This is a genomic window from Marinococcus sp. LNHM4E3-1 (genome assembly GCF_056034405.1).
The window spans coordinates 343912-397077 of record NZ_JBQLID010000001.1 but is presented as its reverse complement, the minus strand read 5'-3'; the positions used below and the strand labels follow the sequence as shown (position 1 = coordinate 397077).

Here is a 53166-nt window from a genome sequence, read left to right as displayed (position 1 = left end):
TTGGGACAGCCCCGTTTCTATTATGCCCGGCACGCAAGCGTCCGGTACGACGTAACAATTTTATTTCCTTCAACATCTCTATCCGTAATCACTATCACTGTGGCTGACGTAATATTTTCCTGTTCGATAAATTCAAGCCCCCGGTGCCAGAGCCATTCATACACCGTTGTCATGTCTACGTTCAGTTCATTTGTCCCCAGCGCTTCTGCCGTAATCTGCATCGACAGCAGCAGCTGGTCGCGCTCAAAGATGTGAAGCACCGGTCCATTAAAATGTTCAGACTCTCCCGGGCTGCCTTCATACGGTCCGTGGTAAAAGTCAAGCAGGCGTGCCATCACGATTCCCCCTTTAACGACTTCGGCGCCGATACGTGCCTGAAGTTCGTTTTTCTATTGGTGAATTGTGATTCCTTTTCCCTGCACCTTTGCTGCTAAACCCGAATTTCTTCCCCGTCTCCTGAAAGGTTACTGGTCGAGCCACTCTTTAATCTGCTGCTTATCGTTATCATCAAGGTTGCCTTCTTCAATCCAGTAATTCATCAGCTTCATCATGCCCTGCTTGGAGAGCCCCACCCGGCTGCTGTCGGATGGATGGCTGCTGATGTCCGTTTTTCCGTATTGGTAAATGGATACGTACGGCGCCTCCGCGTGGTTTAAATTGTGAAGATCTTTCTTTTCAAAATGCAGCATTTGTATGCCCCTTTCTATTTTCCGGAATGTTTTTTGTCCCTGCGTCTGCCACAAAAAAGAGCCTCCCGGGAAGGAAAGCTCCGCTTAGCGTTTGTTTACATGGATTTAGAATACGGTTTGTGACAGATCGAATGATCGATGGTTTCATCGGGTTCACCGCTGTACACACAATCGCAGGTATCTAATACGTAAGTATGCTCTTTGGCGTGAATGACCTGACTTCCCTGATGAAATAACAGTTTTTCATCGGCCGGCTGAAAATCACTCATCGAATGAAGCACCACTTCATAGCCATCGGCGTATTCAATCACCTTGTAATGAATTTCATGACCGTCACTGCTATAGGTCACCTGCGGCTGCGTTCTGCATTTGAATTCCACTAAAGCCACTGTCATCCACCCCCTCCACTTATTTATACCACAGTTTTTTCGGTTCGAGAAGACACCCGGCCGTTTTTTTCCGAAAGAATTTCCTTCCCAAATGAGTGAAAACCGTTTCTCTCTCTGCCTGCCGGAAAAGAAGCCTTTAGCCATTTTCTTCTATATAAATAAAAACAAAAAGCACCCTCTCAGCTCGAGGGCGCTTCGAAATCTCTCAATAAATTGTCGTACGTTTTGTTTATTTCTCCGTCCGTCACGTCCTGCACGGTAATAACAAGACGCTTCCTTTCCGCCGGCGCTTCCTGTTTCAGATAATCCAGGCCGATGCTCCACAGCCAGTCTGGTACGTTTTCTTCCTTTAAACTCGCTTCGGCTGCCATCGCTGAGGTGGTCACCTGGACGAGCAGCACGAGTTCTTCGTCCTTATACACTTCGACTGATTCCCCGGCAAAATGAAGCGGGCGTATGCGGTAGCCTTTCAGCCCTTCCTGGGAAAAATCCGCTTCCTGTGTCATCATCATCCTCCTTTTATTCGATTACGACTGTTCCTGAAGGGCACTGCTTCCTTCAAGCTCTATGCTTTTCTGATCCGACCGGGTGATGTAGGCCTGTCCGCCAAACTGAAACCCTTCCCGGGTGTAAAAATATAAATCCAGCGCAGGAGAAGCACTGTCGAATGCCTGGTGGAAAAATTCCTCGTTGTCGCAGTCTGTAATGGAAACGGTCCAACGTTCAAGCGGTCCACCGCCTGCCTGAAGGTGACCTTCATTTACCTGAATAACTTCATTTGTGGAGACTGTTTTAACAGCTTCTAGTGCTAGTGTCGGCATCGCGTCCTCCTGAATTTCATTCTTTTAAAAGGGCGGCTTGTATAAAACCGCCCGCGGGATGCGTTAATTTCTATTCGTCTACCTGCCGTTTGTATTCTTCATAAAGCTCGCGGCCTTCTTTTGTGATTTTAATACCGCTGTAAACCGCCTGGTCTTTTTCTCCGGAGGCATCGTCATACGTAACATATCCATGCTCCGCAAGCTCCTGAAAACGATCCTGCTCGATTTCATCCACCGGCGACCATTCGGCGCCGATTTCCCCCCGCTCGACTCTTCCGGCCAGCTGGGCCATTGCTTCTTTTCTCGGACTCATGACTTTCTCTCCTTTCCAATCTTTGAGCATCTTTTCACAGCTATAATCCCCGAATTCGCACGTATTAAACGTTCCCCCGATTTCCGGTTTTCGTGCATATAAAAAAACAGGCGCCAGCTTCCGCTGTCACCCGTTGTCATACCTGCTTTATATCTGCACCAGTTCATCAAGACCATCGAGGTGGCAATGCTTCTTCCCGCCGCCTTCAATGTTTTTAAATTGAACGATCCCCTGATACTCTGCTTCTTCAGTTTTGAACCGTATACTGATGCTGTTTCGATTGATAAACTCTTCGGAAAACTCCTGTTCTGCATTATAAATGGCCATCGTCCAGGCGCTTTCCCCGATCCGGTCCGGATCGGACGTTTCGAGATACAAGTATGCAGACTCAAATCGCAGCTCCGATTCGTCGAGTACAATTTCGTTAATTTCCTGGGTTTCCTGTTTCATTTTTGTCGCCCCTTCACTCTAATAGGTGCTGCATGTGCCGGCAGAAGTCCCGGCTTCTTTTTATGCTATTACACCTCGACGCCGGTTTGAAACCTCGGAAGAGCAGCAGCCGGGCTTACTTCTTCCATTTATGAATGACGTAAAAAGCCACTGCCGGGGTCGGAAACTGTGTTAATCCCCACAGACCCCACTTCCATTTGGCTTTGCCCTGCTTTTCGGCTTCCCGGTAAAGCCACCAGGCCTGAAGCAAAAGCAGCGGAGCCAGCAGCCAGGCGGTATTTCTTTTTTTGTTCATCATCATCTTCCTCTCTGACAAAGACTGGGAGGTGCTTTATTCATTATACTACGCCAATGCCTTTAATACTCCCCCACCCAATAAAAAACCGGACTTCCTGGAAAAAGTCCGGTCCCCTTGTAAGTAATAAAAAATATCCCCCGGTCCGGTCCCGGCCTGAACGAATCATGTTACATATTGTCCTTCTCTTTCCACTGTTCGTTTAACACCGGCAGGTCGCTTACGACAGATATGATTCGTTCATTTTCCCGAAAATCCCGTATGCCTTTCAGCAATTCCTCTTCAGTGTTAAAAATATGCTTTTCTTTAGCCGGAAATTTTTCCCTAATGTCTTCTTTAGTCCCTACGAACACTTCATTTCCTTCTTCATCGATCACATAAGAAAATTGAGAGATAGCGCATGCTCCTTTCAACTTCTGTTCCGCCCAAAGCATAACACTCCTCCGCCCTATTGCATAGGAAACAAACATTACCACCGCGGTATACAAGCGACACCCTTTTGAAATTACATTAACTCTGCCCCGGTACACATGTATATAAAAAGAAACAAAACGGATATCGGAACAATTACATCACTACAAATAATTATTCCACACAACATATTGTAGTGTATATTTTAAAATACATAAAACGTTCGAAAACACTGAGCACCCTTCATTTATTATCAGCAGACGGATGGTTAATATAAAATATATGTGTTTCCGTGAAGCGTCATTGTTTCCTGGTCAAATGGCATATAAATCCTGTCGTACTTCGGGGAAAACGAGCTGTCATCAAGCGCGTGGATGTCAAAGACAAATCCGTCATCGGTTTCCCAGGTCAAACAGTGCAAAAGACTCCCCTCATCGCTTAACAGTACCTGCACATAACGGACATGACGGTTGACATACACGGTAGCCATCGTTTATCCCCCTCTCCTTTATAATACTTCAATTTCAAGTAATAAAGTACTATTATTTTTCTAAAATTACAGAATTTATTTTCTGGTTCTTTTAACCTGATCCAGCATTTTTTTACCGCTGTATATATTCCGTTGTCTTATGTGTTGATACAAAGCGATATATTTTACTACACTCGATTGTTTTAAACTACGCCTATTGAAATAAAGTCACAAAAAAAGCCCGGAACATATCCGGGCTACAACTGTTGTTTTTATTCTTCGATATAAGGAAGCAGAGCCTGCTTAAATAACATTGATGCCTGTTCGTCATTAAAAACAGTGCCTGTTTCCGTTTCCCATCTGCAGGTGTTCAAGTCCTTCAGATAAGCACTGCGGGGACGGACGTCGCTGACGTTGTAGGCAGAGTCGTTGATACGGATTTTAAAGCTCATTTCCAGAAAGCCTTTGCGGGTGAACACCTCGCCGGTCTCAATAATAAGCTCAGAAACGCCGTAAAAATATTTTACATGCTTGTTGCTTTTTACTTTTTCCACTTTTAAATCCGACCGGCCGTTAATGGTTCCCATTAATTCATCAAACATGCCTGTAAGCTCCTCGGAGCAGGCGCGTATGCTTTCCATCTGTTTTTCTTCCTCCACGGTGGACGCCTGTTTTTTATTCTGGCGGGCCGTGCTTGATAATTGATGAATCCAATCGTCCATGTAAGACTCCTCCCTTTAGCGCAGAAATTTCATTTTGCTGTTCACGTCATCGTCAAGCGGCGCGTAGGCCCCTTCGATGTAGTGCCACTTAATCAAGAATTTTGAGCGGACAAACTTTTTCTCGCGCTGCGTCTGCAGCAGCTTTTCCCCGTCTTCATCTTCATCGAGCTCGGCTTCAATTTCGTGTTCGATCCATATGCCCATTTCATCGATGGAATCGATTTCGACGATAATAAACTTTTCCATCGTTTTAGGCGCAAGAATCAATTGCAGAACCTTATCTTCTTTAGCTATATCTGCGAGGGCGATTCTAACATTTTTTCCTATTGAATTTCGAAATGACATATTTACCTCCTGGGGGGAAATTTTTTTAAGCTGCTGGTCAGTAGCCGGAAGCATCGAATTCTTTTAGAAGATTTTCATAGGGAGTAATCAACTTGCCGTTATCCAGATCTTTTTCTGTAATTACCATCCGCTGGCGGTCGCCGGGATCATTTTTCTCCAAATAATCGACCCCGGTGTCCCACAGCCAGTGCAGCAGGTTCGCTTTATCCGGCCGGTGCGGCGACTCCACTGCCCTATCAGTCATCTGAATAAGCAGGGCAAGCCCGTCAAAATCCATTATTTCTATGGAATGCGAAGCGTTCAGTGCGTTCGGGAAAAACGGACGGTATTCAGGATGGTTATAATACGTGTCCATAAAAATTCCTCCTTTAAAGCCGGCATGTTCATGGAAAAAGCACCCCGGGCGGGATGCTTTATTAGTACTTGCTAATTTTCCCCTGGCCTTTAATAACAATATTTCCTTCTGCTTCTTCATCGCCTGTTTTTGAGGCTTTGCCTTTTCCTTCATACTCCACCAGGCTGTTATCCTTAATCCGGAACTCGTTGCCCTGATCCGAAAACAAATCCATGCCTCCGGTAAAATTAATCAATTCCGCCTGCCATGTATTGTCGTCTTCGATCGTCAATATGCCGCTTTCTATCGGGATTTCTCCCCGTTTATCGCATGTTATAAATTGGAATTCCAGTTTTTCCATTCCTATTGTCCTCCTCCATATGCTGTGCGACAGCAAAGCTTTCATCTGCCATTCTTTCTATTCCTGTCTTTCCCTGTTGTCGCCGGATTAAAAACCGCGATCGCCTATTTTTGTGATGAAACTACAGTTTTTTTGCCCAGACGATTGTGTCATGGACAGCCTTGGCCTCATGACGCAGTTCGTTGCTTTTTTTCATTCTGTCGATTCTCACAAGTACTGTCGCAGCATGGAGCTTTCCTTCGAACCGCTCCGACAGCTCGTCTGCCACCTTTAGTTCGTGGGATTTTCCCCTGTCCTTCAAATATTCGATAATTAAATTATCCAGCTGTTTTTTCTGCTTTTTATTCACGTTGGTGCCTCCTTTGACGTGCGTATTATAGCCGTTAGTCACTTTTACCCGCTTTTACTGCCGGGGTAATCCTTTTTCTGCGACGGCTGAAATTCGATCAATAATTTTAGTTAACATAATTATATTATATGAATAAAAGCGGTACTGGTCAGCGTGCCAGCCATTTCCGTGCCTGTTTCTTTTCTGTGTGCCCGAAATGCTTTGTTTCCACTCCAGGCAGAAGCTTACCAAAGGATTCCACTGCTTTGATGCCTTTTTCATCACTGACAAACGCCATTTTTTGAAATTCCTTTATGCGCTTCAGCCACTTCAGGTCCTCCATAACCGCCTGCGGCGTCATTCCTTTCCAGTCCGTCACCACTACAAGCAGATTGATCGGAGTGTCGTCCTGCTTCACGGCGTCAAACGATTTCCCGAACGTTTCATAATCGTCCTCTGTTATCTTTCCGCTGATTTCCATCTCGATCATATGGCCTGTTTCTGCCGAAATAACGGTCAGCACGTTAACGCACCTCCAGCGAGCTTTTATTTGTTTTAATTCCCGGCAGCACCGTCTCTTAATCGGTCCCAGGACAATTTTTGCGTTCGTTAAAAGGAAAATATGCTTACCAGCTAGAAGTACGCAGTGAAAACACAATAATTTCTTTAGGAGGCATATCATGCATACAATGGACGTTATTTTAGTTGCTGTGGACGGCTCTGAAGAGGCAGATTACGCATTTGAAACAGCTCTTCCGCTTGCCAAATCACAGGGGTCGCAGCTTGTAATCACCCACGTCATCAACCGTAACTCCTACCGCCCGATGAGTAACTATGACTCCTCACTCATCGGTGAAGTGGAGGACGAAGCGCGCCAGCTCCTCGACAAGTACAAAAAGCAGGCGGAGGAGTTTGGTATCACGAATGTGGTGGCTGATATCGAATACGGATCGCCAAAAACAGCTATTCCGCGCGATCTTGTGCCAAAATACAACGTTGATTTGATTATCACGGGCGCTACCGGGTTAAATGCCGTCGAGAAAATTTTCCTTGGCAGCGTTTCCGAGCATATTACAAAAAATGCCGACTGCAGTGTAATGGTCGTACGGTTATAATCCCGGAAAACGCCAAAAACCCGGCGCCTGAAAAAGGCACCGGGGGACCATGGTTTTATGACGTTAGGCGTGGCTAAAGACGGCATATTTCGCTGGAGCAAAGGTTGTCAAGCGGGCAGTTGCACAGCCTGCGCAGATAGAGCATGTTATGAATAACAATGAGGCCGTTCTCATAGGAAATGACGCCGGCCTTTTTCCACTCGTTCAGGCAGCGGTTCACGCCCTCCCGGGATAAGCCGATGTATTCTCCGAGCTCAGTGTTGGTCAGCTTCAGCTGCAGGATGGTGCCGCTCTCCACCTCCCTGCCGTGCGTTGTGCTGAGGCGGATCAGGGTTGAGGCCAGGGCGCCGTTTTTTCCGTACAGCAGCAGATCCCGGAATTTTGACTGCTCCTTTAACGTGTTGCTGCCCATCCACTGCATCATCTTGAGGGAGAAGGCGCCGGATTCTTTAATCAATGCCTCCATTTCTGTTTTTTTAATCACACCTATCGTACTGGCGGCTGACACCTTCGCCGAAAAATCATGGCGCACCGCATTCAGATTGCCATATTCACCGGCCAGGTCCCCGCTTCCAAGCAGCGTAATTGTTAATTCTTTTCCGTCACTTGTGCTTTTTTGAATTTTCACGGTTCCTTCGTAGAGAAAATAGAAATAATCAGAAGGGTCTCCTTCTAAATACAGGTACGTTCCGGCCCGTTTGTGCGCCAGCTGCGTGCGCTCCTGAAAACGGTCAAACTCTTCAGGAGAAAGCATACTTGCAAAAGATCCGCTCGGCTTCTCGTTCACGGGGAGACTTTGAAGGGGCCTGCTCATTATTTCCATCTCCTTCGATAGTATTACCATGATACTATCAAAGGAGTTTTCTAAAAAATATAAGGGAAAACCCTTAATTATTTTCTCCTGTTTTTTTTACACTTGATGGTTAATGCTATAGGCATGTATTCCCGAAAGGCTCTGTGCATGAACGTCTAACCCCAGCGTAAGAAGGTGAGCGCATGATTTCGATCGTTTTAGTAAGCAGACGTCCGATCTACCAGAAAGCGTTAAAAATACTGCTCGAAGAAGCTCCTGACTGTACCGTCATTAAGGAAACAGCCGGATGGCCGTCTGCAGAGGCTTTACCAACCGGAGGCCGCAAGCCCGTCTATGTCATTGATGCGGGCACGCTTTCACCGGAAGCAGCTATCTTCGAACGCCCTCTGCTTCCGTCCGTTTTTCTAGTCTCCGGGGAGGAAACGCCTGCTTTCCTGCAGCAGGTGTACGAACGCGCCTCCACCGGGTGCCTGCTGCATACCGATCCCCTGGACGATTTATACGGGGCCATCCGGGCGGCCGCCCGGCATAACCGCTACGCCTCTGCTTCCTTCCAGGCCCTGGTGCAGGCCCATAACACGCCTCCTGCCTTCGGCAATCCGAGGAGGCTCTCCCCGAGGGAATGGGAGGTGCTCTATTATATAACGCTTGGCTACGCCAATAAAGAAATTGCCGAGACGCTCGTGATCAGCGTGAAAACCGTCGAGGCCCACCGCACTAATTTAATGGAAAAGCTCGCGATGAAAACCCGGAGGGAGCTGGTGGAGTACGCCTATCAAACCGGGCTGATTCACTCCAGAAAATAATTCTACTGCTCTCTATGCTCGAGCGGCTGCCGCACAATCAGCACATCACAGATCGCCCGGTGGGCAATGCCCTCCGCCACACTTCCAAGCAGCAGCCGCTCCGTCCTGTTTCTGCCGGACGCCCCGCTCACAATCAGATCAATTTCATGCTGCACGGCGTATTCCTGAGGAATAATCAGCTTTGCCGAGCCGTACAGCAGAGACGTCGTTACGTTTGCGACGCCGAGACGCTCCGCCTGGGTTTTGTAATCCTCCAGCATTTTCCGGTCATCGTCCTCCATGAACTTCTGCACATCAGTATTTAGTACGGTAGAATACAGAAGGTTGGAGTTGTACACGTGCACGATAAACAATTCCGCCTCCGTCTGCAGCGCGAGCTGGACGCCCTTTTCAAATGCCAGGGCCGCTTCCTCGGAGCCGTCCACGGCTATCAGAATTTTTTTATGTCCGCCCTCGCTTTCCTTCCGGACGATAAGCACATCCTCCCTGGCCCGGCGGAGAACACCGCTCGATACGCTCCCCATCACTAATTTTTCCACCGTGCCCATGCCGGAAGCTCCGGTAACGATCAGGTCGGCCCCGAAATCAGGGGCGAGCTCCGCTGGAACTGTCGACTTGGGGGCCCCGGAGCGCAGCACCGTCTCCACCTTCGCCACTCCCGCATGTTCGGCTTCGGATGCGTACTGCTGCAGCATTGCTTCGTTCTTTTTTTTCGTCTCGTCCCATGCTGACGGCACGTAATACTGAAACGCACTGAAATCCCGTTCATTAACCACATGTGCGAAAACGAGCGTGGCCTCAAACCTGCCGGCAAGCAGCATAGCCGTCCGGGCAGCCCGTTTCGCTTCCTCGGATGGATCCACAGCAGCAAGAATTGTTTTATACATATCGCATCTCCTTTGTATGTTTATTTTCTGCCCGTTTTTTCACCCTTCAGGACAACGGCAGATCCGCTTCCGAAAAATAATACGTCACCATGCCGCCCTGGAACGTGCGCTCCACCGTTTCACACGGAGGCACCCGTTCAATTCCGATAATTTTAAACGTCCGGCTTCCCACCGTGACAGCGTCCGCAAGCTCCAGTTCGATATTTAAAAGGTCTATCCCCCGGGCACATTTTCGAACATTTTCCCTCGTGCCGATGTAGAGCACTTCCTCCCGCCGGTCCGGTTCGTCAAAAATATACACAAACCGTATATACTCCTCCTCCCTCACTTCTGCCGTGCTTTCTCCCGCATATCCGTAGTAGTGCTTCTGCATATTCAAGCAGTCCTCCTTTATTACTTGTACGCTTCGCAAACGCTCTCATTTTTGCCGTCAGTACCTACATAACCCGGAAGGTCCACGTGCCGGTCCGCCTCTGTTTTACGGCCGCATCCCCGGCCGGAAGGGCTGCTTTTGTTGTTAAGTAATAGTATTTCCGGAATACATGCAGCGTCCATTCCTCCAGGGTAAACGCCGTCTCCCCGTCCGCCGGGAGCCTGCTGATAAACGACAGCCCGTAAAAGTACCGCTTCATTTGTGCCGAAGCCTGCAGCGACGGCGTGTCGATCGCTATAAAGGCAGCGTGGTTCAGCGTCCCCGGAAGCGCATGCTCTGTCATTAACGAGTATTCCTGCCATTCATACGTATGAAAATAGTACACATAAAACGGAAGCAGGCAGGCGATTTCCTGGTTTCGCTCCGCTCTTCCGTTTAATTCCGGCAGGGTTTGCGGAATGGCCCCGCCGCATTCATTCAGCATTTCCTTCCAGACAATCTGCTTTAATCCATCCATCATACCGAAACTCCTTTGTGCTTTATTTTCAACGCCCCTTCAGGCTGGAATAGTTTTCACTTATAGCTGCTTACGAGGCCAGTATAAATTGAAAAGTCTCCGTTGGATGTGAGGTTCCTCACACGCAGGAAGAAAAAAATGAGCTAAACTATAGACACACCACCAAAAGCCAGAAGGGACTGATTGCAATGGCACTGCACTACGAACGCATCCTCGTCGCTCTCGACGGTTCGGACGAAGCAGAATACGCACTTCAAAAAGGGATTGAAACCGCCCTCACCTATGGAAGCGCGCTCGCGTTCTGCTATATTATCGATTACCACAATATCCTCGAGCTCCGCCGGGAGTCCCCGGATCTGTTAAGCGCGTCAGAACGTATTGGCACCGACATTCTGGACCGTGCTAAAAAAAGCGCGGAGGATCAGGGCGTGAAAAACGTTCTGACATTTATGAAGGAAGGGCCTCCCAAAGCGTTAATTCCCGGCGAAATAGCTCATGAGTTCGGAGCCGACCTGATTCTTTCCGGGGGTTCGGGAGCCGGTACGTTTGAAAAAAGGGTTTTTGGAAGCGTTGCCGCAAGCATCGTGCGCCACGCCTCGTGCGACGTCTGGATTGTCAAAAACGAAGAGCCGCCAAAGCCGTACAGCTCTATTCTGATCGCTGTCGACGGCTCCGAGGTCTCAACCAGCGCTTTGTATGCCGGGCTCGACATTGCTAAACGGGAAAAAAGCCGCGTGCAGGTTGTGTACGTGCTGAATACGCCGTTTATTTCGTCAGCCGAATACCATACCGAGGATATTGTTCAGATGTACAGGGAACGCGGAAAAGAACTGCTTGAGGAATACCGGAATTTAAGTGCCGCAGAAGACATTTCGGCGATTGATTTTTCCGTCGAATACGGAGCGCCGAAGGTAGTGATTCCAACCGAGGCAGCCAAAAAATTCGAAGCGGACCTGATCGTTGCCGGCTCCTCCGGGATGGGGCGCGCTGAGCGCCTGTTTCTCGGAAGCGTCTCGGAGAGCCTTGTGCGGCGGGCCACCTGCGACGTGCTGATTGTGCGAAACGACTACCTGCCGAAATAATATCGGTGACGAACCCTGCGCTGCACAGGCGCAGGGTTCTTTTTGTTCTCTTCCAGCCTCAAAGGAAAAAGCCCCTTCCCTATATAAAACGTGTATTTTTTATTGTAGTTATATTCTGTTGCCTACAGGCAACGAAAAGCACTGCTGGATTAGTTATTTTCTTTTCACATGCTTTCTTGTACACTGTTAATAACTCTAATAACCGCTACTTTTTACGCAGATTACGTCCATCTATTTCCTATCTATATGCTAACCAATTATGCAGCGGGGTGATTCTATTGAAAAAACCAGTCAGGCTTTTGTCCTTTACCCTGGCGCTGACGCTCTTTCTTACTGCATGCAGCGAAGAGCCCGGCCAGGAGAGCGGCGGTAACGAATCGGAAGAACAGACGAGCGAACAAGCAGCAGAAGAGGAAGGTGCTGCAGACGCCGGAGAGCAGGCAGAAGAAAATGACGAGAGTGCGGAGGACGGGGCCGCTTCCGGCAGTGAAAACGACGAAACAGCGGAAGAAGAACAGCCGGAGGACGCTTCGAATGAAGAGGACGCCAGCGACACCGAAGAAGCATCTAACGGTAATTCCTCTGATAACAGTGAAAGCAACGATGAGGAAGCAGCATCAGACACCGAGTCCGACTCTGCTGAAGAAGATACCAACGCGACAGTAACCAACGTTGTCGACGGCGACACCATCGATGTGGATTACGAAGGAGGCGAGGAGCGCATTCGTCTCATTCTCGTCGACACACCGGAGACGAAGCATCCACAGATGGGCGTGCAGCCATTCGGCCCGGAAGCTACAGAATTTACGACAAGCGAGCTGGACGGTGAAGACGTGCGGCTTGAGCTCGGCGTCGAAGAACGGGACTACTACGGCCGGCTGCTTGCCTACGTATTCGTCGATGGTGAAAACTTCAACCAGCAGCTGATTGAGGAAGGCCTTGCCCGGGTAGCCGTCTATCCGCCAAACACCGAATATCTTGACGAATTTGAAGCCGCGGAGGAGGAAGCCCGGTCGGCCGGCATCGGCATCTGGTCGCTCGAGGATTATGTGACCGACGACGGGTACGAGGAACAGGACGAGGAATCACAGGAGTCCTCCGGGGATTCCGGCTCTGCGGAAGAGTCCGGGTCCTCCGACAGCGAAAGCTCCTCTGAAGACGTGTATTATGAAAACTGCGACGCTGCCCGTGAAGCCGGAGCTGCCCCTGTGCGCGAAGGCGACCCGGGCTACGGCGGCCACCTGGACCGTGACGGGGACGGCGTCGGCTGTGAAACGTAAATAAAGTAAAAATAGAAAGCAGGTCCCGGCAGCATATGCCGGGCCTGCTTTCTATTTGTGGAAACGGCCTCCCTTAACTCTGAGGCAGTACCTCCACATAGTTTTCATGCGTCGTAATATACGTGCCGGACAGGAGCTCAAACAGATCCGAGCGTTCCTCCATCGGCACGCGGCGCTCAATCGTAAACGCCTCTCCTTCGGTAACTTTACCCGCAACGGCTTCGCTGTCCCAGGACGGTTCGCTGCGGTAATTCACCTGGCTGGCAATCACCCGGAGCAGGTCTCCCTTTCCGCCGACGTTGGTGAGCGGCCCCGCTGTACTGTCGACGACACGGCGGGCCCCGACGTAGCGCGACTGCCAGTAGTCCCGCGTGGAATCGGCGAATGCCACTCCGGTGGAGCCCTGCGCGCCCAGAAACGTCTGTCCATCCACATAGAAGCCGACATGGGTCACGTCGTTATGGTTCAGATCCTCCGAGCGGGTATCCTTCCAGAACAGCAGATCTCCCGTTCGCAGATCTTCGTCTGAAATCGGCGTGCCTGTTTCCGACTGGCTGGCTGCGGTCCTCGGAATAATCTCGCCAGTGACGTACTCAATCACGTAGCGGACAAAGCCGCTGCAGTCAAAGGTGTCCGTGCCGTTGCCGCCGAATTCATATGGCGTGCCGAGATGATCCTCCCCGTACGTAATCAGCTGATGCCCCAATGTTTGTGCCAATGCTCATCATCCTTTCCTGAAGCGAGTAGGTGCCGGCTTTTTGCCGTCCTATACAGTAAAGGAACCCGAATGGTCTTTTTTACAACCATCCGCCGAAGTTTTTTTAATCGATTGAAAAAAGCATCCGCCCGCAGGCAGATGCTCGCACTTAAATGAAATTGACGCTGACGCTTGTTACTTTTTTGCATTCCACTTCGGTGTTGAACCATTCGCTGAATGCTTCGGACATTTTCAGGTCCTGCTTTTTTCCTTTTTTCAGCTTTTCAATAATTTCATCCACGCTCGGGGTCTCGTTGGACTTCGGCACAATCAGCCGGTCCCCGTCTTCGATGAAAAAGATAATAGATGTGTACATAACGATCCCTCCCAAATTTTTAACGCCGCCATCCATTTTACATTTAATCAGGGAAAACGACCACCAATTAAGAAAAAATGGCGCCGCCGCAATCAGATTTGTCCGGCCCGGTGACGCTCCCAGCTGCAGGCGAACACCTCCCCTGCCTCCCACAGATCGCTTTCATGATGCCACCCCGAGCGGAGCGGCGTAAATTTAACATAATACCATTCCGGTCCCTGATGGTGATTTTGAAGCATCATTACACCCCACTGCTTCCTCGTCTCGCTGAACACGCGCATACCTGGTTCGTAATTCACAGTAACCGCCCCTTTGCCTTCTTCATTTTAGCTGTACGTTCAAAAGGCACTCCGCAGGCGTATTTGACAACCCCCTCCTCTATTTTCCTGTGATACAATAGGCTTAACAAATGACGGGAGGCGGAATACAATGGCTTCCATAATTGCCGCTTTAATTGTTATATACCTCGGTTGGACAGCTTACGCGAAAAAGAAACAGGCAAAGCAGGACTGACCCCGTTGGAGGGGAAACGGGGTTTTCTGCGGGCCGGCACTAAAACGGCATAGATGTGCCTGCTCATTCTTTCGAGGGGGGATGCTTAGTGGGCGTTTTTCTGATTAGTGTCGATTTAATCAACAACACCAAAACCAGCAACTACGACAATCTGCTTGATTTAATTACGCACTTGGCCGCAAACGACAACGCAAGACAGGTTACCCGGAACGTCATCGTGTTTGAGAGCTCCCGGGAGACAGCAGAAATCAGACAGGCGGCGGATGCTTTTTTAAGGGGCTTAAAAATCAGCGGCGAAATCTCTAAATACCATTTTATTTTAAGCAAAGTCAGTGAGCTTGAATTCAAATCGAAAGAAGAACATTTCTTAAAAATGATTAAACAGGCGAACCGCCTGTAGTGACATTGGGATAAGCAGTATATCCAGGGGGAGTTTCATGCAGAAAAAAAGAAAATGGCGGCGGCTGCCCGGGCTCCGGACAGGCACAAGGTGGAAGCTTGTGACAGCCTCACTGGTTTACGCGCTTCTTCTTGCCGGTGTCATCGCCGCTGTCTTAGGGGGAGAACCGGCAAGCAACTCGGAAGAAAACCTGCGTGAAGAAGAGCCAGAAGCGACTGATGAGGAGACAGCGTTAAAAAGCTGCAGCGATTTCGAAGACGACCAGCACCTGTATGACTACTGGACGGAGCACGAGTTCAGCTCTGAAAATGATCCCGGCGGTCTTGATGCCAATAACGATGGCGTACCCTGCGCAGTGCTGTCCGAAGACATGAACGATGAATTTACGGCTTATGAAAAAGAACAGACCGGCGGGGCTCCTGAAGCAGAGGTACCTTCGTATACAGTGCACGAAGGGGAAAACGCGGCGTACGATCATGGGGTTTATCTGAATTATTATGTAATCCCGGACGCAGATCCTGTGTCGATTGATGAAACAGATATTGATACCATCAGTGACGAAGTGATCATGGAGGTGAAAGACCAGGAAGAATTTCACCTGCTGACGATCAACTTTGTGGATGCCAAAAAAGCGATGGATTACGGCAGCTACATTTACGGAAAAACGGATTATTTCCCTAACGGGGAAATCGCGGCGGCAGAAAATTATGAACCTGGCGACTACAGCGACCACGAGATCAACACGTTTTATGGCTCCATGAACAATGAAGGGCTGCCGAAGCAGCGGGAGGAATACCCGACCAAAAAACAGCTGGACATGTACTTTTATTGGGCGGGGCCTGCGTACGATGAAAGCACGGGTACCAGCCCGGTAGAAGCTACCGCCGACAAATTTGACGTTTCCGAAAAAGAGGTGGAGCGGGCCGTTCAAAAAGCGAGCAACCGTTAACAGCAGGAAGTCCGCTCTTTTAATATTTTTGACATTATTTCTATCCAAGGACTCATTAATGAATACAGTTCATCCGATAAAGTACTTGTGGGATGAATGTTTCATCCCGCTCCTGAGACCAGCCCCGTGTTCCCCGCGGGGCTTTTTTATTAACAGAAAAGCCTCAATCTGCAAAAAAAGGACTATTGCCTCGTGATTTTAAAATGTAAGCGCTTTAAAATTGAAACTGTACCACTTCTCTAAACCATCTCCCTGGATGAAAGATACGACTGGAATTTGCAAAGGTATATTCCCTCAGTTTGCCCTGTGTACGCACAGGGTCTTTTTCGTTTTCATGCAGGAAAGCATACTAAGCAGAAAACCGGCTTCAGTGACTTACTCCAGTAAATAGCTTTGAAAGGTATAGGCGATGATTTTTTCCAGATCATTCTGCTCCAGCTCTTTTCCGTCAGCTGCATCAATTCTCCACGTGCCTTCGTTTCCATTCGATAAATACAGCGTGTCAAACGGCTTTTCCCCGCCTGCAATTTCCTTGTTATGCCTGTTTGTCTGAAAAACAGCTTTTGCATTAAATTCCTCGCTCTGTGCCCTGTCAAATTCCACGCGAAGATTGGTCAACTCCTGGGCAGCATTGGTTTTGTCCCCGCTGCCGTATTCATAAACTACAGACGCTCCGCTCTCCGCCTTTGTTTTATTCACAGGCACGTCGTGATCGTGTTCCAGCGTATCACTTGAACGATCCAGTCCCATTTCGAGTTCCTCTATCTTTGCAGTTATTTCTTCCTCTTTCATATAAATCCCTCCCACTACTAGTAGTGGTCACTATTGCCTTTAACCGGCCGGAAGAAACCTTTTGTTTTTTAAATTTGCTAATACGTACTCATTGTCACCGGCCGGGGTCAGATTAAGGAATATGCATCTTTTCTTTAGACACATAAAAAAGCGCTCCTGGCAGAGCGCCAAAGCATTGAAAATATTAGCAGCTTATACCTTGATAAATCCTGGTAAAAGAACCTCTTCGTCGATAACTGGTATCACAGCCAATGACGTTTCTTCTTTGGTGAGCAGGACTGAATTGCCGTTATAACTCGTGACCTTATACTCCTTTCCACTATTCCTATCGCGGTACGTGTCCCCTACCTGTATCGTCTTTGTCATTTCAATCCCCCTAAAATAGTAGTGTCACTCCATATCTTTCGCCAATTCCGGAGGATTTCCTTCTATTTCCTTACATTAATTCATAAAAAAGGACAATCGCAGGAGTACCGGAGTATTTTGTAGTGGCAGCGCACGTTCTATTCCCGAACATATGAATGCAAAAGTCCTAACAAATTTCTTAAGGTTTTTTGCCCTACAAACAAAAGAAGCTGCGCAAAAGCATGAAAATCCAAATAGCTTTGTACGGCGGCTTCGATGGATTTGCCCCAAATACGGAAGTTCCATTGGTTTTAGGGGACATCGCGGAGGATAGCGATATTGAGATTGAAAACGAACCGCATCAGGATGTTGAACTCGAATCGTCGGATTAAATGAATGTGGATGGCCAGAGGTGCTCGGGGGTTAATGCAGTATGCGCCAGTTAATTTGAGCGAATACATGCTGCAGTTTTTTCTACCCTGAAATTTTCTTCACCCGCCACCGATAAATAAGTTTGATTATTAACGTTAGGATTAAAGGAATCGCAAAGAACGACAGCGCTCTCCCATCGATAGAATCCGAAATATAATACAGGCTGAACATAATTAAAAATATTACGAGAAAAATATATATCGTGTTTGTGATAATCCTGTTAATGCGTATCATCCTGTGGGCCTTTTCCTCAGGATCCTGCCGAAAGTGTGGGGCTATAAATAACCCGATGGTAATGCCCCCGATTGTCTGGCCGGTAACAAACGTTTTATCCAGCTCTCCATTGAATATGTAGCTCATAATAATACTAATTTGGGTGCTTCATTACTTCGCTGCAAGTTTTGCTTTTCAAAGTTCCGTTCCGCTTCTTTAAAGCGCTCCATGTTCCTCCGCACCCTTTCCCGCCTCAGCTGCTCCTCCGCTTCATTTAGCTTTCTTCCCTGCATTACTATCCCACACGCTGGCACCATTTAATACACCCCTCTCAGTCGGTAGTTTAAGTCATTCTTCGGTCCGGTGATCGTCACCAGGAAGGATTTGCACATCTGCACGATCCGGGATGCAAGCGCGTCGTCCACATCCACGAGCTCTTCCATGATCAGCTCCGTGGAAACGAGAATCGGCAGGTGATTCAGATACCGGTGATTAATCACGGCGTACATCTGCTCGATCTGCCAGGCAGTGGCCCGGGGAATTCGCTGATACCCGTCCTTCGTCCACTGCTTCACCGGCTTGAACAAATCATCGATAAACAGCACATCCGCTTTTTTCATACGCTCCATTTTCCGCTCCAAAAGATTAAAGTCGTCCCTCAGATCGTTGAACCCTTCAACGTACGGAAAATACTGGACGGATACACCCTGCTGCTGTTCGTCCCCGTCCTCGATCTTTTTACGCTGCATGAGATTATTGCTGAGCGCCGTCAGAATATGCGTTTTTCCGCAGCCCGGAGCCCCCATAATCAGCATGCTGTTCTCCCGCTGCTTCCGGAGATCCTGATAATTGCTGTAATAGGCGAGCGCAGCTTCCTTCATACTCGCTACCTGCGGATCCACGTTGTCGGTCTGAAACTGCCCGAAGGTAACGTTCCGAAAGCTTTCAGTAATTTCACTGAACTGGAGCAGCCGCTGTGTCCGGCGCTCGCGAATACATGGGCATATGACCCATTTTTCCACTCCATCCACCTTTTCCAGCCACTCGGTCTGGTCCTTGCATACCGGGCACTGGTAATCATCCTCCCGGTCGGTGCCATCCGCGGCCGAGAGCGGATTGCTTTTCACTTCCGCTGCTTTCTTTTCGAGACTGTCGAGTACCTCCTGCATGCCTCTGGCTGTTCCGTCCATGTCGGCGTGCCTCCTTCTGCTGTTTTTTCGTTTCTTCGTATTCCTCTACATCATCAAGCGTGCGGCAGCTGAACCGCTGCCAATCATTCAGGATCCGCTCGGCGTATTTCAGGCTGCGGCCGCCCTGAAGAATGGTAGTCTCCGATGCCCGAAGAACGATCTCCGGGGACATAGCCTCGCACCAGTCACCCAGCCGCTCCCGGTGATAGGCCGTCATCGTCCCGCCAAAACTCTCTTCGTAAAACCGGACAACAGTGCCGACGGCGCGGGGACTACTGTTTAATTCATCTGTCGAATTCAACTGCAAATCATCTGTTATGGAATCCGACACTTTGTCCAAATCCGGTTTAGTGACAGATTGTTCGGATGCAATAGAGCACTTTGTCATAATAGAATTCAACATTTTGTCGTAATCCAGTGCGTAGTGAAGCGTCGGCGCCCCGTTCGCTTTTTTCAGCCTGGTGGTGACCAGCTCTTTGTTGATCAGCTTATCGATCGACCCTTTGATTTTGCGCCGGGTTAATCCAGTCTCCGCCTCCCATTCTCCGTAGCTTTTATAAAAGAAGCCGTCGGTGCGCTTTGTTTTGTCGGCGTAGAACACGAGCTGATTTAAAACCAGCGCCGTATTCAAATCCCCGTCCAAATATTCGATAAAGATACGCGGCACCGTGATAATATGATCCTGTCCGCTCATTTTTTTATGATGGCCCGCAGTTCCTGATGCTTGCTCACGCTTTTCACCTCTTTGTGAATGTTAGAGAAAACAACGAGTTTATTTTTCATCTTCCCCATGTTGTATATTGTATGGATTGTTCGTTTCGGGGGATAAAAAAATATTATGTAAGAGGAATTTTTTCTATACCTGCCTCACGTGGAAGCCCTGGTTCAACCCGGCCTTCATTTAAGCATGAAAAAACCCGCTACTCGGTATCGTAGCGGGCAGCCCCTTCCTTCTTCCACATCGCGTCGATGATGGGTAATTCACTCAGGCGGGTGATAATATATTCTTTTTGGCGGTACGTTTGAATGCTGTAAAATAATTCCTCTTCGGTTTTAAATGAATAAATTTCTTCCCCGTAATACGCATTGACGATTTCCTTGTACGCTCCAATGAGAATTTCATTGGTTTTTCCACGCTTAGTGTAAGCAAAGTTACTCATTTTATCACCTTCTGCCTACACATTATCATAGTATTCTACCTTTTTATCATTACATTTATTTTACAAAGTTTGGCTGCTCCAGCTGCTGCAGCTCCTCCACACGCTCGGTGTATTCATCGTGCGGAACCTCGCCTTTATCGTACTCCTCCTCCAGCGCCAGTTTCTCCGTAATTAAATGGGCTTTATTCATTTTTATCATTCCTTATTTTTTAATTATGGTTCTTTACCTTTTTATAAAGGGGAAGCAAACGTCTTAATTCAACTTCAGTATGAAAGTCATGCAGAGAAGTGTTAGAAAATATCTTTTTATAGCTTTGCCCACCATTAAGATCAAATAATTTTAATTTAAAATCAAGGACTTATGATGCAGGAAATACTTTGAGGGTACGTACGTTTGCTGTTAAAATGAAATAGATTCAATAAATTACATATACAGGGGGGAAATTCCATGAAGAAGTATTTATTAATGGCGGGGATTGCTACTACGACGATTGCGCTAAGCGCCTGTGGCGGTGGTGAGGATTCTGGCTCAGAAAATGGAAACGAGGATTCTTCTAATGAAGAGAGCGGAAGCGACGAAGAGAACAACCAGGAAGAATCATCGGGGGATGAATCTTCTGATAGCGATGACAGCGAAGGCGAAACCATGAGCGAAGAAGAGAACGAGAATCAAGAAGCACAGCCAGGCGATACCGTAGAAAGTGAAGCTGGGTCGTTCAATATGGTTAAACGCACTGACGATATTGGCACGGTTGAGACAGGTCCCCTTGAAGCTACTTTTGAATCTGCAAAAGTGATTGATGGTGAGTTAACAGAAGAATACCAGGATATCTTAGAGACTGACAGCGAAGATCTTACTTACATCCAGTTAGATATGTCTGTCGAAAACACTCAGGAAGAACCTGTTAATTTTTATCCGTCCCAGGCTACTATTACGACAAATAGCGGTGAACAGCTGGATCCAGATGCCTTTTTTGGCGAACACATTAATGGAGAATTCCTGGATGCAGTGACGCAAGAAGGATATAACGTGTATGTGCTTGAAAACTCAGAGGCAGAAGAGATTGAAGAAATCACTGTCCGCATAGGTGCACCCACCGATGAAGATTTTAATGAAGTTGGGGAATCGATCGAACAGACCATTACATTTGAATAAAATATCCACTCCCCTGCTTTACGGCAGGGGTTTTATTCTAATCCTATAAATATTTTGAATCTGAGTATGTTTCAAAGTATTAATATTCCAGAAAGAGCCGGGGTGAATAGCTGTGAATAACTACGAGGCAGTAGATACAGAGCTAAAGAAACATGGGAAATTCGCTTTTAAGACATTAGAAAAAGAAGCAAAACTTCTATCGGAAGAGTTAGAGAATGATGAAAAATTAATTGCTCTATGTGTATCTTCAAAAATGATGGACGATTTTAAATTGCTCGCTTTAACAAATTCTCGATTTGTTTATATTTTTACTACAGGGATCAAAAAACCAAAAGTAATTAATTATTCTACTTCCGAAGGGATATTCGCTAATATTCATTTTGATTCAAAAAAGATTAAGTTTGTTTTTAATGGTGCAAATGAAGAAATGGTTTTGCACTTTCCCAAGAATGAATCGAACTACCAGGCTGCTCAAATTATAGCGAATGAAACAGATAAAAACATAGAAGAAAATTTGGCAGCTCCTGCTTCTGAACTTCCTGAGAGTAAAATATCTAAAAAAGTATCGTTAGAATGCGTAAATGGACATAAAGAGGTTGGTCTCTATGGTAAAGCAGCTAAATTGATTCAACTGGAAACTGGGGATGTTTATTTTAAAGAGTTAGGGAGAAACGCCACTAGCTTTTTTGAATTTTATGACTATGATCGCACTAAGAATATTAAAAGATCACAGTACAAAGCGCTTCAGAGCGCTGATTTAGGGCTTTTTCTTCGCGGAGAGCGAGGGGCTAATGCCATGGCTATTGGTTCCACAGCAGGTGAAGATTTATCCACTGCTGCCCTCTTTCTCGTTAATAAAGAAACGAAAGAGAAGCATGTGGTTATTGCCAAGTGCGACAGTAAAAAGTTCAGCAAATTATCTGAGTTTAAAACATCCGCCCAACTAGATTTTGGCGACTCCGAGGAAAAAGACACAAGTTACGATAAATACGACGAAATTGAGCGCATCTACAACCTCAAAGAGAAAGGAATTCTATCGGAAAAGGAATTTGAAACAGAAAAAGCAAAGTTGCTGAAATAAATCTTATAATTAAGTACGATAAAACAAAAAATAGGACACCAAACCACAGCGTTGTTCCGTCATTCAGTATCCTCCAGTGGGCTGGTAAAACTTATTAATGAATTACTTTGTTTATGAAAATAGCTTGTTCTTTTTCTAATTCACTAATTTTTTTAACTTCGTTTACGATCATATTTTGTCTATAATTAAATTTATTTATTATATTAAAATATAATAACCGATTAATATAATTCACAATGAAAGGGACAAAGGCCACATAGATTGTTTTACTAATATCAGCATCCTTTTGACTGGTCAAAGATGGCAAATAATTCATTTGATTTTTTTTCGTTCTATAGGCTTCTCGCGTAGTAATTAAATGCAAAGATTGATTCAAATAAGTAGAAAGTGTATCAGGCTCATTATCAAGAGCGTACCTCTGTTTATGCAGAATTTTAACTTCCTCTCCAGTTATCCCGTTAAATGTATCTTGATTGGCTTCCACTAGTTGTATCATGTTATCTCTTATTTTTTCTTTCACTTTTTTCTTTGAAGGGTCTATAACATTAAGGTCATTAGAGATCATTGCTTCTACTACTTCTACAGCATTAAAACTTAGATATTCTATACATGCGAGTAAATCTCGAAATGGCTTTCTTATTAGAGAAAATGAGATGCTTAAATCCTTATTTTGAAAAGCTGCATTTGCGTAACTCAAGGAGGTTATTATTTCTTCCAGGCAATCAAAGAATATGATTTCAGCTAAAACACTTTTGTCATTTTCATCTGCTTCAGCAAAAGTTATCCTTGAGTGATGGTTATTTTGATACCTAGAAAAATTTATTAAGTTTTTATAATTCTCCATGTTTCTTTCGATCAATTTTATATACTCTTTTTCTAAATCTTTAGTAATTACGGCGAACTCACTCAAAACTCTTCCCCCTCATCCCATTCCACCCGTTTGACTTTCCCTTGGTGTGTGACAATTCTGGTCTTGCCATGAGCCGGCAGCGTACACGTCCCTGCCCGACCACTAACACCATCGGTTCTTCTGCTTTCAGTATATCAAAATTTAACTACTCTATATGTTTATCCTATGTGATTTTGTGATTTCTCTCATTCGTTTGTTAATCAAAATGTCTCCTTGTGCTAAAATAAATCCAGAAAAAATGTGAAAGGATTTTCATTTTGACTGAGCTTATAAATAATAATTTCGATTCTTTTCTCGCCCTGACCGCTCTATTCATTTCAATACTTTCTCTAGCACGAACAAGAAAAACATTAAATGTTGCTTTTAGCGATTATGTGCAAGACGTACAAAAAGGAGAGATATTCTATGATTTTATAGAATCTGACGGCAGAAATATTATTTTTGAAGCTAGTTGGAAAACTCAAGTACAAATTACTAATCCTAGCAGTATCGATATTGGGGTATTCGATTTAAAAGTTTTTAAAAATAATATACCAGTGAAAATTTATACTCAAGAAACGATCGAACCTTCTGAAGTTGAAAATAATCGTTTAATATTTAAAAAACCAATGTCAGGGCAACAAGAGCTCATTCGTCTCCCTCCAAGTGATGCTTTTACAATAAAAGCTCATTCTAGTTTGGTTCTAGACATAATATTTGTGGATAAAAGAAATTTCGATACGGCTATAGTGACCTTCAATTCAGCAATGCGAAAACACTTTTATGATTATTTTTTATTTCGTAAGAACCCACCATTAAAAGAGTATAAAAAACAATACAATTTAAAAAAATAAAAACCTAAATTTGCCTTATCTTATACTGATCCCAATAATCCGCAAACAATTCGCCTGGTCCACAGATCTCACTCAAGTACAGCCGGCCGGAGCGAATTGCCGTGAATTTCGCATAATACCATTCCAGTCCTTATGCATTCCCCCATTCTCCCTTTAATCAGGTAAGTGTATATTCGTTAACACTGCTTTTTTTCATACATAATACCGCCATATATCCCGCATAAGACTTGATTCGACGTCATATTCTTTTGACACTGTGTCAATGCTTTTACCACTATGTTCTTCCTTCTTAATACATTGTGGAAACGGAGCAGTTCCCCTGTTTTTATTTCGAATCGGTTCTGTCACTGCTCGTTCGAGGTTCCAGTTGCATCGATACGTTACTTTGAATCGTCCTAAAAATTTTTAGGGCAGTTTTGCGGCAGTCGGAGCAAATTCGTTGGATCAGCCCGAAAAATACTATTCTTTATCAAACACAAAAAAAGCCCCACAACCCTATGGTTGCAGGACTTCTGATGATTAATAAGTGGAGAGGTATTGCTCTCTTTCCCAAGGGTGAACCTGGCTGCGGAACATGTCCCACTCGATTTCTTTTGCTTCGGCGAAGTGCTCGATGGCGTGAGGGCCGATCGCATTGACGAGAACTTCGTCGTTCAGCAGGTGCTGAAGCGCTTCGTTCAAGTCTGCTGGAAGGTCCTCGATGCCGAGTTCTTCACGTTCTGCTTTTTCCATCACGTAGATGTTGCGGTCTGTCGGCTCTGGAGCGTCGAGCTTCCGCTTGATGCCGTCCAGGCCAGCTGCAAGCATTGCTGCGATAGCAAGATACGGGTTCGCAGATGGATCCGGGCTGCGCGTTTCAATACGCGTGCTCATGCCACGGGAGGACGGAATACGTACGAGCGGGCTGCGGTTACGCAGGGACCATGCAACGTATACTGGTGCTTCGTAGCCTGGCACAAGACGCTTGTAGGAGTTGATGATTGGGTTTGTGAGCGCTGTGAACGCCTTCGCGTGCTCGAGTGTACCTGCCAAGAACTGCATGGCCGTTGTGCTCAGCTGAGAATCGGTCTTCTTGTCGTAGAACGCGTTCTCTTTGCCTTTGAACAGGGACATGTTGCAGTGCATACCGGAGCCGTTCACACCGAACAATGGCTTCGGCATAAAGGTGGCGTGCAGGCCGTGCTTACGAGCGATCGTTTTAACAACGAGCTTAAACGTCTGAATGTTGTCGCACGCCGTTACAGCATCTGCGTATTTGAAGTCGATTTCGTGCTGTCCCGGTGCCACTTCGTGGTGGGAAGCTTCGATTTCAAATCCCATGTCTTCAAGCTCAAGTACGATGTCGCGGCGGCAGTTTTCACCGAGGTCTGTCGGCGCAAGGTCAAAGTAACCGCCTTTGTCGTTCAGGGTTGTGGTCGGCTCGCCTTTTTCATCGTTTTTGAAAAGGAAGAATTCAGGCTCAGGCCCGATATTGAAGGCGTTGAAGCCTAATTTCTCTGCGTCTTTAAGTACACGCTTCAAAATACCGCGCGGGTCACCCGCAAATGGTGTTGGATCTTCGCCAGGCTTGCCCGGCTCATATATGTCACAAATTAAACGTGCGACTTTGCCTTTTTCCGGGGTCCATGGGAAGACGATCCAGGTATCAAGATCCGGAAAGAGGTACATGTCGGATTCTTCAATACGAACAAAACCTTCGATGGAAGAACCGTCGAACATCATCAGGTTGTCCAGGGCTTTATCAAGCTGGTCCACCGGAATCTCTACGTTTTTAATAATTCCTTGCAAGTCAGTAAACTGAAGACGGATAAACTTAACGTTTTCCTCTTCTGCAAACTTTAAAATGTCTTTTCTCGTGTTTGCCATGTTAATTGTGACTCCTCTCTAAAAAACTAGAATAGTGAATTATTATATCTTTCCCCCGGCCGCAGCCGGAAAAAAGTTAATCCTGCTGTTAGTCGAAAAACCGCGACAGCTGTCCCTGAATCATCGACGGCCGTGAGTATTTGCCTGCCATCATCACTTCCTTGCGGAGGTGCTTGCGCAGTTCACGGTCGGTCATATCGTGATTTCTGGGTGCTGAGGGCTGCTTCGGTTCCTCTGAATACGTTTTTAACTCATAGATTTCCTTGATGCCTGAAAGGTTTACGCCCCGCTCCATCATCGCTTTGATTTCAAGCAGACGGTCCACGTCGCGGAAGGAAAACAACCGCTGGTTGCCTTCGGTCCGTGTCGGAAACACCAGGCCGTGTTCTTCATAATAACGAATCTGCCTTGGGGTGAGTTCCGTCAGTTTCTGGACGATACCAATCGGAAATAAAGGGGTATTTCGGCGTACATGATCATTCATGCGTTACGCCCCCTTTCGTTGAAACTAAGTATATCCTACATGATGTAAGCTTTTCCGTCAAGTTCATGTAAGCTATTTTTACATCAAAATTTTCAGAACTTATTGTATCTTTTACATTTTCACCTATTTTCCGGCAAATGTACAGAAAAAACAGGCCCTCTCACGGAGAACCTGTCCTTCTATCGTTATTGTATCGCTTTTAACGCTTCACTTACGGCAATTTTCACGTGCGTATACGTTAATCCGCCCTGAACGAAGGCCGTATACGGCGGCCGGATCGGGCCATCGGCAGAAAGCTCGATGCTCGAGCCCTGAATGAACGCGCCGGCAGCCATGATCACTTCATCGCTGTAGCCGGGCATGGCGCTCGGCTGCGGGGTCACGCCGGAGTCGACCGGGGAATACTTCTGCACCGCCTGGCAGAACCGGATCATTTTCTCCCGGTCGCCAAACTGCACGGACTGTATCAGGTCGGTCCGCTCCTCCCCGGAGGACGGTGATGCCTGCAGGCCGGCGTCCTCCATCAGCGCTGCGGTCAGCACCGCTCCCTTATGGGCCTCCGCTACGACGTGCGGCGCGAGAAACAGCCCCTGAAACATTTCCTGGAGCATGCCGAGCGTCGCGCCGCCTTCAAGGCCGATGCCGGGAGCGGCAAAGCTTGCGCCCGCCCTTTCAATCAAATCGCTTCGGCCGGCAATGTAGCCGCCGGTACGGGTAATACCGCCGCCCGGGTTTTTAATGAGCGAGCCCGCCATCAGGTCCGCGCCAATATGGCCCGGCTCGGTCGTTTCCACGAACTCTCCGTAGCAGTTGTCCACAAACAGCACAATGTTAGGATACGCCGCTTTGAGCTCCGCCATGTACTCCTTCATTTCCCCGAGGCCGATCGACGGACGATCTTCGTAGCCGCGCGAGCGCTGAAACGCAATCACCTGCGTGTCTGGCGTCACCGCCTTGTGCACGGCGCCCATGTCCACCCGGCCGCCGCCGAGCGGCACCACGTCGCAGCCGATGCCCCATTCGTTCATCGTCCCTGCTTCGCTGCCGTCGAGGCCGATCACCGTGTTCAGCGTGTCATACGGCGTGCCGGTTGCGTACAAAAGCCGTCCACCCGGACGGAGCGCCGCAAACAGCGCCGTACTGATCGCATGCGTACCGGAAATAAACTGCTGGCGCACCATAGCTGCTTCGGTGCCGAACACATCGGCGTAGACCCGGTCGAGCACCTCGCGCCCCGTATCGTCATAGCCGTACCCGGTCGAGTGCTGAAAATGAAACGCCGACACGTTGTGCGCACGGAAAATATCGAGCACCCGCTGCTGGTTCACAAGCTCGCGTTCCGCAATGGCTTCAAGCTGCGGCGCAATCCGGTGCTCGGCCCGCTGCAGCTGTTTTTTTTCCATCGTATCGCGTGTCATTTTGCCCCTGCATCTCCTTTAGCATACTGCTTGATCTCCCGGTGGATCGCCTGGTCACTCTGCACGTACCCGGAAAGAATCCAGCTTTCGTTTTCTTCATCGAGCGTTTCCTCGCGCACGACGGTTTCATGCTTAAACCGCTGCATCACGTGGCCGTCGGCGAGCGGAATTTTCACGTGGTACGGCTGAAGCTGCTCGAGCAGCACGTTCTCCATCGACTCCCGCAGCAGCTCCACGTCTTCGTCCTTACGGGCCGAAATGGAGATCGACGGCTTGTCCACCGCGACGACCGGGCCGTCCTCGGCGGCGTCGCGCTTGTTAACGACCGTAAGCGCCGGAATGTGGCTTGCCTCGAGCTCCTTTAAGAGCCGGCGCACCGTGGCCGCCTGTTCGGCAGCCCTCGGGTGCGAGCCGTCAATCACATGAAGCAGCACGTCTGCTTCCTTTACTTCCTCAAGGGTCGCCTGAAACGCCGCAATCAGCGCCGTCGGCAGGTCCTGAATGAACCCGACCGTATCGGTGACGAGCACCTCCAGACCGGACGGCAGCTCCACCCGGCGCGTTAACGGGTCAAGCGTCGCGAACAGCGCGTTTTCTTCGAGCGTATCCGCTTCGGTGAGCGCGTTTAAAATCGTGGATTTGCCGGCGTTCGTGTAGCCGACGAGTGCAAACTGCAGCACGTTCTTTTCCTTGCGTCGTTCGCGGTACTGCTCGCGGCGGTTTTTCACCTGCTTGAGCTTGCTTCGCACGTCGTCCATCCGCTTCTGGATGTGACGCCGGTCGGTCTCAAGCTTCGTCTCCCCCGGTCCGCGTGTACCGATTCCGCCGCCGAGCCGGGAGAGCGATTCGCCCTGCCCGCGGATGCGCGGCAGCATGTAGTTCAGCTGCGCAAGCTCCACCTGCATTTTCCCTTCGTTCGACGCCGCACGTCCGGCGAAAATATCGAGTATCAGCTGGGTGCGGTCAATAATGTATAGTCCGGTCTGGTTTGTAATCGTGGAAATCTGGCCGGGCGAGAGCTCATCGTTGAAGATCAAAAGATCCGCCTCCTGCTCTTCAGCGGTCGCCACCGCTTCCTCGAGCTTGCCTTTGCCGACGTACGTTTTCGAATCGAGCGAACGCCGGTTCTGCGTCAGCACAGCCGTGACCGTTCCCCCTGCCGTTTCCACGAGCTGTTCAAGCTCGGTAAGGGACGCTTCAAATGTTTCCTGATCAGTATCATCCTTATGGACGGCAATTAGTACAACACGTTCTTTATCTACCTGTTGGTTCTCAAATTCCTGCAATAGTTTAGATCCTCCTGTTTTTCCTGTCCTCTACATACTATAATATGGGTTAAGTGCCAAACAAACAAGCCGCGATGCTTGATCGACAGACAAAGCAGGAGGAATGATGATGAATTTGCAACCCGAGCTTCTTCCGGACGGCATGCAGGCCTTTCTTTCCTTCCTGCAGTCCCGGGGGCGCAAACCGAGCACGCTGAAGCGCTACGAATACGACCTGGCCGACTTTCACCGGTTCATCGATGTAGTGCTCGACGGCGAGGAAGCGGCCGTCAAACCCGACGACATTACCACCTATTTTCATATACTGGCCGAGGAGCGCCACTACCAGCTCCGGACGCTGAAGCGCATCCAGACTGTGCTCGTCCGCTACTTCCGCTTTCTCCGCGATACAAAACGGATCGCCTCCAACCCGATGGCGGAGCTTCCGGTCGATGACAGCGTCTGGAACGTGTTAAAGGAGGAAGAGCTGATTGCCCCGAAGGAAATGAAGCGGCTCATGGACACGCTCGAGTCTGATTCCGGGCTGTCGGATAAGCAGCAGGCCGTGCGCCCGATGCTTGCCCCGCGAAACATCGTGATTTTAAGGCTGTTTTACGACTACGGCCTCCGCATGCACGAGCTTGCCTCAATCCGGATCGAGCACCTGCACCTGACCCGCGGGGAGCTCGACATTACCGAGGGCAACCCGCGGACGCTCCAGCTGACGAAGGAGCTGCAGAAGCAGCTGTACTATTACCTCGACGTGATTCCGCAGGCGGTGCGGCCGTCCTTTGACGGGGAGCCGCTGTTTGTGGCGTTCGACTTTCAGCGCCAGACGTACCGCTGGAGCTATGAGAACGATCAGCCGAAAAATTTAACCGAGGTCGCGATTCAGAAAATGATCCGCGAGGAACGAAAGCGCGCAGGCATCGAGCGGGCGATTTCCGCCACTCATTTCCGCAACAGCTATATCGTGCGTGAACTGGAGAACGGCGTCACGCCGGAAGCGCTGATGGACCGGCTCGGGCTGCAGTCCATGCTGACGCTGACCAAATACATCCGCTATGTTAATGAAGAAGCTGCCGGCTGAGCTGGCAGCTTCTTTTTCACCATTTAACGTTCCCGGTTCTGTTTTTGCTTTTCTTCCTCTTCCCGCTGCACTTCTTTTTTCCGCTGCAGCTGCCGGTGGCCGTACGTCCCCGTAAGCACCGTTTCCTCGTTTTCAAGTCCTGCTCCGAGCGCCCCGATGCATGTCGCAAGCGATGCTGCCAGCCAGGCAAGCGACAGATAGTACGGGAATTCGACGTTTTGGCCTACACCTAAATTGGACTGCAGCATCGACGTCGGAATAAACAAAAATGCAACCAGGAAAAACAGCACAAACAGGATACAGTAGTAGCATATTACCCCGAACCCGATCGTAAGCACCGTCGCCGAGTTGTACAGTCTTCTGATATCCTTCGATCGATTTCGGGACGGGGCTGTCCCAAAAATTGAACGATAGCTCGTTTAAGCGGAAGCTGGAGAATACTCTTCGGCTTCTTTTTTCATGGTTTCCGCTTTCTTTTGCAGATTATGGGCGACGGCTAACAGCCCAAATTCTGTGGTCACCTTGGCGGTGCCCCTTAGCGCAAACCGGCGAAAGCGGCGGTTCGCTTTCAGGTGCCCAAACACACTTTCCGCTTCGATCTTGCGCCGGGCATAGGTCGATGCTCCCTCCTCGCTTGTTAACGCCCGTCGGGCGATCGCCCGGGCCAAATACCACTCCAGGGCGTAAGCATAGATGACGATTTTCGTCATGGTTGGAGGCTGGCAGGCCGGCCGCCCCTGGGAGGTTTCCGGAGGGCTCTCCAACCACTCGGCCAGGCGGTCAATCGTATCATTAACGATCCGTACCAGATCACCGTCGGGGATTCTGGCTTCCAGGGAGGTTGGAATGGTGGCCATCGGTGTGTCTATCATCTGGAAACATAAGAGATCATTCTTTTCGTATGGAGGCTGTCGTGACTTAACCATATCATTAAGGGATCATCTCTTTCTTTATTTGCGCATAGAAAAAGGGGCTGTCCCAAAAATAGGGCAGCCCCTTTTCGTTCTATAGAGTGTTGATTTACTATTATTACCAGAAGCATCTCCAAAATATCAACAGCCTGATTTGTAATTACACAGCGTGATATGAGTGTTTCACTTAATTTTCACGTTGTCACGCCAAAAATGAACCGGCTTCCAGCCCAGCAGTTCTTTTGCTTTATCGCTGTTCAGTAAACTTTCAAATTCGCCGAGATTTTCTTTGATCGGCACGTTTGGAAATTCTGCTTTCATTAAATCACGGCTAGGAATATCCATACTTGTGTCGTCACCGGCAAGATTCAGCTCAACTGCACCAAGTCCCTGCTTCTCTACCGCCAGGCGGCATGCTACAGCAGCATCTCGTGTATCAATGTAACTCCAAAGAATACGGTCCCGCTGGGAAGCATCATGGATAAAGGAAGGGAAATTCTGATACATAGGAGGAGCAATCACGTTTCCGAGACGGAAACTTACTACCTGCATGCCAGTGCGGCGGTGCATCATTTTGGCTGTTTCTTCATTCACTATCTTAGAAAGACCATAAGAATCCTCCGGAAGCTGCGGATGCGCCTCGTCAATAGGCACATATTGCGGATCGAATCGTTCTTTCGCAAAGCATATGCCGTAAGAAGATTCACTGGAAGCCAGAACCGCATTTTTTACCCCGAGCCCTGCTGCTGCTTCCAGCACGTTATAAGTAGCCAAGGTATTGTTGCGGAACGTTACTTCATTTGGATGCGAATAGGCGACTGGAATTGCTGCAAGATGCACCACTGCGTCAGCACCTTGAAGCGCCCCGTATACTTCCCCGAGATCGGTCAGATCTACGATTACCGTATCACAGATATTTCCCTCCGGCTTTTTCACGTCCGCATTCAGTACTTGATAGCCATGAGATACAAATTCTTTTAACACCCATGTGCCGAGCAGGCCGCTTCCACCTGTTACTACAACTTTTTTCATCACTATTCCTCATTCCCTTAAAAAATAAAGCGCTTACGCCAGCAGTGCTATTATAACAGATAAATTAATCAGCTACTTCATAGAATCAATTTCATGCTTATAAGAATTCAGAGTGTTGATTAAGTAAATAAGCATATTTATTCTATTCCTTTTATTTTCTCCTTCGTTTACCGGCGGAAGCTTGCCTGCTCGTCTTCAGCTGTTTCCCATGCCTGCTGTATAGGTACAGCAGGCATGTGTCTGGGTTTCCTCATGCTCTCAGGACCTGTCCAGAAAGTCATTGGACTGGCCCTGAGATACTCCGCTTCGATCCCACCGGCGTCACTGCCGGACACTGCAGAAAAAATAAACTTTTTTATTGGAAAACCTTTTGTGCCCACCTTATGTGCAATGCCTTTTTTAAAATAAAAACGTTTCGTTCCCCGGGAATTCGTTAATATCCATATTGGATGCATTAAAAAATAAAAAGGAGGGCTTTTAGTGCACATGGAAGAAACAGAGCATAACAACGTGCAGGAAAACTCGTCCCGCGAGGCGTATGTGGAAAGCCGAATGAAAAACCATACTCCTTTTTTCAAAAAGATCTACCACACGCTCTATACGATCAACGATTTTCTTTTAGGCTTATGGTTTTTTATCGGCAGTATTTGCTTTTATTTTGAAGGCCCGTGGCGAATTCTTGGGGTGACCCTGTTTGTGGTGGCGAGCTTTCAATTTCTTATTCGGCCGTCCATCCGGCTGATCCATGAATTCCATGCCCGGAAGCATTACGGAAGAGAATATGACCGCAAATACCGTCCAGAGAAGCAGGAGTCCTAACAGCTCCACCAGCTTTACTCCACGCTTTTCCCGGTCGACAGGAAAGCCTCTGCAGCACTGCCGCAGCCGGGCTTTCTTTTTAATTTTTTCCACTGCATTTTTACACGTATTCCAGAGCCAGCAGGACCGCAGTAAGACCAATGGCTGCGACGGCAAGCGATCCTCCGTGCACGAACCACTCGTACCGGTGATCATCGGGATTATTGCTTTGCTGCTTCCACATATGCACGCTTATCCAAGTATAAACAGCGTAAAACAATAAAAAGATGATAAAAATGGAAGGCTCAAAAAACTCCTGGAAGACGTTTACCAGGATGGTCCCTGCCAGAAACAAAGCGGAGAAGGTGTATCTGATGACAACGTGCCTCCTGTTCGCATAGCTTTTCTTTCTCAGGCCGCCGTTTCGCTTGATGTACCACGTCCGGCTCAGCCAGTAAACCGCTCCAATGGCTGCAATCGTTGCGACTGTAGCCAGAACCAGTATTTTTAAACTGATTGATGCTTCCGCCGGCATCGTTTCCTCCTTTCCGCATGACACTCATGTCCAGCTTTTTGTTTAACGCAAGGATACTACTGTTAAATTATTCCTTCAACTGTATTATACTGTCATTATTTTTACACAGAATCCATTCTTTATTAGACGCCTCCGGTGGCATAACCACTTCTTATTTCTTTTGCCACGGGCCTTCATTGAATAAAATTCACCTTTGCATTAAAGCATACATTCGGTAAAGTAATTATTTTGTCTATGCATTTAGTCGTGAGTAATTGCTGAAGGACTTTTTATCGATGCAATTCCCTATTTTCAGTGTATACTGGTAATTACAGAGGTATTAAGACCCTGGCACTTACTACTGCTTTTTTTACATAACCTATATGATTTTTTTACCTTGGCTCGTTTAAGCCGCTAATCAATCACCGGAAGGAGTACTTCGCATGAATCTCTCGGAACAAAAACATCCGCCTGAGCCCTTTCAGGCAGAACGGTACTCGCTCGTCCGGTTCGTCTATCTTGCAGAGAAGGCAGAACAGCCGAATAAATTGTGGTTTATCGGCAGCGCCCTGGAATTGCAGGAGGAGCTTTTTCTCGAGCATTACACAGAGGTCAGCTTTGAATTGGGAGAGGAAATTCGTTTCCGGCAGCTGGTGATGCGCGTGGTGGCTATTGAAGCCGTGCCTCTTTCCTCCTGTCCTTCATACTCGGCGGATGAAAAATTGATTACGTACTATCTGGCCTCGGAGGATTTTCCTCTCATGTGATTTAACCCGCGTCAATGCTTCTCTATACTTTGAAAAAGGGGGAGAATTATGAAACAGCTGATCGAACGTGTGCATAAGGCCGCCCGCACGTATTCTGTTCTGGATTTTGGCGTATTAAAAATATGCTTGTTTGCGATCGGTCTCTGGACCGGTATAGTGTACGCACGGCCTCTCCGCTCCAGGCTTTGTTTTATACAGAGCACTGCCCTCACCTCCTTCATTTATATTCTTTACACTACCTTTCGCAAAATGTGTACCGGCAGTAACGGAAAATAAGCAGCCCTTTCCACCAGTTCACAGATGATGGATGCAAGAAAGGAAGAAGCCTTATGCCCCTCCCTTACCAGCGGATACTTGTCGCTCTTGACGGCTCGGAGGAATCGAAAGCTGGCCTCGCCAAAGGCATTGAGACTGCCCTGGCGTACGGCAGTATGCTCGCCCTCTGTCATATCGTCGACTACCACAGCATCAAAGAACTGCGGAAGCAGTACCCGGATTTAATGCTTCATGCCCTAAATAAGCAGGGAAGCGCGATCATCACCGAGGGAAAGGAAACAGCTGAAAACGCAGGCATCGAAAATGTCCGCATTTTTATAAAAGAAGGCATACCCAAAACGATCATCGCCGGCGATATCGCCAAGTCGTTTCAGCCGGACCTCATCATCTCCGGCGGCTCGGGTGCCGGCACCTCTGAAAAAAAGCGGTTCGGCAGCGTCTCCGCCGGCATCGTCCGGCGTGCTTCCTGTGATGTATGGATTGTAAAAAACAGCGATACTTCCGCGGTGTACCGTTCGGTATTAATTGCTGTCGACGGCTCCGACGTTTCTAAAAGCGCCTTTTTTGCCGGACTGAACATGGCACAGAAACACGAGAGCCGCACGCAGGTCATTTACGTCCTGAATACCCAGTCCCTCTCATCGCTTGAGCCCTACACCAAAGACATTATCAGCGAGTATAAAGCGCGGGCCGATGAGCTGCTCGAGGAGTACCAGACGTTAAGTCAGGCGGAAATCCATGACCTTCAGTCTGTGCACTACTCCGTCGAATACGGCACCCCGAAAACAGTGATCCCAAGCGAAGCTGCCGGCAAATATCAGACGGATCTGATTGTCGCCGGAGCTTCGGGAATGGGTCGCACGCAGCGTTTTATTCTCGGCAGCGTTTCTGAGAACACCGTCCGCCGCGCTTCCTGTGATGTTTTAGTCGTGCGGAATCAGCATCAGCCAGAATGATGAAGCCCTCTCCATTGATTAAAAATTTGATTCTGCACAAGTTTCTGGTGAACCCCTTTTGTACAGGGGTTTTTCTTTTTGCACTGATAGTCTTCTGTAAAAAAATGCATAAACCGCCGTTGACATCTCGAAAAATATTTTATAAAGTAATTGAAGCACACAAATCGTAACAATTACGATTTATATTACACATAAGGAGGCCTCAGCTATGTCTTCACCCATCCCGGTAACTGTCCTGAGCGGCTATTTGGGCTCAGGCAAAACGACCCTGTTGAATCACCTGCTTCACGAGCAGTCGGATTGGAAAGCAGCCGTAATCGTCAACGATATGAGCGAAATCAATATCGATGCCGATTTGATTGAACGCGGCACTTCTCTCTCCCGCACTGAGGAAAACCTGGTGGAAATGTCGAACGGCTGCATCTGCTGCACGCTTCGGGATGACCTGCTTCAGGAGGTTCACCAGATTGCGGAGCGCGGCGGCGTGGATTATATTTTGATCGAATCCACCGGCATCAGCGAGCCTATTCCTGTCGCCCAGACGTTTACATATCAGGATGAGGCGTCGGGGATCGACCTTACCGGCAGCTGCCGGCTCGACACAATGGTCACCATGGTCGATGCAGCCCGCTTTTGGGCCGATTATACATCGGGCGAAACGCTGCAGGAGCGCAGGCAGAGCACCGGAGACGATGATGAGCGTGAAATTGCCGACCTGCTGATTGAGCAGATCGAGTTTTGCGATGTGCTGATTTTAAACAAAACAGACCTGCTGACCCAAAAGCAGATCGAGCATTTAACAGGCATGCTTCGGGCTCTTCAGCCGAAAGCAGAGATTATTGAAACGGCGTATGGCCGCGTCGATCCCTCCAGGGTCCTGGGGACAGGGAAATTTTCATTTGATGAAGCTCTCCAGGCCCCGGGCTGGCTGCAGGAGCTCGAACAGCAGCACGAGCCGGAAACGGAGGAATATCATATCTCCTCCTTCGTTTTCCGGAGCCGGGTCCCCTTTCATTCTGAGCGGCTGCTGGAATATTTGGAGGCCTTCCCCCACCAGGTGATCCGGGCCAAAGGCATAATCTGGTGCGTCACCCGCAATGAGACAGCGCTTTTACTTTCGCAGGCCGGCACCTCCATACAGCTCGAGCCGGTGTCGTACTGGGTCTCCTCCCTTCCTGCCGGTGATCAGCAGCGCGTGCTCGAGGAGCAGCTGGAGTTAAAGCACAATTGGGACCCGGTCGTCGGTGACAAGGGCACCGAGCTGGTGATTATCGGCCAGCATCTGGATCAGCAGAAAGTGACCCGGGAGCTTACGGCGTGTTTGTTAACGAACGAGGAACAGCAGCTGGACGGAAGCACCTTTTACGATCCTTTCCCCTGGCTTGTTTCTCCGAATTCCCTTTAATACATGTATATTTTTTAACCAATAAATCGTAATGATTCCGATTAAATACAGGGAGTGATATTTATGAAAAAATTTCCATTAAAAGGGTTGAGCGCCCTGACTGTCAGCGCGATGATTATTACAGGATGCGGTAACGCCTCGGAGGAAGGCTCCGGTAGCGAAAATGCTGCGGAGTCCGAGGAGCAGAACCAGGAAAATGACGATGAGGACGCAGGCAGCGGGGAACATGATCACGACCACAGCCATGATCACAGTCACGATGAGGAAAAAAGCCACAGCCATGATCACAGTCACGGCCAGGACGCCGAATCCGAGCGCATTTACGACGGCTTTTTTTACAATGATGAAGTAGAGGATCGTTCCTTATCCGACTGGGAAGGTGACTGGCAGTCCGTTCACCCGTATTTGGAGGACGGAACCCTCGATGACGTGTTCGCCCATAAGGCAGAGGAAGACGAAGAAATGTCGGAGGAAGAATATAAGGACTACTACGAGGAAGGCTATCAGACGGATGTCGACCGCATTACGATTGAGAACGGCACCGTTACCTTCTTTAAGGACGGCGAGGAAATGAGCGGCGAATACGTTTCGGGCGGCCATGAAATTTTAGAGTATGAAGCGGGCAACCGCGGGGTCCGGTACATCTTTGAACTCGATGAAGGCGACGAAGGCATGCCTCAGTATATCCAGTTCAGCGACCACGATATCAACCCGACCGATGCCGGCCACTATCACCTCTACTGGGGCGATGACAACGACGAACTGCTCGAGGAGGTGGAAAACTGGCCAACCTACTATCCCTCAGACATGGACGGCGAAGAAATTGCTCATGAAATGATCGCGCATTAATCATTCCCCCAGCCAGCATACTGCTTACGAAAGGAACGAATATAAATGATGAAGCAAATATCTTTGAGTACTTCTATTATAGCAGGAGCTTTTCTTCTTCAGGCCTGCAGTACAAGTGACAATAACCAGCAAAACGCCTCCGGCGATAGTAATGAAGATCAGCAGGCGCAAAACGAAAAGCTCGACGTCTATACGACCCTGTTTGCCTGGGAGGATTTTACGAAGCAAATCGGCGGTGACTATGTAAACGTGGAAAACGTAGTCCCTCCCGGCTCCAATGCCCATTCCTTTGACCCGACACCCCAGACCCTGACTAGTATTGCCGAGGGCGATATGTTTATTATGACCGGCAGTGGGATGGAAGGCTTCGCGGATGAAGCGAAAAGCACCGTAGACGGCGAAAATGTGAAGGTGCTCGAGCTCACAAATAACATGGACCTGCTGGAAACGTCGGAGGAACACAATCACAGCCATGAGGAAGAAAGCCACGATCATGACCACGGTGACGAGGACCACGATCATAGTCATGATGAAGACCATGACCACGGCCACGAGGAAGATCATGATCACAGCCACGGCGGCGTCGATCCGCACGTATGGCTCGATCCGGTCCGTGCCCAGGAGGCTGCGGAAAGTATTAAAAACGAGTTAGTCGAGCAAATGCCGGAGCAGCAGGAAACGTTTGAGGAAAACTATGAGGCACTTGTATCTGATCTTGAGGATATTGACCAGGGATTCGCAGACGTCGCTGAAACCAGTGACAACAACCAGTTTATTGTGTCCCATGCGGCTTACGGCTATTGGGAGGAGCGGTACGGCTTCGAACAAATCCCGGTCAGCGGCATCAATGCCCAGGATGAGCCTTCCGTCCAGGAAATCAACGATATTGTCGCCGTCGCGGAGGAAAACGATATTCACACGGTGCTGCTGGAGCAAAACATCCCGTCCAAAACGGCTGAAACCGTACAGGAAGAAATTGGCGCAGACGTAGCCTACCTGCACAACCTTTCAACCGTAATGGAAGAAGACATTGAAAACGACGCCACCTATGTATCTTTAATGCAGGATAATATTGAAAGCCTCGAGCAGGCGTTAAATCAGTAGACAGCAAAAAGCCAGGCGGGCGTCCGCCTGGCTTTTGTACCTATATTACAATCATTTATCCCCGCAGCCGGAACAGCCTCAGACTGTTCGCGACAACGATGAGTGCCGCTCCGGTGTCACTGAGTACTGCCATCCAGAGCGTTAACATGTCCGGCACAATCAGCGCCAGGGCGGCCACCTTAATTAGTACCGCAAACCAGATATTCTGCTTTATGATGCGCAGCGCCTTGCGGCTGAGGCGGATCGTATACGGCAGCTTCTCGAGATTATCCGCCATCAGAACAATGTCGGCCGCCTCCATCGACGTATCCGCCCCGGCTCCTCCCATGGCAATACCGATGTCCGCAGTGGCAAGCGCCGGCGCGTCATTGATGCCGTCGCCCACCATGCCGACTCTCCGTCCTTCCTGCTGCAGCGTTCGCACTGCTTTTGCTTTGTCCTCCGGCAGCAGCCCGGCCATATACCGGTCAATGTTCGCCTGGCCGGCAATTTTAGCGGCGGTGCCTTCATTGTCACCGGTGAGGACAGTCAATTCACGGATGCCGTTTTTGTGAAGCGACCGTACCGCTTCCGAGGACACGGGCCGGATTTTGTCGGCGACGCCCACGTAGCCTAAAACGCTCTCCCCGTTTCCGATTAAAACGACGGTCATGCCTTCGTTCTGCAGTTTCTGGATTTCCTCCTGGAGCTGCTCTGTCTGAATGCCCTGTTCCTTCAGCCACTCGGGCTTCCCGGCAGCATACGCTTTGCCCTGGATCGTTCCAGATACACCTTTCCCAGGCTCAGCGTAGAAGTTCACCCCTTCAAGGGAAGACACCTTTTGTTCCTTGGCGTGCGTCGTAATCGCGCGGGCGATCGGGTGGTTGGAGTATGCCTCCAGGGTCGACGCAACCGACAGCAGCCGGTCAGCATCGCCGTCTTTGGCGTATACTTTTTCCACGACAGGCCTGCCTTCGGTGAGCGTCCCCGTCTTATCAAAGGCGAGGGCATTCAGCGTGCCGGCCGCCTCGAGAAAGGCTCCGCCTTTAATCAGCACGCCCTGCTTGGCCGCATTGCCGATAGCAGACACGATGGCGACAGGAGTCGAAATAACGAGCGCACACGGGCAGGCCACAACTAGCAGCGCCAGTCCGCGGTATACCCAGTCCGCCCACCCGCCAAAGCCAATTACAGGCGGTACGACAATAACGGCGATCGCAGCGGCAAACACAATCGGCGTGTACACGGCGGCAAACCGGTCCACGAAGCTCTGGGTCGGTGCCTGCTGCTCCTGCGCCTCTTCCACTAAATGAATAATCCGTGCAAGCGTCGTATCCTCCGGACGTGCGGTCACCTCGACCTCCAGGCTGCCGAAGTCATTCAGCGTACCGGCATATACTTTATCTCCGGATGCTTTATCGATCGGGAGCGATTCCCCGGTAATCGGGGACTGGTCGACCATCGATTGTCCTTCGCGAATCGTGCCGTCCAGAGGGATCTTTTCTCCCGGCTTAATGAGCATCGTCTGGCCAAGCCGGACCTCCTCCACCGGGCGCCGGGCCCATGTGTCCCCAGCCTTCACCCAGGCCTCCGCCGGCGCCAGATCCATCAGATGGCTGATCGATTTGCGCGTTTTAGCAACCGAGTACTGCTGCAGGGCGTTGCCGAGCGCAAACAGCCAGACGACGAGCGCCCCTTCAAAGTATTCCCCGATGAGCGGAGCTCCGATCGCAGCTCCCATCATGAGCACGTTCATATCAAGCGACCGGCTTTTAATGGCAAAATACGCGCTTTTCGCCGGCTTGTAGCCTCCGACGACAATAACAGAAAGATACAGCATGATTGAAATGATCGCCGGGACCGGCATCAGCGAGCTGGCAATACCGGCCAGCAGGAGCACGCCGGAGACGATCGTATTCGTCATTCCGCGCAGCGGAGAGGCTTCCGGCCGGCTCGCAGGCGAGCTGCGGTCGTTGACTGGCTCCGCTTCAAATCCGAGCCGGCGGACTTCCTTTTTCACCGTTTCCTGAGGCAGCTCGTGATCGAGCGTCATTTTTCCCGTCGCGAACTGCACCTGCACGTCCCTCACGCCGTCGAGCTGCGCAAAGTGTTTGCTGACGGTCGCGGCGCACGAGCCGCAGTCCATGCCGTAAATGTTATAGGCTTCTCCTGTATCTGCTGCCGGCAGCTGGGTATTATATCCGAGCCGCTGCACCGTTTGCCTGATCATTGCCGGAGCCAGCGTCCCGTCGGTGGACACCTGCATGCTGCCGGTCGTGTACTGAACCTTTGCCTCCTGCACCCCGGGCAGACGGTACACGCCCTTTTGCAGTGTGGACGCACATGAAGGACAGTCCATCCCCTCCACCTGAAAGGTGTATTCGTTCGCTGGAGCATTTTTGCCTGGCTCCCTCTGGTCTGTGTGCTCTTCTGGGGTGCAGCAGCTTCCCTCTTCGTTTGCATCATCCGAGCTGCAGCAGGACGTTTCTTCGACCGGGGTTAAATTGATCGAAAAGCTGCGGGAGCCAGTGCCCGTTGCTGATGAGGAACTAGTATTTTCTTCGCTGCAGCACGAGCATCCTTTCTCCTCTGATTTTCGTTCAAGGGTTTCTTCTTTAGATGCCAAGCGGCTTCTCCTCCATTCCCGGTGCCATGCCTCCGAGCAGGTGAGTAATCTGATTTCCGGCGAGTGTGTAGAACACCAGCTTCCCCTCCCGGCGGTAGGTGACGGCGCCTGCCTGGCGGAGGATCCGCAGATGATGAGAGACCGTGGCCGTCGAGGTTCCCAGGATATTGGCCAGATCACAGCCGCAAAGCTCGCCTTCGACGCTGAGGGCGTAGGCTACCTTGTACCGGGTTTCGTCGGCAAGCACTTTAAACCACTGCGAAGCGCTGCGCGCATCCACCTGCCCGACCTGATTCTGGACGCGGGCCACCTTTTCCGGATCAAAGCAGTATATTTCACACTGATCGTTAGTTTTAGCCATACAAATCTTCCTTTCATTCTTACAATTAAATGTTTGTTTAATTGAATCTTATACTTCTTTGATCAAACAGTCAAACATCTGTTTAATTGAAGCAATAAATTTCAAATGTAAATTATTTAACACATTTCCATTATTTCCTTTACAGGAAGTTTAAACACCGCTAACACCCGCTTCATAAAATAACCCTATAGTGGGGGACGTGGAGTTATCCACGGCTAAAACTATTTAGGGGGTCATTGAATGATGAAGTGGAAGCGTCCGACGAAAGCAGCCTTACTGCTGGGGGCAAGCGGACTGGTTGCAAGCACCGCGATGGCATCGGAAAACGACAAAAAAGACGATTCAGCAGGGAGTACGAAGCCGGCTGCTGAAGAAGCGCAGGCACAAAACGTTATTCTCATGATTCCCGACGGATTCTCGGACAGCGTATCGAAAAACTACAGTCTTTATAAGGACGGCGAGCCGGTGTGGGAAGAGCGGGACATGACGACCGGCAAGGTGGATACCTCTTCTGCTGACGCTGTCGTGACGGACTCTGCGGCTGCCGGTACGGCTTATGCCATCGGCGAACGGACGAATAACGGAATGGTTGGCATGACACCGGACGGCGAATCCAAATCCTCAATTCTGGATGAGGCGGCCGACATGGGGAAATCCACCGGGCTCGTAGCGACCTCGACAATTACCCACGCAACTCCGGCTGTGTTTGCTTCCTCGGTGGATGACCGGAACAACTACACCGAAATCGCGAAGCAGATGACTGAAAATGATAACCTGGACTTAATGTACGGTGGCGGCCGTGAGCACTTTCTGCCGGAATCGGAGGGCGGCATCCGGGAGGACGGCGAAAACTACATTGACCACGCCACGGACGCCGGTTTTGAATATGTGGAAACCGAGCGCGCCATGAATGATGCAGACGGTGACCGGATCCTCGGGCTGTTCGCCGATGATGCCATAAACACTTCTCTGGAGCAGAGCCCCGTTCAGCCATCCCTTTCAGAAATGACCTCCTCGGCGATTGACCACCTGTCCCAGGATGAAGATGGCTTCTTTCTCATGGTGGAGGGAAGCCAGATTGACTGGGCCGGGCATGCCAACGATCCGGCATGGATGATGTCTGATACCGAAGCTTTTGAACAGGCGGTCGAAGAAGCGACGGCTTACTCCGAGGAGCACGAGGACACTCTCGTGATCGTCGCGAGTGACCACGACACAGGGGGAAGCGCCAGCGAGGCTACGGAGGATAACCATCCGTCGCTTCTGAATAACGTGGAGGCCACCGGCGCAGACATGCAGGAGCAGGTGCTTCTCGGTGAGGAGACTCCTTCCGAAGTATTTGAAGAGCATACCGGCATGACCTTGACCGGCGAGGAACAAACCATTGTGGAGGAAGCCGAAACGCTCGAGACCGGATTTAACCACGTATTGAGCGAACGCGCCGGCTTCGACTGGACGAGCAAGGACCATACCGCGGTGGATATTACCGTTTATGCTGAAGGCCCGGGCGAGGAAGCGTTCTCCGGAAACCTGCAGAACACGGAAGTATTTGACGCCATGCAGCAGGCAATGAAATAACTCACCTTTTCAGGAAGCGGCCTCCAAAACGGGGGCCGCTTTTTTGCGCATATAAAAAGCAGAGGCCCCCGGAAGGAAGCCTCTGCCTGTCTATCATTAATCTTCATTTAAATACTTCGTTCTATTTTTATTAATTATCAAAAGCCCACTTCCACTTTTTAAGTCTTAGCTTCACCCGCTCGAGCAGGTTGCTTCTATATGAAGCGGTTTGTGGTTTTTCAACAACGCTCAGAAAATTCCAGCCGCCCCGGCCGTTATCTGCATAAATCCATTGCGTTTTTTTATCGTAGTAATAGCGGAAGCCGTCATTGTCCTTCAAGTGCAGTGACCGCTCTCCTTCCATTACTACATGTAAGTATCCGTCACACGTTAACATAATGTCGTCCAGCGTGATATTTTCGCATTGCTCCTGCATAAAAAATACCCCTTTCCATAGCACAAAGCTATAGCACGATTCGCATGCTTCTTTGTTTCCCATTACTTTTTACGTAATGTCTTTTCCGCTCCCCCATCGTCATATTTGTATAATGCGCGCCTGCTTAATTTCCTTCGTCTTCCAGCTCCGTTGTCTGCTCACTTTAATATCTTTATATATAACCTCTGATGAATATAAGTAAACATGATAATTATGATAGCGTGTTTATTCAGTGACAGGCAGGGAGTTTACTGGAATAATATGCCGGGTGAGAAGCTTGGCTGCTTAGTATTTTTATATACTCTCACAGGTTTATTAGTGATTTCAACAATGCACATTTGAAAAATATCCGCAACCGATAAAAACTGGAAGAAGTTCGCCAGGAAATGGAATAATTAAATTTTTTATGCAGTAAACTGAACGTTTGTTATAGCTGGATATTTATCAGACATTTCCTGCAGCATTTAGACTCCTAAGGTAATAAATGGCATGATAAGCAGTAAAAGCGTAAGCCAGCTTCTCCAGTATAATAACGCCCTCTTCTTTATTAAGTTTGAGGTATTGGCACTAACTACTCGATGCGCTCCCCGTCCGATAAACAGCCCCTAACGCAATCAGCGGGACCAGCGGCAGAAGCAGTCCGCCTCCGGCTAAGTACAGCAGCGGAGCTACTGTGCCCAGGGCTCCGACAAACACTCTCCTCCGTGATCCTTTCTTTCGGCCGCGAACCCACAGCCCTGCTCCCGCAGACATGATACAGAGCAATATAATAGTAACCATGCATACTCTCCTTTGCTGGTACGTGCTTCTGGATAATATACGTAAACAGCCACGTCAAAATATAAATACGGTCCATACCAGTATAAGCAGGCCTCCCCCGATCACTGATCCCCCGTTAACCAGCATCTCGTAGCGGTAATCGTCTTTATTGGCGCTCTCTTTTTTCCATAAATACGCGCTCCCTGTAATGTAAATGACCAAGCAGCCAAGAAGCAGAATTAAAACCAAAACCCAGGGCAGCAAATCAGAGACATTCGCAAATATCAAAATCAAAAGGTTTGCTGTGACAATCCCAAATGTCAATTTTCGATGAGTATCATTGGCGTGCCTTTTCTCTCTCGGATGTCCGTTTCGCCGGGTATACCATCTGCGGGCGAGCCAGGGAACCAATACTCCAATGACAATAAAAATTGATAAAAGCAACAGCAAAAAGCGTAAAAATATAGTATCAGCAGTCAATAGATGCCCCTCCCCTTTATCCATCATTTCGTTTATCATCCCATAATATGGAATCGCTTCCAAGCGCATTTACATTATTTTTGCCTTTGAGCGTTAAAGTACAGGGCTTCATACTTTCTTCACATTTTTCTCTTACGATATTAAGGGCTTGATGTAAACGTTTTGTATCTTACCGGCTTCTTAGAGAAAAATTTTCCTTATAAGAAAGAAGGATCTTCAGTGACTACCACATATCCTAATAAGCAAACCCAACGCATCAGCACACTCGATCAAATACGCGGCTTTGCCTTGTTCGCAATTTTTATCGTCAATATCTTTGGGCTTGCGCTAGTGAACCCCGCAAATCCGACCTGGCTAGGTACCTCCATTGACACAACTGTCGCCATCGTATTTAAGGACAGCGCCCGGCCGCTGTTTGCAATGATGTTTGGCATCAGTCTCGTGCTTATTTACAGACGACTGCATACGAAGGGTACGAACCCCTATCCTACCCTTATACGGCTGCTCGGGCTCGCGTTTTTGTTCTGGCTCGGCTACTCCACCGGCATCGACCTGCTGGACGGCTACACGTCTGTGCAGATGAACCCGGCGCAATGGTTGAAGGACGCCCTGCCCACAGACCGGACTTATCCGACCGGCGTCGAATATCTGTTGATTGAATGGTCATCGATGATCGATCATCTTGGCTATTTCTTTTTTGGAATGTACGCCTACCAAAACGGCATCTTTTCACGTACGCAGGAGAACCGGGACCGCAAATGGCTGTTCACCCTGGGATCTCTTCTTATCGGCATTATCGGAAAAACCGGCATGTATATCGGTGCCGGCACCCCCCTGCTTCAGCATCTGGACGATTTTTATGCCTTCCTCGTAAGTGTGGGAATTGCTCAGGGCCTGCTTTTGATAAGCACAAGCAGCAAAGGCACCTTTACTGTGCTGACGTCGTTTGCCGCTGTCGGGAAAATCACATTCACCCACTATCTTCTGCAGTCGGTCATTTTTGTGAGCCTGTTCCGGGAGAGCGGCCGCACGTTTTTTAATGGTATGGGCATATGGGAGCCTCCAGGCTACGTATTCGCGTTCATCATCGGAATGCTGGTGTTTGCAGCACAGATGCTCGTCAGCCCGCTGTGGCTGAAGTATTTCTACTACGGCCCCTTGGAGTGGATTTGGCGGACCGGCACACACATGAAATGGGTGCCGATAATTCGCAAACGTCCCCATCGCGATCAGGACTTCCGTTCCTGATACCTGCCAACAACTAAAAACATAAAAAACTGCTTCCAGATAATCATGGAAGCAGCTTTGCTTTAATAACAACACTGCAGTACATTTACGCTTTGCCTGCAGGCCTGGCACATAGTGATTTGCAGAAAACCGGCCGCGCACAATTACAGGAAGAGAAAAAACTTGAAATAAAGATTTTTACGGGATCTTCACAGTTTCTCCATACCTGAGAGGTACAACTATTAGCGTACCCACTTTTATACACCAGGGAGGAAAACAATACATGAAAACACACACAAAATGGGCGGCTACGGCAGTTACTTTTGGCCTTTTGCTTGCCCCGGTAACGATCGACGCTTCTCAAAGTGATTCCCCGGATGCTGACACTTCCATGTCTAACCACCATGAAGAGATGTCTTCTTCCGGCATGATGGAGGAAGGCATGCAGGGACCAATGGTGCACGTGCTCCAGCAAACGCTGCAGGATTACGGGATTTCCACCAAAGCGGACGGCCTGTTTGGCCATGAAACGAAACAAAGCGTAAAAAGCTTTCAAGAACAGGCGGGTATCGAAACGGACGGCATTGTAGGCCCCCAAACCATGATGGCGTTTCAAAGCCACATGACCGAAAACACGCAGCTTTTACGCACTGGAGATACCAGCATGCACGTATACCATGTTCAGCGCCTATTAACCAATCAGAACATTGAAACTGAAACAGACGGGATATTTGGTCCGGAAACACAAGAGAACATTAATCACTACCAGCAGGAGCACAACCTCCAGGTTGATGGTATCGTCGGCCCGGAAACTAAGGGGCACATGATGGAAAACATGGATCATCAAGGCCATCAGCAAATGAGGGGCATGATGAACAATGACCGGAACGATTCTCATCACCGAATGAGGGACTCCATGGAAGGACACAGCGGTATGAATCATTCCAGTTCGGGAGAGGTGCCGGAGGATCTGCAGCAGGCGAAAAACCCTAAATTCGAGGAAGGCGATAAAGCAGTAATTAAAGCCAGCCATATGAAAGGCATGGAAGGTGCCACCGCCACTATCGCCGGTGCTTACGACACCACCGCCTATGCAGTTACCTTTCAGCCCACAGATGGCGGAGAACCTGTGGAAAATCATAAATGGATCATTTATGAAGAATTAAGTAACGCAGGAGAAGGATCGCTACAGCCGGAAGACACAGCGGAAATTGAAGCCACTCATATGGAGGGAATGAACGGAGCCACCGCCAATATTGACAGAGCTGAAAGCACTACTGTTTATATGGTCGACTTTACCACGACGGACGGTGAAGAAGTAACAAATCACAAATGGCTTACGGAAAGTGAACTAAGCAGCCACTAACCGGCGTTTTGCAGAAAGTAGCATCGCTGTCAGACCAAAAGCCCCTTCAGCCAAGGGCTTTTGGTTTATTTAAACCGCCGAACGAGGCTCCAGTAATACTTATACCCCACAGAAAATGAGGTGAGATAGATATGCCGATCAGTCCTGAAGACCGCCGCTTGTTTTTGAAAAATACATCAGGCCTCGATGACGGCTTTCGTTTAGGCGGCAAATTACAACAGCCCTCCCATTATTATTGGCTGGAGCATCTTTTCCATTCGCTGATGAAGGACCAGGGCGTTCGGCAGTTATTTCAACAGCTGGCAGCCTGGGATATGTATACCTACCGCCACTCGTTTGACGTCTTTCTTCTCGGTTCTTTGGCTGCCCGCCAGCTGGAATGGCCAAATATATATGAAATAGCTTGCGGGCTGCTGCTTCATGATATTGGCAAAACTGCTATTCCCCGTACTGTATTAACAAAACAAAAAGCCCCTACCCTGGCCGAATGGAAAATGTTAAAAAATCATGCCAGACAGGGGTATAACATATTAAAAGACCGCGGGTTTTCTGAATCTATTTCTTCCATGGCTTTCCGGCATCACGAACGCCTGGACGGGAGCGGCTATCCGAGTGGAACCCCGGCATCCAAACTTGCAGATGCTGTCCGGTTGTTATCTGTGCTCGACGTCTATTCCGCTCTATCGCTGGACCGGCCTTACCTTCGAGCTGTATCCCCGCTTCAGGCAGTGCATCTATTACGAAAGGAAGCCGGGCCGCTGGATCCTGAATATATTCGCATTTTCTGCGAATTTCTCGGGATCTTTCCTAAAGGCGCCGCCGTCCAATTAACGAACGGTGCCACGGCAGTTATCGTCGATATTGATGAAGCTCTTCCCACCCTGCCGCTTGTGAGAGACATTCGAACACATGAAACCTATTACCTTCCTGTCGATCAAACCGTACAGATCAGCCAATGGATAGATCCGCTTTAATACACGCAGTCCTCTTTCTAAATTCCTCATTTTTTCATCAGCGTGTAATAAATAAGCAGGAAAGCACCAAGCGGCAGAAATACCCAGGAGCACACCAGAAACAATTGATGCATAAACGTATGCACGTTCGTAAAAGGCGCAGCCCACGCTGCAGACATCGTCAAGCAGCCCAGGCCAACAATGATTAATACTCCTGCCGTTATCCATTCCAACCACTTCATTGTCCTTTCCCCCTTCCCTCTTCTGATTGCTCTGGCACAGCTGTGCTATGATTCTTTAAACTTATATCCGACGCCCCAGACAGTGTGAACAGGATTTTTTTCGTGATAGAAGGCGTTTAGCTTGAGCCGGAGATTTTTCATATGTGTATCTACTGTACGCACATCCCCCATGTAATCCATGCCCCAAATCTGCTGGAGCAGCAATTCCCGGCTGAACACCCTCCCCGGCTTCACAATCAGTGTATGAAGCAGGTCAAATTCCTTCGGGGTCAATACGACTTCTTCATCCGAGACAAACACCGACCGTTTCTCCGGATCCACCCGCAGCGACCCCCGTTCAATTTCCTGTGACGATTCATATGATAAGGGAAAATCATACGAACGACGGAGCAGCGCCTGCACGCGGGCAAGCAGCTCTTTGGCTTCAAATGGTTTGGCCAGATAATCATCCGCCCCCAGCTCCAGACCTTCCACTCTGTCTTCAAGCCCTGCCCGGGCTGTGAGCATCAAAATCGGCACCGCACTGGAGGACCGGATAGTTTCACAAACCGCCCAGCCATCAGTGCCAGGCATCATAAGATCTAATATTAACAGGTCATATGACTGCTTTCGCCACTGGTTTAACGCTTCTTCTCCTCCGGCTGCCTCTGTAACTTGATAGCCTCCGTGCTGCAAGTAGATCCGCAGCATCTGTCTCATTGGAAACTCATCATCCACTACCAGAATGCGGTAGGTTTCCTTATGCTTCATTTTTTCACTTCCTTTTACCTGCAGCAGTCTATGTACATTGTTAATATAATAATAGAAGAAAACCGCTGGACGTGGTCCAACGGTTCCCCGTTCCTTAATGCTATTTTGCCATTTGTTCGCATGCTTCTGCACAGCGGTAGCACGCATCCGCGCAATCTTTACAGTGCTGATGATGATCGCCGTGCTTCGCGCATTCATCCCCGCAGGCACGGCAGATTTTTGCGCAAAGGGCGCAGATTTCTTTCGCAAATGGACTATTGCTTTGCATCGCTTTTGCTGCAAAGGCACACATATCTGCACATTCACGATCGAGACGGATACATTCTGCCATCATCTTCACATCGTCTTCTTTCAGGCAGTCATCAAAACAGCGGTTGCATTGCTCCATGCATCGAAGACATTCTTGTACGTATTCTTCGTAGGTCATTGAAACCATCCTCTCTTTTTGATTTTCCCTCTCCCGCCTGCCTGTTTTCATTGTGCCCGCTTAATGTGAAGAAACTGTGAAGAGCATTGAATTATTTCTTTACTGCGCATTTTTTCCGGGCCGGGCAAACGTTAATATAAATGACGTGCCTTCCCCCGGGACACTCGAAACCTCAATATCTCCATCATGAGCATGCATTAACTGCTTCACAATCGCAAGTCCCAGGCCCGTGCCCCCGCCTTCACGGGACCGGGACTTGTCTACACGATAAAACCGGTCGAAAATAAATGGCAGTTCCTTTTTTGGGATTCCTATTCCTGTATCTGTTACTGTTATGACCGGCTGATGAGTGGAGCTGCGGCCGCCATGAATTGAGATACTTCCTTTTTCAGTATAACGCAGGGCATTTGTCATAAGGTTCATGAACACCTGCTCCAATCGCAGTTCATCTCCGTGGACGATCAGTCCTTCCTCTACGTCCATGTCCAATTCCAGTCCCTGCTGGCGGGCCGGCAGAGCAAAGCCTTTAACAATCCGTTCAAGCATTGGGGCTAACGCCAAATCCTTTTTGGTTAATTTCATATGTCCGTCATCCATTTGCGCCAAATCGAACAATTCTTCCACCAAACGATTTAACCGCTCAGCTTCTTCGGAGAGAATCGTAAGGTATGCATCTTCCTCCTCCTCCTGATCGTAAAGTTTTTCCTTCAGAATGTGGGAATAGCCTTTAATATATGTGACCGGCGTCCGTAGCTCATGGGAGATATCCGCTAAAAAAGCTCTCCGGGCATCCCGGTACTGTTTTAAATCTTCAGCCAGATCATTAATTGCTGTACCAAGTGATCCTACCTCGTCTTTAGGCGGATGGTGGACCCTTACCTCCAGTTCCCCTTTTGCGATTTGCCGGGTTGCTTGTTCCATCTGCAATAAAGGAAGTGTGAGCCGCCGCACAAGAATAATGATACAGGCAAACGCAAGAAGGAAAGCTCCGATGACTGCGAGCGTAATAAGACGCTGGACCTCCTGGATTTCCCCTTCTATCGCAGACTGGGATGAGAAAAGATAAATGCTTTCTGACTCAGCGCCACCGTCCTGCAGGGCACTGCCGACTACAAAATACTTTTCCCCTGTCGCTTCGTCGGTATATTCCCGTTCGACCGTCCCGCCAGCACGTATTTCTTCCCGTTCCCCGTCCGGAATACCGGAAGTAAAATCACCGGTATTTTCTCCAACATGACGGCTTGGTTGAAAGGAGTTATTTAACACATAGGCGTCCTGGTGGTCTTTCGTTAACGTTTTCAGCACTCCGGTCGCAATCGTGCCATTTTCTTCGTACATGGATTCGTAATGAGAAACGCTTTGCTTCATTTCTTCCACTTCATGCTCGAAGAAAAAACCGGAAATCACTTCATGGATGACGAAAGCGAGAGGGATCAATACTACTAAAAACAATGAGAACAAAATAGCTGCTAATTTTATGGTAATATGTCCGGAAAACATTCGAAGCATCCTGCGCAAATTTTCACATCCCTTCCCTATGTAACGGGCCATGCGTCCGGTCCAGGTATAACAATATCCCGAAGCGAAATGAGGGGGAGCCCTCTTCCATGATGAAAAAGGCTCCCAGGCGGCATTCATTTATTGTTTTGAAGAACACGCTTTTTTTGCTCAAATTCTTCTTCCGTCAGCTCCCCGTTGGCAAAACGCTGCCGAAGTGTACTTAATGAAGTATCGTTGCTGCTGTTTTGCGATTTTACTGCTAATCGAACGATAACATAGATACCCACAGCTGCAAGCACGATGAGAAAAAGCATCCAAATCCACATGCCAAGAGACATTACCGCCATGCTTCCATTCATCATAGTTACCCCTCCTCCTATTTTTATTATATACCCTAATAGGGTGTATATAGAAATACTTCAAAATCAATGAATTTTTACCAATTCGTGAACGGGTTAAAAATTAATCTAGAAGTACCTATATAATGACACCAACATGTAAAGAAAACGTGAAGATGATTAATTTGAAAATATCTATCTTGTTTATACTTGTATCCAAGGACTATAATGCTGCTTCCTTAATATAAATCCCCAGGGTGTATTTACTGGCCGGGTAACGTTTTATGTTCCAATGATAAAATATATGTTTAATACCAGTGATACAAAAAAATAGCTCTTCATAGAACAATTAAAGGGAAAACACAAATGAATGTGTCTTCCCTTTAGCGGTTATTCGCTTATCTTACGGCTTCACCAGTACTTTAAGTGCTTCACGGTCATTCATCGCCCGGTAGCCTTCCGGAACGTCTTCGATTCCCATGGTGACATCAAACACGCGGCCCGGATTAAGGGTGCCGTCGAGAATGTCCGGCAGCAGCTCGTCCATATATGCACGGGTCGGAGCTGGACCGCCCGTCAATGTAATATTGTGACGGAAAAGACTTGTAAACCCGACCGGCGCCTCCTCATACTGCGGCGCGCCTACACGGCTGATCACACCGCCCGGGCGGACAGCGCCCACGCTCATGTCATAGGCCGGCATCAGCCCGACACACTCAAGCACGACGTGGGTTCCTTCACCGTTCGTCAGCTCGCGGACTTTGGCAATGCCTTCCTCTCCGCGCTCTGAAACGACGTCAGTGGCACCGAATTCCACTCCGAGGTCGGTGCGTTCCTTATGGCGTCCCATTAAAATAATTTTCGGTGCGCCGAGCTTTTTCGCAGACAGCACAGCAAGCAGTCCGACGGCTCCATCACCCACCACGGTGACGGTCGTATTTTCGTTCACACCGCCCATAACGGCTGCATGGTAGCCGGTGCCGTAAACGTCCGAAATGGTCAACAGGGAAGGAAGCAGCGGTGAATCGTCATCGATGTGGTCCGGCAGCTTAAACATGCTCCCCTGCGCCTGCGGGATGCGTACATATTCTGCCTGGCAGCCGTTCATAAATCCGCCGTTCACGCACGACGTCTGCAGCCCTTCCTGGCAGTACGGGCACGTATTGTCCCCATACGCGAATGGCACGACGACGAGGTCGCCCTGCTTAAAATCTGTGACGCCGGAGCCCATTTCATCGATGCGCCCGATCACTTCGTGGCCCATCGGCTCGCCTTCCCCGTGATCATGGGCATGCATGTGACGGTACGGATGCAGATCACTTCCGCAGATGCACGCAGCAACAACCTTCAGCACGCTGTCCGTTGGCTCCTGCACCTCTGGCTTCGGTACGTCTTCCACACGGACATCGCCCGCTTCGTACATGATATTTGCTTTCATAGCTGATTCCCACCTTGTCATAAATATGTTTTCGCTTATTCTCACTTCTCTAAAATTTATAGATGAGTGATGCGTACAGTGTAACCCGGGAAGCGGGATTTAAAGCAAGAAAAAGGTGTTACCCTTCTTTACGTCATAATCTTC

At 48.9% G+C, this 53166-nt stretch carries 73 protein-coding genes; 22 read left to right on the top strand and 51 right to left on the bottom strand.

Features of this window, described 5'->3' with window-relative positions; all coding sequences use genetic code 11:
• Positions 1-20 precede the first annotated feature (20 nt).
• The 17 genes from ACTRXI_RS02025 to ACTRXI_RS01945 form a co-directional block, all read right to left on the bottom strand.
• Positions 21-335: a hypothetical protein gene (locus tag ACTRXI_RS02025; protein ID WP_474260818.1), complete on the bottom strand. Its 315-nt coding sequence runs from the start codon at positions 333-335 to the stop codon at positions 21-23.
• Positions 336-464: 129 nt separating this feature from the next.
• Positions 465-743: a hypothetical protein gene (locus tag ACTRXI_RS02020; RefSeq protein WP_474260817.1), complete on the bottom strand. Its 279-nt coding sequence runs from the start codon at positions 741-743 to the stop codon at positions 465-467.
• 41 nt (positions 744-784) lie between these two features.
• On the bottom strand, positions 785-1084 hold the full coding sequence (locus tag ACTRXI_RS02015) for a hypothetical protein (protein WP_474260816.1): 300 nt from the start codon (positions 1082-1084) through the stop codon (positions 785-787).
• 173 nt (positions 1085-1257) lie between these two features.
• On the bottom strand, positions 1258-1584 hold the full coding sequence (locus ACTRXI_RS02010; protein ID WP_474260815.1) for a hypothetical protein: 327 nt from the start codon (positions 1582-1584) through the stop codon (positions 1258-1260).
• A 21-nt stretch (positions 1585-1605) separates the two neighbouring features.
• Positions 1606-1899, bottom strand: coding sequence for a hypothetical protein (locus ACTRXI_RS02005; RefSeq protein ID WP_474260814.1), 294 nt, complete (start codon positions 1897-1899; stop codon positions 1606-1608).
• Between the two features lie 70 nt (positions 1900-1969).
• Positions 1970-2212 carry a hypothetical protein gene (locus tag ACTRXI_RS02000; protein ID WP_022792118.1) on the bottom strand — a complete coding sequence of 81 codons (243 nt, stop codon included), beginning with the start codon at positions 2210-2212 and terminating at the stop codon, positions 1970-1972.
• 147 nt (positions 2213-2359) lie between these two features.
• Complete coding sequence (locus ACTRXI_RS01995) at positions 2360-2662, bottom strand: hypothetical protein (protein WP_474260813.1); 303 nt, start codon at positions 2660-2662, stop codon at positions 2360-2362.
• Positions 2663-2777: 115 nt separating this feature from the next.
• Positions 2778-2957 (bottom strand): sigmaY antisigma factor component, encoded by a 180-nt coding sequence (locus tag ACTRXI_RS01990; RefSeq protein WP_474260812.1) that lies wholly within the window; start codon positions 2955-2957, stop codon positions 2778-2780.
• A 43-nt stretch (positions 2958-3000) separates the two neighbouring features.
• Entirely contained in the window at positions 3001-3126 is a 126-nt protein-coding gene (locus ACTRXI_RS01985; protein WP_474260811.1) for a hypothetical protein, read from the bottom strand.
• Position 3127: 1 nt separating this feature from the next.
• A complete protein-coding gene (locus tag ACTRXI_RS01980) occupies positions 3128-3391 on the bottom strand; it encodes a hypothetical protein (protein ID WP_474260810.1) in 264 nt (87 codons plus the stop codon).
• Between the two features lie 245 nt (positions 3392-3636).
• Positions 3637-3858: a hypothetical protein gene (locus tag ACTRXI_RS01975; protein WP_462867031.1), complete on the bottom strand. Its 222-nt coding sequence runs from the start codon at positions 3856-3858 to the stop codon at positions 3637-3639.
• Between the two features lie 251 nt (positions 3859-4109).
• Positions 4110-4559: a hypothetical protein gene (locus tag ACTRXI_RS01970; protein ID WP_474260809.1), complete on the bottom strand. Its 450-nt coding sequence runs from the start codon at positions 4557-4559 to the stop codon at positions 4110-4112.
• Between the two features lie 15 nt (positions 4560-4574).
• Complete coding sequence (locus tag ACTRXI_RS01965) at positions 4575-4904, bottom strand: hypothetical protein (protein WP_474260808.1); 330 nt, start codon at positions 4902-4904, stop codon at positions 4575-4577.
• 37 nt (positions 4905-4941) lie between these two features.
• Positions 4942-5259 carry a hypothetical protein gene (locus ACTRXI_RS01960; RefSeq protein ID WP_474260807.1) on the bottom strand — a complete coding sequence of 106 codons (318 nt, stop codon included), beginning with the start codon at positions 5257-5259 and terminating at the stop codon, positions 4942-4944.
• A gap of 61 nt (positions 5260-5320) precedes the next feature.
• Positions 5321-5599 carry a hypothetical protein gene (locus ACTRXI_RS01955; protein ID WP_474260806.1) on the bottom strand — a complete coding sequence of 93 codons (279 nt, stop codon included), beginning with the start codon at positions 5597-5599 and terminating at the stop codon, positions 5321-5323.
• 121 nt (positions 5600-5720) lie between these two features.
• Positions 5721-5948 carry a hypothetical protein gene (locus ACTRXI_RS01950; RefSeq protein ID WP_474260805.1) on the bottom strand — a complete coding sequence of 76 codons (228 nt, stop codon included), beginning with the start codon at positions 5946-5948 and terminating at the stop codon, positions 5721-5723.
• Between the two features lie 148 nt (positions 5949-6096).
• Entirely contained in the window at positions 6097-6450 is a 354-nt protein-coding gene (locus tag ACTRXI_RS01945; protein WP_474260804.1) for a SpoIIAA family protein, read from the bottom strand.
• Positions 6451-6607: 157 nt separating this feature from the next.
• Here ACTRXI_RS01945 and ACTRXI_RS01940 point away from each other — a divergent pair, with 157 nt between their 5' ends.
• Positions 6608-7042 (top strand): universal stress protein, encoded by a 435-nt coding sequence (locus tag ACTRXI_RS01940; protein ID WP_474260803.1) that lies wholly within the window; start codon positions 6608-6610, stop codon positions 7040-7042.
• Positions 7043-7115: 73 nt separating this feature from the next.
• On the opposite strand, the gene ACTRXI_RS01935 is transcribed toward ACTRXI_RS01940, so the two are convergent.
• Entirely contained in the window at positions 7116-7856 is a 741-nt protein-coding gene (locus ACTRXI_RS01935) for a Crp/Fnr family transcriptional regulator (RefSeq protein ID WP_474260802.1), read from the bottom strand.
• Positions 7857-8038: 182 nt separating this feature from the next.
• Between ACTRXI_RS01935 and ACTRXI_RS01930 the strand changes: the two genes are divergently transcribed.
• A complete protein-coding gene (locus tag ACTRXI_RS01930) occupies positions 8039-8662 on the top strand; it encodes a response regulator transcription factor (protein WP_474260801.1) in 624 nt (207 codons plus the stop codon).
• A 2-nt stretch (positions 8663-8664) separates the two neighbouring features.
• Here the strand turns inward: ACTRXI_RS01930 and ACTRXI_RS01925 are convergent, their stop codons facing one another.
• The 3 genes from ACTRXI_RS01925 to ACTRXI_RS01915 all read right to left on the bottom strand — a co-directional run bounded on the left by ACTRXI_RS01925 (position 8665) and on the right by ACTRXI_RS01915 (position 10442).
• A complete protein-coding gene (locus tag ACTRXI_RS01925; protein WP_474260800.1) occupies positions 8665-9549 on the bottom strand; it encodes a universal stress protein in 885 nt (294 codons plus the stop codon).
• A gap of 46 nt (positions 9550-9595) precedes the next feature.
• Positions 9596-9922, bottom strand: a complete 327-nt coding sequence (locus ACTRXI_RS01920; RefSeq protein ID WP_474260799.1) for a hypothetical protein — start codon at positions 9920-9922, stop codon at positions 9596-9598.
• 64 nt (positions 9923-9986) lie between these two features.
• Positions 9987-10442 carry a hypothetical protein gene (locus ACTRXI_RS01915; protein WP_474260798.1) on the bottom strand — a complete coding sequence of 152 codons (456 nt, stop codon included), beginning with the start codon at positions 10440-10442 and terminating at the stop codon, positions 9987-9989.
• 185 nt (positions 10443-10627) lie between these two features.
• Between ACTRXI_RS01915 and ACTRXI_RS01910 the strand changes: the two genes are divergently transcribed.
• Together ACTRXI_RS01910 and ACTRXI_RS01905 are read left to right on the top strand one after the other, a co-directional pair.
• Positions 10628-11521 carry a universal stress protein gene (locus ACTRXI_RS01910; RefSeq protein ID WP_474260797.1) on the top strand — a complete coding sequence of 298 codons (894 nt, stop codon included), beginning with the start codon at positions 10628-10630 and terminating at the stop codon, positions 11519-11521.
• Positions 11522-11799: 278 nt separating this feature from the next.
• Positions 11800-12801, top strand: coding sequence for a thermonuclease family protein (locus ACTRXI_RS01905; protein WP_474260796.1), 1002 nt, complete (start codon positions 11800-11802; stop codon positions 12799-12801).
• 73 nt (positions 12802-12874) lie between these two features.
• Here the strand turns inward: ACTRXI_RS01905 and ACTRXI_RS01900 are convergent, their stop codons facing one another.
• From ACTRXI_RS01900 to ACTRXI_RS01890, 3 genes are all read right to left on the bottom strand, one after another.
• The gene (locus tag ACTRXI_RS01900; protein ID WP_474260795.1) at positions 12875-13519 is read right to left on the bottom strand and encodes a C40 family peptidase; all 645 of its coding nucleotides are present in this window, start codon (positions 13517-13519) and stop codon (positions 12875-12877) included.
• A 148-nt stretch (positions 13520-13667) separates the two neighbouring features.
• On the bottom strand, positions 13668-13874 hold the full coding sequence (locus ACTRXI_RS01895; protein WP_079476428.1) for a hypothetical protein: 207 nt from the start codon (positions 13872-13874) through the stop codon (positions 13668-13670).
• 92 nt (positions 13875-13966) lie between these two features.
• Entirely contained in the window at positions 13967-14173 is a 207-nt protein-coding gene (locus ACTRXI_RS01890; RefSeq protein ID WP_474260794.1) for a hypothetical protein, read from the bottom strand.
• A gap of 302 nt (positions 14174-14475) precedes the next feature.
• Here ACTRXI_RS01890 and ACTRXI_RS01885 point away from each other — a divergent pair, with 302 nt between their 5' ends.
• Both ACTRXI_RS01885 and ACTRXI_RS01880 read left to right on the top strand, forming a co-directional pair.
• On the top strand, positions 14476-14787 hold the full coding sequence (locus tag ACTRXI_RS01885; RefSeq protein WP_474260793.1) for a hypothetical protein: 312 nt from the start codon (positions 14476-14478) through the stop codon (positions 14785-14787).
• A gap of 37 nt (positions 14788-14824) precedes the next feature.
• The gene (locus tag ACTRXI_RS01880; protein ID WP_474260792.1) at positions 14825-15736 is read left to right on the top strand and encodes a hypothetical protein; all 912 of its coding nucleotides are present in this window, start codon (positions 14825-14827) and stop codon (positions 15734-15736) included.
• Positions 15737-16111: 375 nt separating this feature from the next.
• On the opposite strand, the gene ACTRXI_RS01875 is transcribed toward ACTRXI_RS01880, so the two are convergent.
• Both ACTRXI_RS01875 and ACTRXI_RS01870 read right to left on the bottom strand, forming a co-directional pair.
• Positions 16112-16528: a hypothetical protein gene (locus ACTRXI_RS01875; RefSeq protein WP_474260791.1), complete on the bottom strand. Its 417-nt coding sequence runs from the start codon at positions 16526-16528 to the stop codon at positions 16112-16114.
• Between the two features lie 192 nt (positions 16529-16720).
• Positions 16721-16894: a hypothetical protein gene (locus ACTRXI_RS01870; protein WP_474260790.1), complete on the bottom strand. Its 174-nt coding sequence runs from the start codon at positions 16892-16894 to the stop codon at positions 16721-16723.
• A 221-nt stretch (positions 16895-17115) separates the two neighbouring features.
• Here ACTRXI_RS01870 and ACTRXI_RS01865 point away from each other — a divergent pair, with 221 nt between their 5' ends.
• On the top strand, positions 17116-17265 hold the full coding sequence (locus ACTRXI_RS01865; protein ID WP_474260789.1) for a hypothetical protein: 150 nt from the start codon (positions 17116-17118) through the stop codon (positions 17263-17265).
• A 570-nt stretch (positions 17266-17835) separates the two neighbouring features.
• Here the strand turns inward: ACTRXI_RS01865 and ACTRXI_RS01860 are convergent.
• The 4 genes from ACTRXI_RS01860 to ACTRXI_RS01845 all read right to left on the bottom strand — a co-directional run bounded on the left by ACTRXI_RS01860 (position 17836) and on the right by ACTRXI_RS01845 (position 20058).
• Entirely contained in the window at positions 17836-18708 is an 873-nt protein-coding gene (locus ACTRXI_RS01860) for a DnaA ATPase domain-containing protein (RefSeq protein WP_474260788.1), read from the bottom strand.
• Complete coding sequence (locus tag ACTRXI_RS01855) at positions 18596-19402, bottom strand: DnaD domain-containing protein (RefSeq protein WP_474260787.1); 807 nt, start codon at positions 19400-19402, stop codon at positions 18596-18598. The genes ACTRXI_RS01860 and ACTRXI_RS01855 overlap by 113 nt, the downstream gene beginning before the upstream one ends.
• Positions 19403-19628: 226 nt before the next feature.
• Entirely contained in the window at positions 19629-19868 is a 240-nt protein-coding gene (locus ACTRXI_RS01850; RefSeq protein ID WP_474260786.1) for a hypothetical protein, read from the bottom strand.
• Between the two features lie 55 nt (positions 19869-19923).
• The gene (locus ACTRXI_RS01845; RefSeq protein ID WP_474260785.1) at positions 19924-20058 is read right to left on the bottom strand and encodes a hypothetical protein; all 135 of its coding nucleotides are present in this window, start codon (positions 20056-20058) and stop codon (positions 19924-19926) included.
• A gap of 258 nt (positions 20059-20316) precedes the next feature.
• On the opposite strand from ACTRXI_RS01845, the gene ACTRXI_RS01840 reads away from it, so the two are divergent.
• Positions 20317-21024, top strand: a complete 708-nt coding sequence (locus ACTRXI_RS01840; RefSeq protein ID WP_474260784.1) for a hypothetical protein — start codon at positions 20317-20319, stop codon at positions 21022-21024.
• A gap of 112 nt (positions 21025-21136) precedes the next feature.
• Entirely contained in the window at positions 21137-22105 is a 969-nt protein-coding gene (locus ACTRXI_RS01835; RefSeq protein ID WP_474260783.1) for a hypothetical protein, read from the top strand.
• A gap of 94 nt (positions 22106-22199) precedes the next feature.
• Here the strand turns inward: ACTRXI_RS01835 and ACTRXI_RS01830 are convergent, their stop codons facing one another.
• Together ACTRXI_RS01830 and ACTRXI_RS01825 are read right to left on the bottom strand one after the other, a co-directional pair.
• Positions 22200-23015 carry a hypothetical protein gene (locus tag ACTRXI_RS01830; RefSeq protein ID WP_474260782.1) on the bottom strand — a complete coding sequence of 272 codons (816 nt, stop codon included), beginning with the start codon at positions 23013-23015 and terminating at the stop codon, positions 22200-22202.
• Positions 23012-23071: a hypothetical protein gene (locus ACTRXI_RS01825; RefSeq protein ID WP_474260839.1), complete on the bottom strand. Its 60-nt coding sequence runs from the start codon at positions 23069-23071 to the stop codon at positions 23012-23014. The genes ACTRXI_RS01830 and ACTRXI_RS01825 overlap by 4 nt, the downstream gene beginning before the upstream one ends.
• Positions 23072-23272: 201 nt before the next feature.
• On the opposite strand from ACTRXI_RS01825, the gene ACTRXI_RS01820 reads away from it, so the two are divergent.
• Entirely contained in the window at positions 23273-23848 is a 576-nt protein-coding gene (locus tag ACTRXI_RS01820) for a hypothetical protein (RefSeq protein WP_474260781.1), read from the top strand.
• Between the two features lie 519 nt (positions 23849-24367).
• On the opposite strand, the gene glnA is transcribed toward ACTRXI_RS01820, so the two are convergent.
• From glnA to hflX, 4 genes are all read right to left on the bottom strand, one after another.
• On the bottom strand, positions 24368-25714 hold the full coding sequence (glnA, locus tag ACTRXI_RS01815; protein WP_322524915.1) for a type I glutamate--ammonia ligase: 1347 nt from the start codon (positions 25712-25714) through the stop codon (positions 24368-24370).
• 88 nt (positions 25715-25802) lie between these two features.
• Positions 25803-26198, bottom strand: coding sequence for a MerR family transcriptional regulator (locus ACTRXI_RS01810; protein ID WP_322524914.1), 396 nt, complete (start codon positions 26196-26198; stop codon positions 25803-25805).
• A gap of 185 nt (positions 26199-26383) precedes the next feature.
• Positions 26384-27616 (bottom strand): methionine gamma-lyase family protein, encoded by a 1233-nt coding sequence (locus tag ACTRXI_RS01805; protein WP_474260780.1) that lies wholly within the window; start codon positions 27614-27616, stop codon positions 26384-26386.
• Positions 27613-28902, bottom strand: coding sequence for a GTPase HflX (hflX, locus tag ACTRXI_RS01800; protein WP_474260779.1), 1290 nt, complete (start codon positions 28900-28902; stop codon positions 27613-27615). Before hflX ends, ACTRXI_RS01805 begins: the two co-directional genes overlap by 4 nt.
• 109 nt (positions 28903-29011) lie before the next feature.
• Between hflX and ACTRXI_RS01795 the strand changes: the two genes are divergently transcribed.
• Complete coding sequence (locus ACTRXI_RS01795; RefSeq protein WP_474260778.1) at positions 29012-29971, top strand: tyrosine-type recombinase/integrase; 960 nt, start codon at positions 29012-29014, stop codon at positions 29969-29971.
• Between the two features lie 23 nt (positions 29972-29994).
• Here the strand turns inward: ACTRXI_RS01795 and ACTRXI_RS01790 are convergent, their stop codons facing one another.
• The 3 genes from ACTRXI_RS01790 to ACTRXI_RS01780 all read right to left on the bottom strand — a co-directional run bounded on the left by ACTRXI_RS01790 (position 29995) and on the right by ACTRXI_RS01780 (position 31914).
• Positions 29995-30309: a hypothetical protein gene (locus tag ACTRXI_RS01790; RefSeq protein WP_474260777.1), complete on the bottom strand. Its 315-nt coding sequence runs from the start codon at positions 30307-30309 to the stop codon at positions 29995-29997.
• Positions 30310-30390: 81 nt separating this feature from the next.
• Positions 30391-30897 carry a transposase gene (locus ACTRXI_RS01785; RefSeq protein WP_474260776.1) on the bottom strand — a complete coding sequence of 169 codons (507 nt, stop codon included), beginning with the start codon at positions 30895-30897 and terminating at the stop codon, positions 30391-30393.
• Between the two features lie 168 nt (positions 30898-31065).
• Positions 31066-31914, bottom strand: coding sequence for an NAD-dependent epimerase/dehydratase family protein (locus ACTRXI_RS01780; protein ID WP_474260775.1), 849 nt, complete (start codon positions 31912-31914; stop codon positions 31066-31068).
• A 486-nt stretch (positions 31915-32400) separates the two neighbouring features.
• Between ACTRXI_RS01780 and ACTRXI_RS01775 the strand changes: the two genes are divergently transcribed.
• Positions 32401-32733 carry a YrhK family protein gene (locus tag ACTRXI_RS01775; RefSeq protein WP_474260838.1) on the top strand — a complete coding sequence of 111 codons (333 nt, stop codon included), beginning with the start codon at positions 32401-32403 and terminating at the stop codon, positions 32731-32733.
• 100 nt (positions 32734-32833) lie between these two features.
• Here ACTRXI_RS01775 and ACTRXI_RS01770 read toward each other — a convergent pair whose 3' ends face one another.
• Entirely contained in the window at positions 32834-33247 is a 414-nt protein-coding gene (locus ACTRXI_RS01770; RefSeq protein WP_474260774.1) for a hypothetical protein, read from the bottom strand.
• A 422-nt stretch (positions 33248-33669) separates the two neighbouring features.
• On the opposite strand from ACTRXI_RS01770, the gene ACTRXI_RS01765 reads away from it, so the two are divergent.
• From ACTRXI_RS01765 to ACTRXI_RS01740, 6 genes are all read left to right on the top strand, one after another.
• Entirely contained in the window at positions 33670-33993 is a 324-nt protein-coding gene (locus tag ACTRXI_RS01765; RefSeq protein WP_474260773.1) for a hypothetical protein, read from the top strand.
• A gap of 48 nt (positions 33994-34041) precedes the next feature.
• A complete protein-coding gene (locus ACTRXI_RS01760; RefSeq protein ID WP_474260772.1) occupies positions 34042-34269 on the top strand; it encodes a hypothetical protein in 228 nt (75 codons plus the stop codon).
• 53 nt (positions 34270-34322) lie between these two features.
• On the top strand, positions 34323-35225 hold the full coding sequence (locus tag ACTRXI_RS01755; RefSeq protein WP_474260771.1) for a universal stress protein: 903 nt from the start codon (positions 34323-34325) through the stop codon (positions 35223-35225).
• Between the two features lie 208 nt (positions 35226-35433).
• The gene (locus tag ACTRXI_RS01750) at positions 35434-36630 is read left to right on the top strand and encodes a GTP-binding protein (protein WP_474260770.1); all 1197 of its coding nucleotides are present in this window, start codon (positions 35434-35436) and stop codon (positions 36628-36630) included.
• 63 nt (positions 36631-36693) lie between these two features.
• Complete coding sequence (locus ACTRXI_RS01745) at positions 36694-37479, top strand: ZinT family metal-binding protein (protein ID WP_474260769.1); 786 nt, start codon at positions 36694-36696, stop codon at positions 37477-37479.
• 45 nt (positions 37480-37524) lie between these two features.
• Positions 37525-38583: a metal ABC transporter solute-binding protein, Zn/Mn family gene (locus ACTRXI_RS01740; RefSeq protein ID WP_474260768.1), complete on the top strand. Its 1059-nt coding sequence runs from the start codon at positions 37525-37527 to the stop codon at positions 38581-38583.
• Positions 38584-38638: 55 nt separating this feature from the next.
• Here ACTRXI_RS01740 and ACTRXI_RS01735 read toward each other — a convergent pair whose 3' ends face one another.
• Positions 38639-41188 (bottom strand): heavy metal translocating P-type ATPase, encoded by a 2550-nt coding sequence (locus tag ACTRXI_RS01735; RefSeq protein WP_474260767.1) that lies wholly within the window; start codon positions 41186-41188, stop codon positions 38639-38641.
• Positions 41178-41549 (bottom strand): ArsR/SmtB family transcription factor, encoded by a 372-nt coding sequence (locus tag ACTRXI_RS01730; protein ID WP_474260766.1) that lies wholly within the window; start codon positions 41547-41549, stop codon positions 41178-41180. Before ACTRXI_RS01730 ends, ACTRXI_RS01735 begins: the two co-directional genes overlap by 11 nt.
• A 240-nt stretch (positions 41550-41789) precedes the next feature.
• Between ACTRXI_RS01730 and ACTRXI_RS01725 the strand changes: the two genes are divergently transcribed.
• Positions 41790-43127 carry an alkaline phosphatase gene (locus ACTRXI_RS01725; protein WP_474260765.1) on the top strand — a complete coding sequence of 446 codons (1338 nt, stop codon included), beginning with the start codon at positions 41790-41792 and terminating at the stop codon, positions 43125-43127.
• Positions 43128-43257: 130 nt separating this feature from the next.
• On the opposite strand, the gene ACTRXI_RS01720 is transcribed toward ACTRXI_RS01725, so the two are convergent.
• The 3 genes from ACTRXI_RS01720 to ACTRXI_RS01710 form a co-directional block, all read right to left on the bottom strand.
• Positions 43258-43542 (bottom strand): hypothetical protein, encoded by a 285-nt coding sequence (locus ACTRXI_RS01720; protein ID WP_474260764.1) that lies wholly within the window; start codon positions 43540-43542, stop codon positions 43258-43260.
• A gap of 567 nt (positions 43543-44109) precedes the next feature.
• Positions 44110-44322, bottom strand: a complete 213-nt coding sequence (locus ACTRXI_RS01715; protein ID WP_474260763.1) for a hypothetical protein — start codon at positions 44320-44322, stop codon at positions 44110-44112.
• Between the two features lie 54 nt (positions 44323-44376).
• Positions 44377-44808, bottom strand: coding sequence for a hypothetical protein (locus ACTRXI_RS01710; protein WP_474260762.1), 432 nt, complete (start codon positions 44806-44808; stop codon positions 44377-44379).
• Positions 44809-45000: 192 nt separating this feature from the next.
• On the opposite strand from ACTRXI_RS01710, the gene ACTRXI_RS01705 reads away from it, so the two are divergent.
• The 3 genes from ACTRXI_RS01705 to ACTRXI_RS01695 all read left to right on the top strand — a co-directional run bounded on the left by ACTRXI_RS01705 (position 45001) and on the right by ACTRXI_RS01695 (position 48348).
• Positions 45001-46029: a DUF418 domain-containing protein gene (locus ACTRXI_RS01705; protein WP_474260761.1), complete on the top strand. Its 1029-nt coding sequence runs from the start codon at positions 45001-45003 to the stop codon at positions 46027-46029.
• A 262-nt stretch (positions 46030-46291) separates the two neighbouring features.
• The gene (locus ACTRXI_RS01700; RefSeq protein WP_474260760.1) at positions 46292-47374 is read left to right on the top strand and encodes a DUF1541 domain-containing protein; all 1083 of its coding nucleotides are present in this window, start codon (positions 46292-46294) and stop codon (positions 47372-47374) included.
• Positions 47375-47505: 131 nt separating this feature from the next.
• Positions 47506-48348: an HD-GYP domain-containing protein gene (locus ACTRXI_RS01695; protein ID WP_474260759.1), complete on the top strand. Its 843-nt coding sequence runs from the start codon at positions 47506-47508 to the stop codon at positions 48346-48348.
• A gap of 26 nt (positions 48349-48374) precedes the next feature.
• Here ACTRXI_RS01695 and ACTRXI_RS01690 read toward each other — a convergent pair whose 3' ends face one another.
• The 6 genes from ACTRXI_RS01690 to ACTRXI_RS01665 all read right to left on the bottom strand — a co-directional run bounded on the left by ACTRXI_RS01690 (position 48375) and on the right by ACTRXI_RS01665 (position 53022).
• On the bottom strand, positions 48375-48569 hold the full coding sequence (locus ACTRXI_RS01690; protein ID WP_474260758.1) for a hypothetical protein: 195 nt from the start codon (positions 48567-48569) through the stop codon (positions 48375-48377).
• A 45-nt stretch (positions 48570-48614) separates the two neighbouring features.
• Complete coding sequence (locus ACTRXI_RS01685) at positions 48615-49319, bottom strand: response regulator transcription factor (protein WP_474260757.1); 705 nt, start codon at positions 49317-49319, stop codon at positions 48615-48617.
• A 100-nt stretch (positions 49320-49419) separates the two neighbouring features.
• Positions 49420-49755: a four-helix bundle copper-binding protein gene (locus ACTRXI_RS01680; protein ID WP_474260756.1), complete on the bottom strand. Its 336-nt coding sequence runs from the start codon at positions 49753-49755 to the stop codon at positions 49420-49422.
• Between the two features lie 90 nt (positions 49756-49845).
• Entirely contained in the window at positions 49846-51246 is a 1401-nt protein-coding gene (locus ACTRXI_RS01675; protein ID WP_474260754.1) for a sensor histidine kinase, read from the bottom strand.
• Between the two features lie 134 nt (positions 51247-51380).
• Complete coding sequence (locus ACTRXI_RS01670; protein ID WP_474260753.1) at positions 51381-51608, bottom strand: SHOCT domain-containing protein; 228 nt, start codon at positions 51606-51608, stop codon at positions 51381-51383.
• A 379-nt stretch (positions 51609-51987) separates the two neighbouring features.
• Positions 51988-53022: a zinc-binding dehydrogenase gene (locus ACTRXI_RS01665; RefSeq protein WP_474260752.1), complete on the bottom strand. Its 1035-nt coding sequence runs from the start codon at positions 53020-53022 to the stop codon at positions 51988-51990.
• Between the last annotated feature and the right edge of the window lie 144 nt (positions 53023-53166).

Bases quoted from the DNA above. Each gene is read 5' to 3' on its own strand.
- ACTRXI_RS01750 (WP_474260770.1), top strand. From the start codon at position 35,434: ATGTCTTCACCCATCCCGGTAACTGTCCTGAGCGGCTATTTGGGCTCA.
- ACTRXI_RS01670 (WP_474260753.1), bottom strand. From the start codon at position 51,608: ATGATGAATGGAAGCATGGCGGTAATGTCTCTTGGCATGTGGATTTGG.
- ACTRXI_RS01895 (WP_079476428.1), bottom strand. From the start codon at position 13,874: ATGTACACATCTATTATCTTTTTCATCGAAGACGGGGACCGGCTGATT.
- ACTRXI_RS01855 (WP_474260787.1), bottom strand. From the start codon at position 19,402: ATGAGCGGACAGGATCATATTATCACGGTGCCGCGTATCTTTATCGAA.
- ACTRXI_RS02005 (WP_474260814.1), bottom strand. From the start codon at position 1,899: ATGCCGACACTAGCACTAGAAGCTGTTAAAACAGTCTCCACAAATGAA.
- ACTRXI_RS02000 (WP_022792118.1), bottom strand. From the start codon at position 2,212: ATGAGTCCGAGAAAAGAAGCAATGGCCCAGCTGGCCGGAAGAGTCGAG.
- ACTRXI_RS01680 (WP_474260756.1), bottom strand. From the start codon at position 49,755: ATGGTTTCAATGACCTACGAAGAATACGTACAAGAATGTCTTCGATGC.
- ACTRXI_RS01755 (WP_474260771.1), top strand. From the start codon at position 34,323: ATGCCCCTCCCTTACCAGCGGATACTTGTCGCTCTTGACGGCTCGGAG.
- ACTRXI_RS01810 (WP_322524914.1), bottom strand. From the start codon at position 26,198: ATGAATGATCATGTACGCCGAAATACCCCTTTATTTCCGATTGGTATC.
- ACTRXI_RS01840 (WP_474260784.1), top strand. From the start codon at position 20,317: ATGAAGAAGTATTTATTAATGGCGGGGATTGCTACTACGACGATTGCG.
- ACTRXI_RS01985 (WP_474260811.1), bottom strand. From the start codon at position 3,126: ATGATTCGTTCAGGCCGGGACCGGACCGGGGGATATTTTTTATTACTT.
- ACTRXI_RS01930 (WP_474260801.1), top strand. From the start codon at position 8,039: ATGATTTCGATCGTTTTAGTAAGCAGACGTCCGATCTACCAGAAAGCG.
- ACTRXI_RS01975 (WP_462867031.1), bottom strand. From the start codon at position 3,858: ATGGCTACCGTGTATGTCAACCGTCATGTCCGTTATGTGCAGGTACTG.
- ACTRXI_RS01990 (WP_474260812.1), bottom strand. From the start codon at position 2,957: ATGAACAAAAAAAGAAATACCGCCTGGCTGCTGGCTCCGCTGCTTTTG.
- ACTRXI_RS01695 (WP_474260759.1), top strand. From the start codon at position 47,506: ATGCCGATCAGTCCTGAAGACCGCCGCTTGTTTTTGAAAAATACATCA.
- ACTRXI_RS01860 (WP_474260788.1), bottom strand. From the start codon at position 18,708: ATGGACGGAACAGCCAGAGGCATGCAGGAGGTACTCGACAGTCTCGAA.
- ACTRXI_RS01730 (WP_474260766.1), bottom strand. From the start codon at position 41,549: ATGGCTAAAACTAACGATCAGTGTGAAATATACTGCTTTGATCCGGAA.
- glnA (WP_322524915.1), bottom strand. From the start codon at position 25,714: ATGGCAAACACGAGAAAAGACATTTTAAAGTTTGCAGAAGAGGAAAAC.
- ACTRXI_RS01780 (WP_474260775.1), bottom strand. From the start codon at position 31,914: ATGAAAAAAGTTGTAGTAACAGGTGGAAGCGGCCTGCTCGGCACATGG.
- ACTRXI_RS01765 (WP_474260773.1), top strand. From the start codon at position 33,670: ATGAATCTCTCGGAACAAAAACATCCGCCTGAGCCCTTTCAGGCAGAA.
- ACTRXI_RS02015 (WP_474260816.1), bottom strand. From the start codon at position 1,084: ATGACAGTGGCTTTAGTGGAATTCAAATGCAGAACGCAGCCGCAGGTG.
- ACTRXI_RS01995 (WP_474260813.1), bottom strand. From the start codon at position 2,662: ATGAAACAGGAAACCCAGGAAATTAACGAAATTGTACTCGACGAATCG.
- ACTRXI_RS01740 (WP_474260768.1), top strand. From the start codon at position 37,525: ATGATGAAGCAAATATCTTTGAGTACTTCTATTATAGCAGGAGCTTTT.
- ACTRXI_RS01870 (WP_474260790.1), bottom strand. From the start codon at position 16,894: ATGACAAAGACGATACAGGTAGGGGACACGTACCGCGATAGGAATAGT.
- ACTRXI_RS01805 (WP_474260780.1), bottom strand. From the start codon at position 27,616: ATGACACGCGATACGATGGAAAAAAAACAGCTGCAGCGGGCCGAGCAC.
- ACTRXI_RS01970 (WP_474260809.1), bottom strand. From the start codon at position 4,559: ATGGACGATTGGATTCATCAATTATCAAGCACGGCCCGCCAGAATAAA.
- ACTRXI_RS01935 (WP_474260802.1), bottom strand. From the start codon at position 7,856: ATGAGCAGGCCCCTTCAAAGTCTCCCCGTGAACGAGAAGCCGAGCGGA.
- ACTRXI_RS01685 (WP_474260757.1), bottom strand. From the start codon at position 49,319: ATGAAGCATAAGGAAACCTACCGCATTCTGGTAGTGGATGATGAGTTT.
- ACTRXI_RS01710 (WP_474260762.1), bottom strand. From the start codon at position 44,808: ATGATGGATAAAGGGGAGGGGCATCTATTGACTGCTGATACTATATTT.
- ACTRXI_RS01875 (WP_474260791.1), bottom strand. From the start codon at position 16,528: ATGAAAGAGGAAGAAATAACTGCAAAGATAGAGGAACTCGAAATGGGA.
- ACTRXI_RS01865 (WP_474260789.1), top strand. From the start codon at position 17,116: ATGAAAATCCAAATAGCTTTGTACGGCGGCTTCGATGGATTTGCCCCA.
- ACTRXI_RS01725 (WP_474260765.1), top strand. From the start codon at position 41,790: ATGATGAAGTGGAAGCGTCCGACGAAAGCAGCCTTACTGCTGGGGGCA.
- ACTRXI_RS01665 (WP_474260752.1), bottom strand. From the start codon at position 53,022: ATGAAAGCAAATATCATGTACGAAGCGGGCGATGTCCGTGTGGAAGAC.
- ACTRXI_RS01775 (WP_474260838.1), top strand. From the start codon at position 32,401: ATGGAAGAAACAGAGCATAACAACGTGCAGGAAAACTCGTCCCGCGAG.
- ACTRXI_RS01770 (WP_474260774.1), bottom strand. From the start codon at position 33,247: ATGCCGGCGGAAGCATCAATCAGTTTAAAAATACTGGTTCTGGCTACA.
- ACTRXI_RS01940 (WP_474260803.1), top strand. From the start codon at position 6,608: ATGCATACAATGGACGTTATTTTAGTTGCTGTGGACGGCTCTGAAGAG.
- ACTRXI_RS01720 (WP_474260764.1), bottom strand. From the start codon at position 43,542: ATGCAGGAGCAATGCGAAAATATCACGCTGGACGACATTATGTTAACG.
- ACTRXI_RS01760 (WP_474260772.1), top strand. From the start codon at position 34,042: ATGAAACAGCTGATCGAACGTGTGCATAAGGCCGCCCGCACGTATTCT.
- ACTRXI_RS02025 (WP_474260818.1), bottom strand. From the start codon at position 335: ATGGCACGCCTGCTTGACTTTTACCACGGACCGTATGAAGGCAGCCCG.
- ACTRXI_RS01915 (WP_474260798.1), bottom strand. From the start codon at position 10,442: ATGATGGATGGATTAAAGCAGATTGTCTGGAAGGAAATGCTGAATGAA.
- ACTRXI_RS01850 (WP_474260786.1), bottom strand. From the start codon at position 19,868: ATGAGTAACTTTGCTTACACTAAGCGTGGAAAAACCAATGAAATTCTC.
- ACTRXI_RS02010 (WP_474260815.1), bottom strand. From the start codon at position 1,584: ATGACACAGGAAGCGGATTTTTCCCAGGAAGGGCTGAAAGGCTACCGC.
- ACTRXI_RS01745 (WP_474260769.1), top strand. From the start codon at position 36,694: ATGAAAAAATTTCCATTAAAAGGGTTGAGCGCCCTGACTGTCAGCGCG.
- ACTRXI_RS01910 (WP_474260797.1), top strand. From the start codon at position 10,628: ATGGCACTGCACTACGAACGCATCCTCGTCGCTCTCGACGGTTCGGAC.
- ACTRXI_RS01925 (WP_474260800.1), bottom strand. From the start codon at position 9,549: ATGTATAAAACAATTCTTGCTGCTGTGGATCCATCCGAGGAAGCGAAA.
- ACTRXI_RS01960 (WP_474260807.1), bottom strand. From the start codon at position 5,259: ATGGACACGTATTATAACCATCCTGAATACCGTCCGTTTTTCCCGAAC.
- ACTRXI_RS01965 (WP_474260808.1), bottom strand. From the start codon at position 4,904: ATGTCATTTCGAAATTCAATAGGAAAAAATGTTAGAATCGCCCTCGCA.
- ACTRXI_RS01920 (WP_474260799.1), bottom strand. From the start codon at position 9,922: ATGCAGAAGCACTACTACGGATATGCGGGAGAAAGCACGGCAGAAGTG.
- ACTRXI_RS01845 (WP_474260785.1), bottom strand. From the start codon at position 20,058: ATGAATAAAGCCCATTTAATTACGGAGAAACTGGCGCTGGAGGAGGAG.
- ACTRXI_RS01980 (WP_474260810.1), bottom strand. From the start codon at position 3,391: ATGCTTTGGGCGGAACAGAAGTTGAAAGGAGCATGCGCTATCTCTCAA.
- ACTRXI_RS01675 (WP_474260754.1), bottom strand. From the start codon at position 51,246: ATGTTTTCCGGACATATTACCATAAAATTAGCAGCTATTTTGTTCTCA.
- ACTRXI_RS01715 (WP_474260763.1), bottom strand. From the start codon at position 44,322: ATGGTTACTATTATATTGCTCTGTATCATGTCTGCGGGAGCAGGGCTG.
- ACTRXI_RS01955 (WP_474260806.1), bottom strand. From the start codon at position 5,599: ATGGAAAAACTGGAATTCCAATTTATAACATGCGATAAACGGGGAGAA.
- ACTRXI_RS01690 (WP_474260758.1), bottom strand. From the start codon at position 48,569: ATGAAGTGGTTGGAATGGATAACGGCAGGAGTATTAATCATTGTTGGC.
- ACTRXI_RS01700 (WP_474260760.1), top strand. From the start codon at position 46,292: ATGAAAACACACACAAAATGGGCGGCTACGGCAGTTACTTTTGGCCTT.
- ACTRXI_RS01880 (WP_474260792.1), top strand. From the start codon at position 14,825: ATGCAGAAAAAAAGAAAATGGCGGCGGCTGCCCGGGCTCCGGACAGGC.
- ACTRXI_RS01785 (WP_474260776.1), bottom strand. From the start codon at position 30,897: ATGGTTAAGTCACGACAGCCTCCATACGAAAAGAATGATCTCTTATGT.
- ACTRXI_RS01795 (WP_474260778.1), top strand. From the start codon at position 29,012: ATGAATTTGCAACCCGAGCTTCTTCCGGACGGCATGCAGGCCTTTCTT.